52 protein-coding genes and 1 tRNA gene (1 of these 53 running past the window's edge) are annotated in these 57,671 nt (G+C 64.3%); 33 read left to right on the top strand and 20 right to left on the bottom strand.

The window, feature by feature from the left end; translation table 11 throughout:
• Positions 1 to 1,234: the 5' portion of a class I SAM-dependent methyltransferase gene (locus IWX64_RS00265; RefSeq protein WP_196865195.1), read on the bottom strand. It extends 20 nt beyond the left edge of the window; only the first 1,234 of its 1,254 coding nucleotides appear in the window; it begins with the start codon at positions 1,232 to 1,234; the stop codon falls past the left edge of the window.
• 1 nt (position 1,235) lies between these two features.
• Positions 1,236 to 2,861, bottom strand: coding sequence for a peptide chain release factor 3 (locus IWX64_RS00260; protein WP_196865194.1), 1,626 nt, complete (start codon positions 2,859 to 2,861; stop codon positions 1,236 to 1,238).
• A 113-nt stretch (positions 2,862 to 2,974) separates the two neighbouring features.
• Between IWX64_RS00260 and IWX64_RS00255 the strand changes: the two genes are divergently transcribed.
• From IWX64_RS00255 to IWX64_RS00235, 5 genes are all read left to right on the top strand, one after another.
• A complete protein-coding gene (locus IWX64_RS00255) occupies positions 2,975 to 3,481 on the top strand; it encodes a hypothetical protein (RefSeq protein ID WP_196865193.1) in 507 nt (168 codons plus the stop codon).
• Between the two features lie 210 nt (positions 3,482 to 3,691).
• Positions 3,692 to 3,988 carry a co-chaperone GroES gene (gene groES / locus IWX64_RS00250; protein WP_196865192.1) on the top strand — a complete coding sequence of 99 codons (297 nt, stop codon included), beginning with the start codon at positions 3,692 to 3,694 and terminating at the stop codon, positions 3,986 to 3,988.
• Between the two features lie 132 nt (positions 3,989 to 4,120).
• Positions 4,121 to 5,728 (top strand): chaperonin GroEL, encoded by a 1,608-nt coding sequence (gene groL, locus IWX64_RS00245; RefSeq protein ID WP_196865191.1) that lies wholly within the window; start codon positions 4,121 to 4,123, stop codon positions 5,726 to 5,728.
• Positions 5,729 to 6,083: 355 nt separating this feature from the next.
• Entirely contained in the window at positions 6,084 to 7,610 is a 1,527-nt protein-coding gene (gene guaB / locus IWX64_RS00240) for an IMP dehydrogenase (RefSeq protein WP_196865190.1), read from the top strand.
• Positions 7,611 to 7,727: 117 nt separating this feature from the next.
• The gene (locus IWX64_RS00235; protein WP_196865189.1) at positions 7,728 to 9,605 is read left to right on the top strand and encodes an ABC transporter ATP-binding protein; all 1,878 of its coding nucleotides are present in this window, start codon (positions 7,728 to 7,730) and stop codon (positions 9,603 to 9,605) included.
• 9 nt (positions 9,606 to 9,614) lie between these two features.
• On the opposite strand, the gene IWX64_RS16875 is transcribed toward IWX64_RS00235, so the two are convergent.
• Positions 9,615 to 9,947, bottom strand: coding sequence for a hypothetical protein (locus IWX64_RS16875; protein WP_334683029.1), 333 nt, complete (start codon positions 9,945 to 9,947; stop codon positions 9,615 to 9,617).
• A gap of 70 nt (positions 9,948 to 10,017) precedes the next feature.
• A complete protein-coding gene (locus IWX64_RS00225) occupies positions 10,018 to 10,557 on the bottom strand; it encodes a MarR family winged helix-turn-helix transcriptional regulator (RefSeq protein ID WP_334683028.1) in 540 nt (179 codons plus the stop codon).
• A 268-nt stretch (positions 10,558 to 10,825) separates the two neighbouring features.
• Between IWX64_RS00225 and IWX64_RS00220 the strand changes: the two genes are divergently transcribed.
• From IWX64_RS00220 to IWX64_RS00210, 3 genes are read left to right on the top strand one after another with little or no spacing between them, the layout of a single operon-like run.
• Positions 10,826 to 11,965, top strand: coding sequence for a GuaB3 family IMP dehydrogenase-related protein (locus IWX64_RS00220; RefSeq protein ID WP_196865188.1), 1,140 nt, complete (start codon positions 10,826 to 10,828; stop codon positions 11,963 to 11,965).
• Between the two features lie 49 nt (positions 11,966 to 12,014).
• Positions 12,015 to 13,739: a glycerol-3-phosphate dehydrogenase/oxidase gene (locus tag IWX64_RS00215; protein ID WP_196865187.1), complete on the top strand. Its 1,725-nt coding sequence runs from the start codon at positions 12,015 to 12,017 to the stop codon at positions 13,737 to 13,739.
• A gap of 55 nt (positions 13,740 to 13,794) precedes the next feature.
• Complete coding sequence (locus tag IWX64_RS00210) at positions 13,795 to 14,286, top strand: PTS sugar transporter subunit IIA (RefSeq protein WP_196865186.1); 492 nt, start codon at positions 13,795 to 13,797, stop codon at positions 14,284 to 14,286.
• A 17-nt stretch (positions 14,287 to 14,303) separates the two neighbouring features.
• On the opposite strand, the gene IWX64_RS00205 is transcribed toward IWX64_RS00210, so the two are convergent.
• The 4 genes from IWX64_RS00205 to IWX64_RS00190 form a co-directional block, all read right to left on the bottom strand.
• Positions 14,304 to 14,987: a DUF3887 domain-containing protein gene (locus IWX64_RS00205; RefSeq protein ID WP_196865185.1), complete on the bottom strand. Its 684-nt coding sequence runs from the start codon at positions 14,985 to 14,987 to the stop codon at positions 14,304 to 14,306.
• Positions 14,988 to 14,992: 5 nt separating this feature from the next.
• Positions 14,993 to 15,235 (bottom strand): hypothetical protein, encoded by a 243-nt coding sequence (locus IWX64_RS00200; protein ID WP_196865184.1) that lies wholly within the window; start codon positions 15,233 to 15,235, stop codon positions 14,993 to 14,995.
• A 295-nt stretch (positions 15,236 to 15,530) separates the two neighbouring features.
• Positions 15,531 to 17,312: an ABC transporter ATP-binding protein gene (locus tag IWX64_RS00195; protein WP_196865183.1), complete on the bottom strand. Its 1,782-nt coding sequence runs from the start codon at positions 17,310 to 17,312 to the stop codon at positions 15,531 to 15,533.
• Positions 17,290 to 19,011, bottom strand: coding sequence for an ABC transporter ATP-binding protein (locus IWX64_RS00190; protein ID WP_196865182.1), 1,722 nt, complete (start codon positions 19,009 to 19,011; stop codon positions 17,290 to 17,292). The genes IWX64_RS00195 and IWX64_RS00190 overlap by 23 nt, the downstream gene beginning before the upstream one ends.
• A 131-nt stretch (positions 19,012 to 19,142) precedes the next feature.
• On the opposite strand from IWX64_RS00190, the gene IWX64_RS00185 reads away from it, so the two are divergent.
• From IWX64_RS00185 to IWX64_RS00170, 4 genes are all read left to right on the top strand, one after another.
• On the top strand, positions 19,143 to 20,024 hold the full coding sequence (locus IWX64_RS00185) for an SURF1 family protein (protein WP_196865181.1): 882 nt from the start codon (positions 19,143 to 19,145) through the stop codon (positions 20,022 to 20,024).
• Positions 20,021 to 20,515 carry a DUF3817 domain-containing protein gene (locus IWX64_RS00180; RefSeq protein WP_312883950.1) on the top strand — a complete coding sequence of 165 codons (495 nt, stop codon included), beginning with the start codon at positions 20,021 to 20,023 and terminating at the stop codon, positions 20,513 to 20,515. Before IWX64_RS00185 ends, IWX64_RS00180 begins: the two co-directional genes overlap by 4 nt.
• Positions 20,516 to 20,667: 152 nt before the next feature.
• Positions 20,668 to 22,218, top strand: coding sequence for a glutamine-hydrolyzing GMP synthase (gene guaA / locus IWX64_RS00175; protein WP_196865559.1), 1,551 nt, complete (start codon positions 20,668 to 20,670; stop codon positions 22,216 to 22,218).
• Between the two features lie 83 nt (positions 22,219 to 22,301).
• The gene (locus IWX64_RS00170; protein WP_196865180.1) at positions 22,302 to 26,342 is read left to right on the top strand and encodes a DUF4011 domain-containing protein; all 4,041 of its coding nucleotides are present in this window, start codon (positions 22,302 to 22,304) and stop codon (positions 26,340 to 26,342) included.
• Positions 26,343 to 26,413: 71 nt separating this feature from the next.
• On the opposite strand, the gene cpaB is transcribed toward IWX64_RS00170, so the two are convergent.
• The 3 genes from cpaB to IWX64_RS00155 all read right to left on the bottom strand — a co-directional run bounded on the left by cpaB (position 26,414) and on the right by IWX64_RS00155 (position 28,332).
• The gene (gene cpaB / locus IWX64_RS00165) at positions 26,414 to 27,106 is read right to left on the bottom strand and encodes a Flp pilus assembly protein CpaB (protein ID WP_196865179.1); all 693 of its coding nucleotides are present in this window, start codon (positions 27,104 to 27,106) and stop codon (positions 26,414 to 26,416) included.
• A 109-nt stretch (positions 27,107 to 27,215) separates the two neighbouring features.
• Positions 27,216 to 27,563 (bottom strand): FmdB family zinc ribbon protein, encoded by a 348-nt coding sequence (locus tag IWX64_RS00160; RefSeq protein ID WP_196865178.1) that lies wholly within the window; start codon positions 27,561 to 27,563, stop codon positions 27,216 to 27,218.
• 127 nt (positions 27,564 to 27,690) lie between these two features.
• A complete protein-coding gene (locus IWX64_RS00155; protein WP_196865177.1) occupies positions 27,691 to 28,332 on the bottom strand; it encodes a 5-formyltetrahydrofolate cyclo-ligase in 642 nt (213 codons plus the stop codon).
• Positions 28,333 to 28,438: 106 nt separating this feature from the next.
• On the opposite strand from IWX64_RS00155, the gene galU reads away from it, so the two are divergent.
• The 5 genes from galU to IWX64_RS00130 all read left to right on the top strand — a co-directional run bounded on the left by galU (position 28,439) and on the right by IWX64_RS00130 (position 32,968).
• A complete protein-coding gene (gene galU / locus IWX64_RS00150; protein WP_196865176.1) occupies positions 28,439 to 29,335 on the top strand; it encodes a UTP--glucose-1-phosphate uridylyltransferase GalU in 897 nt (298 codons plus the stop codon).
• 9 nt (positions 29,336 to 29,344) lie between these two features.
• Positions 29,345 to 30,022, top strand: coding sequence for a GNAT family N-acetyltransferase (locus IWX64_RS00145; RefSeq protein WP_196865175.1), 678 nt, complete (start codon positions 29,345 to 29,347; stop codon positions 30,020 to 30,022).
• Between the two features lie 28 nt (positions 30,023 to 30,050).
• The gene (locus tag IWX64_RS00140; RefSeq protein WP_196865174.1) at positions 30,051 to 31,058 is read left to right on the top strand and encodes a hypothetical protein; all 1,008 of its coding nucleotides are present in this window, start codon (positions 30,051 to 30,053) and stop codon (positions 31,056 to 31,058) included.
• Positions 31,030 to 32,310 (top strand): phosphotransferase, encoded by a 1,281-nt coding sequence (locus tag IWX64_RS00135; RefSeq protein ID WP_196865173.1) that lies wholly within the window; start codon positions 31,030 to 31,032, stop codon positions 32,308 to 32,310. The genes IWX64_RS00140 and IWX64_RS00135 overlap by 29 nt, the downstream gene beginning before the upstream one ends.
• Positions 32,311 to 32,413: 103 nt before the next feature.
• Positions 32,414 to 32,968: a hypothetical protein gene (locus IWX64_RS00130; protein WP_196865172.1), complete on the top strand. Its 555-nt coding sequence runs from the start codon at positions 32,414 to 32,416 to the stop codon at positions 32,966 to 32,968.
• A gap of 259 nt (positions 32,969 to 33,227) precedes the next feature.
• On the opposite strand, the gene IWX64_RS00125 is transcribed toward IWX64_RS00130, so the two are convergent.
• The 4 genes from IWX64_RS00125 to IWX64_RS00110 are packed head-to-tail and all read right to left on the bottom strand — an operon-like array spanning position 33,228 to position 36,471.
• Positions 33,228 to 33,899 carry a response regulator transcription factor gene (locus IWX64_RS00125; protein WP_196865171.1) on the bottom strand — a complete coding sequence of 224 codons (672 nt, stop codon included), beginning with the start codon at positions 33,897 to 33,899 and terminating at the stop codon, positions 33,228 to 33,230.
• Complete coding sequence (locus IWX64_RS00120; RefSeq protein ID WP_196865170.1) at positions 33,896 to 35,557, bottom strand: sensor histidine kinase; 1,662 nt, start codon at positions 35,555 to 35,557, stop codon at positions 33,896 to 33,898. The genes IWX64_RS00125 and IWX64_RS00120 overlap by 4 nt, the downstream gene beginning before the upstream one ends.
• Positions 35,550 to 35,939 carry a hypothetical protein gene (locus tag IWX64_RS00115; RefSeq protein WP_196865169.1) on the bottom strand — a complete coding sequence of 130 codons (390 nt, stop codon included), beginning with the start codon at positions 35,937 to 35,939 and terminating at the stop codon, positions 35,550 to 35,552. The genes IWX64_RS00120 and IWX64_RS00115 overlap by 8 nt, the downstream gene beginning before the upstream one ends.
• Positions 35,940 to 35,988: 49 nt before the next feature.
• Complete coding sequence (locus tag IWX64_RS00110) at positions 35,989 to 36,471, bottom strand: Lrp/AsnC family transcriptional regulator (RefSeq protein ID WP_442859017.1); 483 nt, start codon at positions 36,469 to 36,471, stop codon at positions 35,989 to 35,991.
• A gap of 128 nt (positions 36,472 to 36,599) precedes the next feature.
• Here IWX64_RS00110 and IWX64_RS00105 point away from each other — a divergent pair, with 128 nt between their 5' ends.
• Entirely contained in the window at positions 36,600 to 37,847 is a 1,248-nt protein-coding gene (locus tag IWX64_RS00105; RefSeq protein WP_196865167.1) for an MFS transporter, read from the top strand.
• Positions 37,848 to 37,959: 112 nt separating this feature from the next.
• Here the strand turns inward: IWX64_RS00105 and IWX64_RS00100 are convergent, their stop codons facing one another.
• Both IWX64_RS00100 and IWX64_RS00095 read right to left on the bottom strand, forming a co-directional pair.
• Entirely contained in the window at positions 37,960 to 38,475 is a 516-nt protein-coding gene (locus IWX64_RS00100) for an Lrp/AsnC family transcriptional regulator (RefSeq protein ID WP_395939800.1), read from the bottom strand.
• A 49-nt stretch (positions 38,476 to 38,524) separates the two neighbouring features.
• A complete protein-coding gene (locus tag IWX64_RS00095; RefSeq protein WP_196865166.1) occupies positions 38,525 to 38,962 on the bottom strand; it encodes a MarR family winged helix-turn-helix transcriptional regulator in 438 nt (145 codons plus the stop codon).
• 81 nt (positions 38,963 to 39,043) lie between these two features.
• Here IWX64_RS00095 and IWX64_RS00090 point away from each other — a divergent pair, with 81 nt between their 5' ends.
• The 4 genes from IWX64_RS00090 (at position 39,044) to IWX64_RS00075 (ending at position 42,694) form a co-directional block, all read left to right on the top strand.
• Complete coding sequence (locus IWX64_RS00090) at positions 39,044 to 39,475, top strand: NUDIX hydrolase (protein ID WP_196865165.1); 432 nt, start codon at positions 39,044 to 39,046, stop codon at positions 39,473 to 39,475.
• Between the two features lie 9 nt (positions 39,476 to 39,484).
• Positions 39,485 to 40,537 (top strand): ribosome small subunit-dependent GTPase A, encoded by a 1,053-nt coding sequence (gene rsgA, locus IWX64_RS00085; RefSeq protein WP_196865164.1) that lies wholly within the window; start codon positions 39,485 to 39,487, stop codon positions 40,535 to 40,537.
• 63 nt (positions 40,538 to 40,600) lie between these two features.
• Positions 40,601 to 41,818 carry a pyridoxal phosphate-dependent aminotransferase gene (locus tag IWX64_RS00080; protein ID WP_196865163.1) on the top strand — a complete coding sequence of 406 codons (1,218 nt, stop codon included), beginning with the start codon at positions 40,601 to 40,603 and terminating at the stop codon, positions 41,816 to 41,818.
• Between the two features lie 21 nt (positions 41,819 to 41,839).
• The gene (locus IWX64_RS00075; protein WP_196865162.1) at positions 41,840 to 42,694 is read left to right on the top strand and encodes a PPK2 family polyphosphate kinase; all 855 of its coding nucleotides are present in this window, start codon (positions 41,840 to 41,842) and stop codon (positions 42,692 to 42,694) included.
• 84 nt (positions 42,695 to 42,778) lie between these two features.
• Here the strand turns inward: IWX64_RS00075 and IWX64_RS00070 are convergent, their stop codons facing one another.
• A complete protein-coding gene (locus IWX64_RS00070; RefSeq protein ID WP_196865161.1) occupies positions 42,779 to 43,030 on the bottom strand; it encodes an exodeoxyribonuclease VII small subunit in 252 nt (83 codons plus the stop codon).
• The gene (gene xseA, locus IWX64_RS00065; RefSeq protein ID WP_196865160.1) at positions 43,027 to 44,379 is read right to left on the bottom strand and encodes an exodeoxyribonuclease VII large subunit; all 1,353 of its coding nucleotides are present in this window, start codon (positions 44,377 to 44,379) and stop codon (positions 43,027 to 43,029) included. The genes IWX64_RS00070 and xseA overlap by 4 nt, the downstream gene beginning before the upstream one ends.
• A 181-nt stretch (positions 44,380 to 44,560) precedes the next feature.
• Here xseA and IWX64_RS00060 point away from each other — a divergent pair, with 181 nt between their 5' ends.
• Together IWX64_RS00060 and IWX64_RS00055 are read left to right on the top strand one after the other, a co-directional pair.
• Positions 44,561 to 45,433, top strand: coding sequence for a hypothetical protein (locus tag IWX64_RS00060; RefSeq protein ID WP_196865159.1), 873 nt, complete (start codon positions 44,561 to 44,563; stop codon positions 45,431 to 45,433).
• A 132-nt stretch (positions 45,434 to 45,565) separates the two neighbouring features.
• On the top strand, positions 45,566 to 46,651 hold the full coding sequence (locus tag IWX64_RS00055; RefSeq protein WP_196865158.1) for a 4-hydroxy-3-methylbut-2-enyl diphosphate reductase: 1,086 nt from the start codon (positions 45,566 to 45,568) through the stop codon (positions 46,649 to 46,651).
• A gap of 31 nt (positions 46,652 to 46,682) precedes the next feature.
• On the opposite strand, the gene IWX64_RS00050 is transcribed toward IWX64_RS00055, so the two are convergent.
• Positions 46,683 to 47,963, bottom strand: a complete 1,281-nt coding sequence (locus IWX64_RS00050) for a DNA recombination protein RmuC (RefSeq protein ID WP_196865157.1) — start codon at positions 47,961 to 47,963, stop codon at positions 46,683 to 46,685.
• Positions 47,964 to 48,049: 86 nt separating this feature from the next.
• On the opposite strand from IWX64_RS00050, the gene ychF reads away from it, so the two are divergent.
• From ychF to IWX64_RS00005, 9 genes are all read left to right on the top strand, one after another.
• On the top strand, positions 48,050 to 49,135 hold the full coding sequence (ychF, locus tag IWX64_RS00045; RefSeq protein WP_196865156.1) for a redox-regulated ATPase YchF: 1,086 nt from the start codon (positions 48,050 to 48,052) through the stop codon (positions 49,133 to 49,135).
• A gap of 256 nt (positions 49,136 to 49,391) precedes the next feature.
• A tRNA-Met gene (locus IWX64_RS00040) sits at positions 49,392 to 49,465 on the top strand.
• A gap of 279 nt (positions 49,466 to 49,744) precedes the next feature.
• Positions 49,745 to 50,263 (top strand): hypothetical protein, encoded by a 519-nt coding sequence (locus tag IWX64_RS00035; RefSeq protein WP_196865155.1) that lies wholly within the window; start codon positions 49,745 to 49,747, stop codon positions 50,261 to 50,263.
• A 769-nt stretch (positions 50,264 to 51,032) separates the two neighbouring features.
• The gene (locus IWX64_RS00030; protein WP_334683027.1) at positions 51,033 to 51,251 is read left to right on the top strand and encodes a hypothetical protein; all 219 of its coding nucleotides are present in this window, start codon (positions 51,033 to 51,035) and stop codon (positions 51,249 to 51,251) included.
• Positions 51,252 to 52,912: 1,661 nt separating this feature from the next.
• On the top strand, positions 52,913 to 53,359 hold the full coding sequence (locus IWX64_RS00025; RefSeq protein WP_196865153.1) for a hypothetical protein: 447 nt from the start codon (positions 52,913 to 52,915) through the stop codon (positions 53,357 to 53,359).
• A 35-nt stretch (positions 53,360 to 53,394) separates the two neighbouring features.
• Positions 53,395 to 53,694: a transcriptional regulator gene (locus IWX64_RS00020; RefSeq protein ID WP_196865152.1), complete on the top strand. Its 300-nt coding sequence runs from the start codon at positions 53,395 to 53,397 to the stop codon at positions 53,692 to 53,694.
• A 444-nt stretch (positions 53,695 to 54,138) separates the two neighbouring features.
• On the top strand, positions 54,139 to 54,711 hold the full coding sequence (locus tag IWX64_RS00015; protein WP_334683026.1) for a GNAT family N-acetyltransferase: 573 nt from the start codon (positions 54,139 to 54,141) through the stop codon (positions 54,709 to 54,711).
• Positions 54,712 to 55,018: 307 nt separating this feature from the next.
• Positions 55,019 to 55,540, top strand: coding sequence for a DUF1877 family protein (locus IWX64_RS00010; RefSeq protein WP_196865151.1), 522 nt, complete (start codon positions 55,019 to 55,021; stop codon positions 55,538 to 55,540).
• An 80-nt stretch (positions 55,541 to 55,620) separates the two neighbouring features.
• The gene (locus tag IWX64_RS00005) at positions 55,621 to 57,090 is read left to right on the top strand and encodes an MGDG synthase family glycosyltransferase (protein ID WP_196865150.1); all 1,470 of its coding nucleotides are present in this window, start codon (positions 55,621 to 55,623) and stop codon (positions 57,088 to 57,090) included.
• Positions 57,091 to 57,671 lie beyond the last annotated feature (581 nt).

Genomic DNA, 57,671 nt, shown 5'->3' with positions numbered 1-57,671 from the left:
CAACGATCGCCACCCGGTCTTCGCCGATCCGGGTGAGGACCAGGGTTGCCTTCTTCTTCCCGGCTGATTTGCGGGCCTTCCCCGACCCGGCAAAGAGCTGCTTCCGCAACTCCTCCGGGGTCACCGAGGTACCGCGCTTTTTGATGTCCAGCACGCCGATTCCCTGCTCGCGGACCCACGCCTTTAGTGCCTTGACGTTGTACGGCATCACGTCGATCACCTTGTACGCACGGGCAAACGGCGTGTCCTGCAAAGTCGGGGCGCAGATGTAGGCGATCCGCGGGTCCAGCAGATGGCCATCCAGTTGACGTGCGACGTCGGCCACCAGTCCAGCGCGGATCACCGCGCCGTCCGGTTCGTACAGGTAGCCTTCGGGGGCGCCGAGAGGCGGCCGGCCGTCGGCGTCGAAGTCGGAGGCGCTGGTGAGCTCGGCGGCACCATGGGAGCTGATCACCAGCGCGGAACGGCGCACCTCAGGGCGCTTCAGGGAGTTGAACCAGAGTGTCACCTCGGTGACGTCCCCATCCACCGAGACCCATTGCGCCTCGCACCCGGCAGGCACCGCCTCGTGCGGGATGCCCGGTCCTAGCTTCACCCCGACGGGGGTGCCGCTCCCTGCCAGCCGTTCCACGAACGAGAGGGGAGGGGAAAAGGCTTCCGGGTCGAAGATCCGCGTGGTGCCGGAGGTGCTGGTGGTCCGGCGGGCCGGGTCCAGCCACACGCCGTCGTAGCCGGTGAGGTCGAACGACTCGGCGTCGCCACCCACCACAGTGGCATTGGGCCAGGGCATCAGGTTCATGGTCGCTGCGGCGGCGGTCGTCTCGTCGATCTCCACAGCAGTGACCTGGCGGTCCAGGCTGGCCAGGGCGATCGCGTCAGCACCAATCCCGCAGCCCAGATCGGCGACCCGTTCGAGGCCAGCCGTGACATAGCGTTCAGCATGACGGGCAGCCACCCCGAGGCGGGTGGCCTGTTCCAAACCGGCGGCGGTGAACAGCATACGGGCAGCAAAGGGCCCAAACTTCGTTTCCGCCTTGGCGCGCAACCGGGACTGGGTGAGAGCGGCCGAGATCACCACCGGGTCATGCCCCGCCCGGCGCAGTGAAGTGCTCAGACGCATCGTGTCGGCTTCGTTGTACGGAGCCAAGGAATTCAAGAGTTCCCAACCGGCAGGGGTCAGGAGCGGCGCGATGGGATCCGGGGAAGCAGCCGCGGCTGCGGCATTGGAGGCCATCTCAGTAACCTCGGGCGTCCCCGGCATCGGTGCCGATGGTGCTCAGCGTTATCTCGGGGGAATTCTTCTCGACCCGGCGAAGCGCCCAGATGTCGTTGAACAGGGCCAGGTATTCGCCGTCGGACCGGATCAGCACCTCGGTGCCGCGGATGGCGCTGAGCGCGGCCTGGGCGTCGTGGGTGGTAAGCCGGGCCAACGAATACTGCAGGGGTTCCATGCGCATCGGTGCGCTGAAGTCATGTTCCATCCGGTCTGCGACCACCTCGAACTGCATGGGTCCAACGGCGGCCAGCACCGGTGCCTGGTCTCCGCGGAGGTCCGAGCGGAGCACCTGGATGATTCCCTCGTGGCCGAGCTGTTCGATCCCGCGCCGGAACTGCTTGAACCGGCTGGGGTCCTTGGACCGGGCCACCCGGAAGTGTTCGGGGCTGAACAGGGGGATCGGCGGGTATTCGACCGGCTCCTCGATGTAGAGGCTGTCGCCCATCCGCAGGGCAGAGGCGTTGACCAGCCCGACGACGTCGCCCGGCCAGGCTTCGTCGATCACTTCGCGTTCGCGACCGAACAGCTGCTGCGCGTATTTGGTGGCGAAGGTCTTGCCCGAGTTGGCGTGGGTGACCACCATGCCGCGCTCGAAGACGCCGGAGCAGACCCTGATGAAGGCCACGTGGTCGCGGTGGGCGCGGTTCATGCCGGCCTGCACCTTGAAGACGAAGCCCGAGAACGGGGCATCCACGGGGCGGGGGTTGCCGTCGATGTCCTTGCGGGGTGAGGCGGCGGGCGCCAGGTCAACCAGGGTGTCGAGGATGTGCTGGACGCCGAAGTTCAGGACTGCTGAGGAGAACAGCACCGGAGTGCCGGTTCCGGCGTGGAAGCTTTCCTTATCGAACGACTGGTTCGATTCGATCACCAACGAGGCCTCATCGAGAGCATCGGTCCAGGCGTCACCCTCCTGGGCCAGCGCCTCCTCAGGGGTGAGATGCTCCTCCGTGGCGAGGGAGGCGCCGGCGTTTTTCCGGGTGAAACGGACAAACTCGTTACGCTTCAGGTCCCAGACGCCGCGGAAGTCACCGGCAATGCCGACCGCCCAGGTGAGGGGCATGGGAATCAGGCCGGTGCGCTCGGTGATCTCGTCCATCAGTGCCAGGGTGTCGAGCCCGGGCCGGTCCCACTTGTTGATCACGGTGATGATGGGGATATTCCGCTGGCGACAGACCTCGAACAGTTTCATGGTTTGTGTTTCGAGGCCCTTGGCGGCGTCAATCAGCATGACCGCGCAATCCACTGCGGCGAGCACACGGTAGGTGTCTTCGGAGAAGTCGGAGTGGCCGGGGGTGTCCAACAGATTGATGACGGTGTCCCGGTAGGAGAACTGCAGGGCCGTGGAACTGATCGAAATGCCGCGGTCCTTCTCCATCTGCATCCAGTCAGAGACGGTCTCCCGACGGTTCTCCTTGCCATTGGTGGCACCGGCCGTCCCGATCACCCGGGCATGCAGGGCCAGGGCCTCGGTCAGGGTCGACTTGCCGGCGTCGGGGTGCGAGATGACCGCGAAGGTCCGACGGCGGGAAGCCTCCTGGACAATGCCGCTGTTGCTCCGGGCGGTGGCCTGTACCTGCTGGGTCACGAAACTGCTTTCGAAAGAGAGTGGATTGGCGATGGGTAAGCCAGCTCCCCAGTCTAGCCGAGGCAGATTTGCGGGCGCTTCAAGGAACAGGCAGGAGGCGCTAGGGTTCAGGGATGCGACCCGGGGGAGAGCAGTACCAGGACCACCAGCCCGACAACCACCAGCCCGGCACTCCTGCCGGCATGGGGCGGCGGTATGGCCGGAAGCCCGGGCTCGACGGCGGACGCGTGGTCCTCGGGCCGCATGCCTTCCTCAAGGGGTGGATCGTGACTTTTGGAGTCTGGGGCCTCTCCACCCTTGTCTTCAGCACGCTCAGCGAGATCATTGGCCCGAACTCTGGCGCTGTAACGTTCTGGGGCATCGCCATGGTGGTCAGCCTTTTGGTCGCGATCGTGATCGCGGCACCGCTGGCACTGATCCTGAGCGTGCTGTTGCGGCGTGTTTTGAATCAGTGGGTCCACGTGGCGGCCTTCGCCGTGGTCTTCGCTGGCCTGGCGGCTGCCACCACCGTCCTGGTGCTACCGGGGACGGGCTCAACGTTCCCTGCCATCCTCGCCGTCGTCGTCGGGATCTCTGCAGGGGTAGGCCGTGCGGCGATCATCCGCAACGTGAATCCCTGAGTGATCTGGGCCGGACATTGGGCTGCGCTGGGAGCGCAATTTAGCACTCGCCTTGACCGAGTGCTAACCAATGCATAAAGTCGGACTTGGCACTCTCACCATGAGGGTGCTAATTCCTTCAGGGACGCGTGAGCCGGCACCGCGACGACGGTCAGCGCCATCCGAAGGCCCTTTATTTCCATTTGTCACCCAAGCGAAGGAGAGGTCCGAGTGTCGGTCTCTATTAAGCCTCTTGAGGATCGTATTGTTGTCCGCCCACTGGAAGCCGAGCAGACCACTGCTTCGGGTCTGGTCATCCCGGATACTGCCAAGGAAAAGCCCCAGGAGGGTGAAGTTGTTGCAGTAGGCCCAGGCCGCGTCGATGACAACGGAAACCGCGTACCTGTCGATGTAGCCGAAGGCGACATTGTCATCTACTCCAAGTACGGCGGAACCGAAGTCAAGCACGGCGGCGCCGAGTACCTCGTACTCTCCGCCCGCGACGTTCTGGCGATCGTCGTTAAGTAGTTTTTCCCCGAGAGAGCCCCGGCCGCACAGGCCGGGGTTCTCTCGTCGGTGCGCGTAGCCGCACCAGGAACCATCTGGCAGTACCAGGATTTGCACAAGCAGTATTTTGCACAATGGAAGAGGAAACACATCATGGCAAAGCAGTTGAAGTTTGACGACGCTGCACGCCGCGCGCTGGAAGCGGGAGTCAACAAGTTGGCTGACACCGTCAAGGTGACGCTCGGCCCCCGCGGCCGCAACGTCGTGCTGGACAAAAAGTGGGGCGCCCCCACCATCACCAACGACGGCGTGACCATCGCCCGCGAGATCGAACTGGACGACCCGTTCGAGAACCTTGGCGCGCAGTTCGCCAAGGAAGTGGCCACCAAGACCAACGACATCGCCGGTGACGGCACCACCACCGCGACCGTCCTGGCTCAGGCACTGGTCAGCGAAGGCCTGCGCAACGTCGCGGCTGGGGCTGCCCCTTCGCAGCTGAAGCGTGGCATCGAGGTTTCCATCGAAGCCGTTGCCACCCGTCTGCTCGAGAACGCCCGCGAGGTTGTCGGTCAGCAGACCGCCAGCGTAGCCTCCATCTCAGCGCAGAGCTCCGAGGTCGGCGAACTCATCGCTGAAGCCTTCGAGAAGGTCGGCAAGGATGGCGTCATCACCATCGAGGAATCCTCCAGCACCCAGACCGAACTGGTCCTCACCGAGGGCATGCAGTTCGACAAAGGTTTCCTCAGCCCGTACTTCATCACCGACGCCGAGCGTCAGGAAGCAGTGCTCGAAGACGCACTCATCCTGATCAACTCCGGCAAGATCTCCTCGCTGCAGGAATTCCTGCCGCTGCTGGAGAAGGCGCTGCAGGCAGGCAAGCCCCTGTTCATCATCGCCGAGGACATCGACGGCGAAGCGCTGTCCACCCTCGTGGTGAACAAGATCCGCGGCACCCTGAACGTGGTCGCTGTGAAGGCACCTGGCTTCGGCGACCGTCGCAAGGCCATGCTGCAGGACATCGCGACGCTGACCGGTGCGCAGGTCGTTTCGCCTGACCTCGGCCTCAAGCTGGACCAGGTAGGCCTCGAGGTGCTGGGTTCGGCTCGCCGGATCACCGTCACCAAGGACACCACCACCATCGTCGATGGCATTGGCACCGAGTCCGACGTTGCTGACCGCGTTGCCCAGATCCGCGCCGAGGTCGAGCGCACCGATTCTGACTGGGACCGCGAGAAGCTTCAGGAACGCCTGGCCAAGCTGGCCGGCGGCATCGGAGTCATCAAGGTCGGCGCAGCCACCGAGGTTGAGCTCAAGGAAAAGAAGCACCGCATCGAGGACGCCGTGTCAGCGACACGTGCGGCTCTCGACGAGGGCATCGTCGCCGGTGGCGGCGCTGCGCTGATCCACGCGTCGAAGGCTCTGGACACCGATCCAGCCGTCCTCGCCCTCGAGGGCGATGCAGCCACGGCCATCAACCTGGTGCGCCGCGCCCTGGCCCAGCCGCTGCGCTGGATCGCCGAAAACGCTGGCCACGAAGGCTACGTTGTGGTGCACCGCGTCGAGGAACTCGAGCCAGGTCACGGCTTCAACGCCGTCACTGGCGACTACGAGAACCTCGTCGACGCCGGCATCATCGACCCCGTCAAGGTCACCCGTTCAGCACTGCGGAACGCGGCGTCCATCGCGGCTCTGATTCTCACCACCGAAACCCTCGTGGTCGAGAAGCCAGAGACCGACGACGAAGAAGGTCACAGCCACTAGTAATACCCGGCCTCGCGTCCCACCAGGGGCGCAGCGCCGTTGAGTAACGACGACACCCCCGGTTATTCGACCGGGGGTGTCGTCGTACGCTGGGGCTGGCGATGACCGGCATCCTGGTATGGCTGCTGAGCACCGCCTGGCTACCGCGGTTCATGCGGCCCGCCTGGGTGACGGCTGAACAGAATGCAGCAGGATTGGGCCCGGATTAGCCGACGGACCAGTGAGCGACTTCACGCTCGTCCGAAGGGCAGCGGAATAGGGCGCGCCCGGCAATGGTTTTAGGATGAGAGTCTGGCTCTCTGATCATCCAAGGGCCAGCTTCTACCAACAGACCATCTGAGAAAGAGGCGACGCAGTGAGCTACCCGTCCCCGCGTAACGAAACCCACGACCCGTTCGGATTCGTTGGCCTGACGTACGACGACGTCCTGCTCCTGCCCGGCCTGACCGACGTGATCCCGTCCGAAGCTGACACGAGTTCGCGTGTTTCAAAGCGGATCACCGTCCGGACCCCGCTGCTTTCCTCGGCCATGGACACGGTCACCGAGGCGCGAATGGCCGTCGCAATGGCCCGCCAGGGCGGTCTCGGGGTTATCCACCGCAACCTCTCCATCCAGGACCAGGCCGAACAGGTGGACCGGGTGAAGCGCAGTGAGTCCGGGATGATCACCCACCCGGTGACCATCGGACCTGATGCCACCCTGTCCGAGCTCGATGAGTTGTGCGGACACTACCGTGTCTCCGGCCTCCCCGTGGTCGACGATGCTGGCCACCTGCTGGGCATTGTCACGAACCGCGACACCCGCTTTGTTTCCGAGCACGAGTGGCCGCATCGCCTGGTCCGCGCCGTCATGACCCCCATGCCCCTGGTGACCGGCCGGGTTGGGATCAGCGGTGAGGACGCGATCGGCCTGTTGGCCACGAACAAGATCGAAAAGCTTCCCCTGGTCGACGACGACGGCGTCCTGCGGGGACTGATAACCGTTAAGGACTTTACAAAAGCCGAGCAGTATCCGCTCTCCACCAAGGACGAGGAGGGTCGCCTGCGGGTCGGCGCCGCGATCGGTTTCTTCGGGGACGGCTGGGAACGCGCCATGGCCCTGGTCGATGCCGGTGTTGATGCATTGTTCGTCGATACCGCCAATGGTCACAGCGCTGGGGTGCTCGACATTATCGCCAGACTCAAGGCCGAAAAGTCGCTGGCCCACGTCGACATCATCGGCGGCCAGGCTGCCACCCGCGACGGCGCCCAGGCCCTGATCGACGCCGGAGCCGACGGCATCAAAGTGGGAGTAGGCCCTGGATCCATTTGCACCACCCGCGTGGTCGCGGGGGTGGGAGTACCTCAGGTGACTGCCATCTACGAATCGGCGAAAGCGGCCATTCCGGCTGGCGTGCCAGTCATTGCCGACGGCGGCCTGCAGTACTCGGGGGACATCGGCAAGGCTCTGGTGGCAGGCGCGGACACCGTCATGCTCGGGTCGCTGCTGGCGGGTTCCGCCGAAGCCCCGGGCGAGCTGATCTTCGTCAACGGCAAGCAGTACAAGACCTACCGCGGGATGGGGTCCCTGGGTGCCATGCAGACCCGCGGGAAAAACACCTCCTATTCCAAGGACCGCTATTTCCAGGCAGACGTTACGGGCGACGACAAGCTGATCCCCGAGGGAGTGGAGGGGCGGGTAGCCTACCGCGGCCCGCTGGCCTCAGTCGCCTATCAGCTGGTTGGGGGGCTCCGCCAGACGATGTTCTACACGGGCGCCCGCACCATCGACGAGCTGAAGTCGAAGGGCAAATTTGTCCGCGTTACCTCGGCCGGGCTGAAGGAGTCGCACCCGCATGACATCCAGATGACCGTTGAGGCGCCGAACTACGGCTCCAAGTAGCCGTCCCGTCCCATGGGAAGGCAATAGCTGGACTCCATGACTGAGGCACGTCGTGACGGGCAGCGGGTATTGCGGGCTGTGCGCGGCGCCTTCAGCCAGGATGAAGAGCGGTGAGTCATGACCGACAGTGAGCTTCGTCCGGCTCGGGATCCCCGGCCTCGGCTGTCCCTCGGCTCGTACGCTCGGGCCGTGGGACAGGTCCTGCGGGTGAGCTTCAAGGCTTCTCCGGGCGCCGTCGTCATGAAGGTGCTCGGATCGCTGATTGCCGCGGTGCTCCCCTTGGTGACCACCTACTTTGCGGCGCTCACCACCACCGCGCTGGCGGAGGCGTACGCGGGCAATCCCGACGCGGGGCGGCAAGCGGTGGTCTACGTGCTGATTACCGCGGGGCTGGGACTGCTCTGGGGTGCATTCACCAGTGTGGACCGATATATCCAGCAGGTGATGAGTTTCAGGGTCGGCGCCGTGGTGGGGGACCTGATGTATGAGCGCTTTCTGGCCCTCGAGTTCTGGCGGTACGACGACAAGGACACCGTCGACCTCTATGACCGGGCCAAAAGGTTCTCGGACTCCTACGCCCGCGTGCTCGACCGGATCGCCGCGATCTTCACGCAGCTGATGTCGGTGATCCTTGCTATCGGGGCGCTGTTGCTGGTCAGTTGGTGGGTGGCCCTGATCGTCCTGATCGCGATCATCCCGAGCGTGTACCTCCAGTTCAAGCTCTCCCGCGAGCAGATGGCCCACTGGAACACCCAGGTGGACTCCCGCCGGCAGCGGCGGTTGATCGAAACGAACCTCATCCGCCCGCAACACATCGCCGAGATGCGGCTGTACGGCGTCGTGAAGTACTTGATGGACCTGCGCTCCCGGCTGCGCGACGCCGACGAACTGCGCCGTCTTGAGTTCCAGAAACGATATATCCCCAAGCAACTGCTCGCCGATGCGCTCCAGTACGGTGCCGAGGTGGTGGCGCTGATCTGGGTGGTGGGGCAGATTATCGCCCGGGCCCAGCCGGTTGGGCAGTTCCTCTATATTCAGCAGATCGTCAGCCGCGCCCTATCCACGGCAAATCAGCTGGTGACTTCGCTCAGTTCCATCGACGAGGATCTCGCCAATCTGAAGGACTACGAAGAGTTCATGAAGTTCCCGACGGCGGTCGGCGGCGGGAAACCCCTGACAGGGCCGCCCGCCGAAGTCCGGCTCGAAGACATCACCTACACGTATACGTCGGGGAGCACCCAGGTCCTCAAAGGCGTCTCCCTGACCATCAGAGCGGGTCAACACATTGCGATCGTGGGGGAGAACGGCGCGGGGAAATCGACGCTGATCCGCATTCTGGCCGGCCTGTACCAGCCCGAGTCCGGCCGGGTCCTGGTGGACGGGCAGAACCTCCGGACCCTCGACATTGCCTCCTGGCACCGGCATCTGGCCGTGATGTCACAGGACTTCCTGAAATACGAGTTTGCGACGGCAGCCAACAACATCTACTTCGGGGACGTCTCGCTTCCCAGAGAAGACCCGCGGGTGGAGCGCGCCGCTGCGGACGCCGAGGCCACCGACTTCATTGATCGCTTGCCGAACGGATTCGAGAGTCATGTCAGCAACTGGATGGAAGATCCGCGGGGCCGCAAGGGAAGTGGGCTGTCCGGGGGACAGTGGCAGCGGCTCGCGATGGCCCGCAACTTCTATCGCGGGGCGCCGTTCATTGTCATGGATGAGCCGACGTCGGCGATCGATGCCCTCGCCGAGCATCGCATCTTCAGCCGTCTCTTTGCCGACAAGGACCACACGATCATTGCCATCAGCCACCGGCTGGCGACCATCGAGAAGGCCGACGTCATCTACATGATGGAGGCAGGGGAGGTGGCCGAGTCGGGCACCCATGGGGAACTGGTCAATCTCCGGGGACGGTACTTCAGGATGTTCGAGAGCCAGCTGGGACTCGATCCGGAGCCTCGCGATCCGGAGCCAGACTCGGGTACTACCGGCCACTAGCCGCACTGCTCAGGCGGGAGCCTTGTCCTTGGGATCGGGTGCGGCGGCCTGTGGCGCGGGCGTTGATGCCTTGGGTTCGGGCGGCACCACGGGCGGCGCTACGGGCTGCACCTCGCTGACATCCTCGGGCGGCTGGTGGTCCTCGGCGGCACGGAAATCCAGCTCCGCCTTCAGCTCCTCATGCCGGAATTCAGTCTCGGGGTCCGGTTCATGATCTACCGTGTATTCACGATCCAACTGACGGTGAATTTTGCTGTTGAGAATCTCGACCTGGCTGTCCTCCAGCGGTGCCAGGTCAACCGGGAACGGTTGCTCCGGAGAAAGCCTGCTCTTGTCGCCCATAGCCTGCCCTTTCGCCAATGGTGTTCTAAAACTTTTCGCACAGGCAGTCTACGTCCAATGGGGGCCTGTGTTAGCCAGCGGCCCGGGATCCGGAGTTCCGGCCCGCACCCAACTCTTCGATCAGGTTCCGGAGCTCGGCGCGGAGGGTCTCCGACAGCAACCCGCCTCCAGCGATGAGGGACTGCTCGATCTTCTCGGCACTGGCGAGGGCTCGCTGGCCGGAGTCGGACACCGACACCATCTGGATCCGCTGATCGACCGCACCCCTGGTGCGGTTGACATACCCGTTCGCCTGCAGCTTTTCGATCGTCTTACCCATTGTCTGGTTTTGCACCCGAATCAGTTGGGCCAGCTTTGTCTGGTTGATGGGGCCCTGATCCTGCAGGACCCGCAAGGCGGTGTAGCCAGCATGGGTGAGGCCCAGATCGACCAGGCCCGCATTCCACGCATGGTCGACCAGACGCGCCGCGGTGGTCAATAGCCTCCCGGTGGGCCATTGCTCCAACTCCTGCATGTCGACACTTCCTTCAGTGGTGGGATCGGTGGATCCTTCAGTGGTGGGATCGGTGGACTCAGACCGTTCTGGCTCCGCTTCCGGGATGCCATCCACCCTAGCCTCCTCACCGCCGGAAAGGAAAGCACGCTTAGCACCTGTTGGCGGACTTCGTTGAAACTCCGCCGCCTGTTTGCCTTGCCTTGACGAAGTATGCCGCCTGGGTAATATGCTGAGAAATCCGCGCATTCCAGCGCTCAGCCCCTGTCTGGTGGCTACCCGCAACAGCCACTTCGCGATCTTTACTGACCACCAGGGCCTGCTCGCCCAGGCTGAACAGGACGCTGCGGAGTCCTTGCTGGCCGCGCTGGGATAACCTTGGTGAGTGACTAACGAGATTGAGATTGGCCGAGGCAAGCGCGGACGCAGGGCGTATTCGCTCGATGACGTGGCGGTGGTCCCCTCCCGTCGGACCCGGGACCCACACGACGTGTCAGTGCAATGGCAGATCGACGCCTACCAGTTCGAGATGCCGGTCATCGCTGCTCCGATGGACTCGGCGATGTCGCCGGCAACCGCAATCGCGATGGGCCGCCTCGGCGGGCTGGGAGTGCTCAACCTGGAAGGCCTGTGGACCCGATACGAGGATCCACAGCCCGTCCTGGACGAAATTGCCCATCTGGGTAGCGAAGCCTTCAGCCCGGCGGCCACCCGCAGGATGCAGGAAATCTACAACGCCCCCATCCAGGAGGGCCTGATCACCAGCCGCCTGGCCGAAATCCGGGAGGCTGGTGTCACCGTCGCAGGTTCGTTGACACCCCAGCGCACCCAGCAGTTCTACAAGACCGTGCTGGCTGCGGGGGTCGACATCTTCGTGATCCGAGGCACCACCGTCTCGGCCGAGCACGTTTCGAAGAATGATCAACCGTTGAACCTGAAGCAGTTCATCTACGAACTAGATGTCCCGGTCATTGTGGGCGGCGCCGCCGGCTACACCCCAGCCCTCCATCTGATGCGTACCGGCGCAGCCGGGGTGTTGGTCGGATTCGGCGGAGGAGCGACCACCACGACCCGCCGCGCACTGGGCATCCACTCACCCCTGGCCTCCGCAATTTCCGACGTGGCGGCGGCTCGCCGTGACTACATGGACGAGTCGGGCGGACGCTATGTCCACGTCATTGCCGATGGCGGGATGGGCGCCAGCGGCGACATCGTCAAGGCCATCGCGATGGGTGCCGACGCCGTGATGCTGGGATCGGCACTCGCCCGGGCAGAAGAAGCACCCGGTCAGGGCTGGCACTGGGGCCAGGAGGCCCACCACGATGAGCTGCCCCGCGGCGACAGGGTAAACATCGGCACGGTTGGTCCGCTCAAGGAGGTGCTGTGGGGGCCGTCCCACCACACCAATGGAACCTCCAACCTGATCGGCGCCCTGCGGCGGGCCATGGCCACCACCGGCTACTCGGATCTCAAGGAGTTCCAGCGGGTGGAAGTGGTCCTTTCCCCCTACCTTTCCAACGGCTGATTGCTAAGGTTGAGGGACGTAGTATCGAACCCGACGAAGGATCGCCGCCATGTCATCAGGAGCACTCAGCCCGAAAAACCGTGAAGACGCGCTAGCAGCGCTGAAAGCCACCTCGGAAGCCGGCAAGGAGCTGGACATTCTGATCGTCGGCGGAGGCGTCGTCGGCGCCGGATCGGCGCTCGACGCGGTGACCCGGGGCCTCGACGTGGGGATGGTTGAGGCCCGCGACTGGGCCTCCGGCACTTCTTCACGCTCCTCGAAGCTGATCCACGGCGGGTTGCGGTACCTCGAAATGCTGGACTTCGCCCTGGTGCAGGAGGCACTGAAGGAACGGGGGCTGTTGATCCAGCGGATTGCCCCGCACCTGGTCCGGCCCGTGCCATTCCTCTACCCGCTCACCAAAAGGTTCTTTGAGCGCCCTTACGTTGGCGCCGGGATTCTGCTGTACGACACGATGGGGATGACCTCAGGTAATTCACGCGGAGTCCCCCTGCACAAGCACCTGTCCCGGCGTGGCACCCTGCGCGCTGCGCCCAGCCTGAAGGACGACGCGATGGTGGGCTCGATCCGCTACTACGACGCCCAGGTGGACGATGCCCGGTATGTCGTCAACATGGTGCGCACCGCCGGGCACTACGGTGCCAAGGTAGCCAACCGGGTCACCGTCGTCGACTTCCTGCGCGAAGGCGAACGCGTGGTGGGCGCCCGCGTCAAGGACCAGGAAACCGGGGAGCAGTTCGATATCCGGGCGAAGCAGGTCATCAACGCGACCGGCGTCTGGACCGACGAAACCCAGGCGATGGTCACTGATCGGGGCCAGATGAAAGTCAGGGCGTCCAAGGGCATCCACCTGGTGGTGCCGCGCGACCGCTTCCAGTCAACGGTCGGGCTCATCCTGCGGACCGAGAAATCAGTCCTGTTCGTCATCCCCTGGGGCCGGCACTGGATCATCGGAACCACCGACACCGACTGGGATCTGGACAAGGCCCACCCGGCCGCATCGTCCAAGGACATCGACTACATTCTTGAGAACGTCAATAAGGTGCTGAGACGCCCGTTGACCCGCGAGGATGTGGAGGGCGTCTATGCTGGGCTGCGCCCCCTGCTGGCCGGTGAGAGCGACTCCACGGCGAAACTCTCCCGGGAGCATGTCGTCGCGCACCCGGTCCCCGGGCTGGTGGTGGTCGCCGGCGGCAAATGGACCACCTACCGCGTGATGGCCAAGGACGCTGTCGATGAGGCCACCCGCGCTCTGGACGAGCGGGTTCCTGCCAGCTGCACCGAAACCGTCCCTCTGCTGGGCGCCGAGGGGTACAAGGCCGCCTGGAACAAGCGGGCGAGGATGGCCGAAAGCTCGGGCGTGCATGTGGCACGGGTGGAGCATCTCCTGCAGCGTTACGGCAGCCACGCCGAGGATGTCCTGTCGCTGATCCGCGAGGATCGGTCTCTCGGCGAGCCGCTGCCCGGTGCTGACGACTACCTCGGTGCAGAAGTGGTGTACGCGGTCACCCACGAGAGTGCGCGCCACATCGACGATGTACTCACCCGGCGCACCAGGATTTCCATTGAGTCGTGGGACCGGGGGGTCTCGGCGGCGCCCGCCGTCGCCGCAATGATGGCGCCCTTCCTGGAGTGGAGCGACGCGCAGGTGGACCGCGAGGTCAAGCACTACCTGGCGAGGGTCGAAGCGGAACGGCTAAGCCAGGAGCAGCCCGACGATATCCTGGCGGACAGCGCCCGGATGGGAGTCGAGGATATTGTGCCGCTAAGCTAGGATCGCGGTCTGGACGCCGCACCGCCTGTCCAACGCAACCCGCGAGAGGTCTACCGTGACCGAGCGATCCCTGGAATTTCATGACGCCATCCTGACTACCCCTGAGCTGGTGGTCCTCGAAATGGTCGCCGCCGACAAGGAAGACGCGGCGGCGCAGCTGGCCACCAGACTGTTCGAGGCGGGGAGGATTTCCGACCTCGATGGTTTCCTGGCGCAGGTAAACTCCCGCGAACACCAGATGGCCACCGGGCTTCCCGGTGGCGTGGGGCTGCCCCACGCGCGCAGCGACTACGTCACCCAGACCAGCATCGCGGTGGGGATCACCAAATACGGGCATAGCCTCGACTTTGGTGCAGTGGACGGACCGGCGACGCTGATTCTGCTGATCGCCACCCCGTCGCAGTCCTTCTCCGAGCACCTCGAGGTGCTGGCAACACTGGCGAGGTCACTGTTCAAGGAGAATTTCAGGGAATCGCTCAGGCGGGCTCACGACACCGAGGTGATTGCCGAGCTCATCAACTCGACACTGGTGTTTTTCGACCACTGAGGTTCTTCTGGAGTACGTCAGCCGGGGAGCATGCTGGGGTCGAGGATCAGCATGCCCGCCACCCGGCCGTCGCCGTCGAACGCTAGCCGACCGGCCATCTCACCAGCCTCGAAGATCAGTTCCAGATCAACGATCTGCAGCGCTCCGTTTTTCCTGGTGGTCACCTTGCCTGGAAGCTCATACTGGCCAACAGCCTCGACCACCGAGGTCCACACCGAGGAAAGCCCCTCAACAGTCACCGCCTCCAGCATGACCGGAGCAAAGTGTTCCCTCACCACAGGCCAGTCTTCGTCGGCGCACTGGGCGAAAATGCGTTCTGCGACGCCGATCAGGGCGGCCATGCTGCGGCGCTGGGTCTTCCCGGTGGCAGGTGCGTGGCCGGCGGGCTGGCCGAAGCGCTGGAATGCTGCCTGCCTGCTGATGCCCAGCACCGCGCCGATCTCCTGCCAGGTGGTGCCATGGCGGCGTGCCTGGTGGACCGTTTCGCGGAGCAGGTGATCAACGCCGTCGTTCAGTTCAACGATGGCACGCAGCGCATCGGGGGCGGTCAGCCCAAAAGGTTCGTAACCCAGGAGGTCGCGCACCGTCTCCGCGCGGGCCTCGACGATCCGGAGGGCCTCGGCGGATCCCGGTTCGTTTGCCCCGTGGGAAGGCTGACCATGGTGGTCGCGATCGTCAGGCGGGGAATCGGGGGCAGGCACAGTAGCTATGTTAGGCGAACGGCCAGGACCGCGGCGGTGCCGACAAGGGTGACGGCAAGGGTGGTCCAGTCGCGGCGGGTCACGGCGGCCGTCCGGTCCCGGAGGGACTCCCACCGCACGGCGAGCGTGACGGTGCCCGCCAGGACGAAGGCTGCAGCCAGATACCACAGCGCTGGGTGCACCACAGTGAAGCGGGTCAGGATGCCGCCGAAGACCAGCCAGCCGGAGGCGGTCAGGGAATAGGTCACCAGAGCGATCGCTGCTCCACTCCCGCCACCAGGCCCATGCCTGGTTCATCCACCGGACCCGAGGCGCTCCTGAGTACGATGGACACCCGCTCAGAGTCCAGATCAAGGATCAGCATGCCCGCGAAGCGCCCGGTTTTCCCGTTGTATCAGGGGTATGAATCAGCCCCGGCCAGCGACATCCCCCCATTCTGCCCGCGGGGACACCCACTGCCAATCATTTGTAAATGCTAGATTGACGGTCGGTAAGCGTCAACGTGAGATTTACGCTTGTCGACCAGTAGGGTAGCTCGCTGCGCTACTCCGAGCGCCAGGACTTCCACAGGGCAGCGTAGGAGCCGTCCAGCGCCAGAAGCTCGTCGTGGGACCCCAGCTCGGTGATGTTCCCGCCTTCCACCACGGCCACCCGGTCGGCGTCGTGCGCCGTATGTAACCGGTGGGCAATGGCGACCACTGTGCGTCCCTCCAGCACCGCATTGAGGGAGCGTTCCAGGTCGCGGGCCGCCTGGGGGTCAATGAGGGACGTCGCCTCATCGAGCACCAGGGTGTGTGGATCGGCGAGCACCAGCCGTGCCAGCGCTAGCTCCTGTGCCTGGGCCGGAGTGAGCTCATGCGCGCCCGAACCGACCTCCGTTTGGAGGCCTTCCGGGAGCGCGAGGGCCCAGCCGAGGGCGCCGACGTCGTCCAGGGCCTGAATCAGCTCGGCCTCCGTCGCGTCGTCCTTTCCAAGCCGGATATTGTCGGCCAACGATCCCACGAAGACGTGGTGCTCCTGGGTGACCAGGGCGACCTCCCGCCGGAGGGCGTTCAGTGGACGGTCAACCAGCGGCACATCGCCCACGGTGACCGTGCCTGCGGTCGGAGGATGGATACCGGCGATGAGTCGGCCCAGCGTGGACTTGCCCGCACCGGACGGTCCCACCATCGCGAGCCGTTCGCCGCGGCGGAGTTCCAGGTCCACGCCGTGGAGCACATCGTGGCCAGGACGGTACGCGTACCGCGCCTTGGAGACGAGGATGTCCTCGTTCAGGGGCTCATGGTCGGTGGCGTGCCGGTCAGGTTGCACCTCCTTGATGCCGACGATGCGTGCCAGGGAGGCAGCTCCCACCTGGATCTCATCGGTCCACATGATGAGCAGGTCGACCGGGTCAATCAGTCGCACTGCAAACAGTGCGACTGTTGCCACCACGCCGGGCGTCACCACGTCCAGGGAGGCCAGCCAGCCGCCCCAGAGCAGTACGCCGGCCACCGGTAGCCAGAACGCGAAATCGGCGGCAGGGAAAAGCACTGTCCGGAGCCAGAGCGTGTACCGTTCGGCGCGGTAGCTCCCGGTCAGGGCTGAGTCGATCCGCCCGCGGCGCAGGGCGCCCAGCCCCAGGGCGTCCACCGTTCGAGCACCCTCGATGGTCTCGGTGATCGATCCGTTGACTACCGCGTAGGTTTCCCGTTCCTTCTGGTAACCGGCTGAACTCCGCTTCAGGTACCACCGGGTCACGGGGTACAGCACCGGGACCCCCACGAGTAGTGCCAGCGCAAGCACCGGGGACGTGATGACTGCTGCTCCGATCGTCAGAAGGATGGTGACAATTGAGACCACCACCTGCGGGACGCCGAACCGCACGGTGTGGGAGACGGCGTCGACGTCGTTGGTGGTGCGGGAGACCAGGTCTCCCGTCCCTGCCTTCTCCACCGTCGACAGCGGCAGGGAGGTGACCTGCTCCATGAAGTCCTCCCGCAGCTCGGCGAACACGGTCTCGCCGAAGACCATTCCGGCGCGTACCGCCAGTCGCCGCAGGAGCGACTGCACAATAAGGAAGGCCAGCATGATCAGGGAGACGATGGCGATGAAGTTCGAGGTGGTTCCCTCCACCACCGCGTCCACCACGCGCCCGAGCAGAACCGGCCCCACCAGGCCGGCGATAGCCGACCCCACGTAGAGGGCCACGACGCGGGAGAGCCCGCCGCGGTGATGCCTGATCAGCCGCGCGGCCTCGGCACGGACCTGGGCCGGCTCGGCGACCGGAAGCTTCCCGGAGGTGTCGGTTCCAGCTGCTGTTTCACTCACTTCGGATGACCACATTTCGGTAGGCGGGCTGAGAAGACAACAGTTCCTGATGCGTTCCCTCGGCGGCGACCTGGCCATCTTCGAGGTACACGACGTGATCCATCACGCCGAGCATGAGGGGGCTCGCTGTCACCACTACGGTGGTCTGGTCCGTGCCGCCCCGCATACCTTTCAGGCGGGCGGCAATGCGGGATTCCGTGTGTGCGTCAACGGCGCTGGTCGGTTCAATGAGCACCAGGGTCTCGGCCTCGGTCAGGAGGGCGCGGGCCAGGACAAGACGCTGTCGCTGGCCGCCGGAGAAGCTGCGCCCGCGCTCGGTGACCTCATGGTCCAGGCCGTCGTCGACGCCGTCGAGAATGTCCAGGGCGCTGGAGGCGTCGAGTGCCGCGAGGATTCCAGAATCGCTATGCCGGGACCGGGGGTCCAGCTGGGATCGCAGGGAGCCAGTGAAAAGCTGGGGATTCGCCTCGCTGACCACGATGCGTTGCCGGATGTCGCGGAGGGCAATGTGCTGCAGGGAGCCCGTTCCCCAGCGGACTTCAGCAGTTTCGAGGACCTCATCCTCGAAGCGCCCCAGCCGCGTCGCCAGGTCGGCCGAGGCCGAGGTGTCCACCGAGACGACGGCGGTGATTCGGCCCGGCTGGATGACGGTTCCGGTCCGGGCATCGCGCAACAGGGACCCCGGTGGCGGGGCAGGCAGGGTGGACGCCCGGTCGGCAACATCGGGGTCGACGCTGAGCACGGCGATGATCTTGCGTGCGCCGACATGGGCCCTGATGAACCGGGCCACGCTGTCAGCTGCGGCGCGGATCGGGGTCATCAGGAAGATTGAGTAGCCATAGAGTGCGACCAACTGGCCGGGTTCGATTTCTCCTGCGAGGGCCAGGTTGGCCCCTACCCAGGTGAACAAAACGCTGAAGGCGCCGGCAATAAACACCTGGGACGCTTCAAGATCGGCGAGCGAATAGGCTACCCGGATACCCGAATCCCGGGTTTTCACTGAGCGCTCCCGATAGCGGTTGACGAAGATGTGTTCCCCGCCGATACCCCTGAGGACACGGAGTCCCGCGACGGTGTCCGCACCGACGGCCGTCATCTTGCCCGACGCCTCGCGCTGCTCACGCTGGCGGGCCTGCAGGGGGCGAACCACGAAGAGCAGCAGTCCACAACAGGCTGGTACCCCCACGAGGACGATGGTCCCGAGAAGCAGCGACGTCTGGGAGATCAGTACGCACACCACCAGCCATGCCATCACCGATCCGGCTAGCCGGGCGGATACTGCGTAAATCTCACCCAGCCGGGTGGCATCCGAAGCGGCCGTGGATACCACTTCTCCGGTGGAGAGCTTCCGGGGTAGCGCGTCTCCGGTCCGCGTGATCTTGTAGCCGATCAGCCGGATGGAGTGGAAGGCCGCCTGCAGCCAGCCGCTGATCGCGGTCCGGTGCTCCAGGGTGCCGGCGACGGCCTGGAGCACGGTCAGCCCGATCAGGACTCCGGCCCAGAGGAGGAGCCGGTCGAACTCTCCCGCAACGATCCCCTCGTCAATGGCCCGGCCCAGGACGAAGGGCATCACCGCCTGCGCGACCATCCAGGCGGTGCCGAAAACCACCCCCGCGAGGAGGGTGGCTTTCTGCTTCGATGCCAGCCAGAGCAGGTAGCGGGAGGGGGAGCGGAGATCCGGTGTTCCGGGATCAGGGTAGGGATAAGAGCGCACGATCAACCATCCTAGTCCGCAGGACGCACAAGTGATAGACATTTCCCAATCACTTGTGTTGAGGCGTGTCGTGATCAAGGTTGCAGGGCGGGCATTCGGTTTTCTACACGATGACGAAGTACCGTTAACATGTGCTCAAAACCGCCCTGAAGCCCCGCTGGATCCTTTCGCTGATCCTTGCCATGGTGATTGCGGCGGTCTTCGTGCTCCTGAGCCAGTGGCAGTTCTCCAGCTCGACCGGTAACGCGCCGCCGCCGGAAAGCACTACCGAGAGGGAGCGTGCACTGACTGACGTGTTCAGTCCCGGTGTCCCCATGACCGCACCTGTCGCCGACCAGATGGTCACCATGGACGGGGAATTCCTGGCGGACACGACGGTGCTGGTCCAGGACCGCCTGCAGGGCGACAGCCAGGGCTTCTGGTTGATCTCGGCGTTCGCCGTCGACGGCGTCCCCGAGGGCGCAGCAGACGATCCGGCCGGTCCGCCCGTGATCCCGGTGGTGCATGGCTGGATCCCGGATGCGCAGGCAGCCGCCGAGGTGCGCGAACCCGTCGGCTCCGCGTCGGTGGTGGGGCGACTGCTGCCCGCCGAAGGCCCGGTCGCCGAACGGTCGGTTGCCGGCCAGATCCCCACCCTCGCCACTGCCGAGCTCACCAACCGCTGGGACCGTCCCATCTTCGCGGGTTTCGTGGTTTCCACCACCACCGCCGTGGGCGGGCTGGACTGGCTGCCCGAAGCTCCGCTGGAGGCCGTCACGGTAGGGCCCCAGCCGCAGGAAACCCCGCTCAACTGGCTGAATATCTTCTACGCGGTGGAATGGTTCGTCTTCGCCGGGTTCGCTTTCTTCCTCTGGTGGCGACTGGTCGCCGACGACCATCGGAGGACCCTCGAAGAGGCGGAGGACAGCGCCGCGGAGGCGGACAACTTAAACGACGACGACGACGACGACGGCAGTACGGGTCACCCTGACCCCGCAGCGCAGGGCCCAACAACGAGTGAGGCACGACAGTGAGTACACCCAAAGTGAATGGACCGGCGCCAGGAAGTGGCACCCCCGGTGCTGCCCGGAAGCCCAAGCGGCGGTTCGGCGGTACCCATGCGCAGATCCTTTCGGCGCTGACCTTCTACAAGGTGCTCGCCTACGCCACCGGCATCATGCTGATGTTGGTGGTCGTGGAAATGATCGCGGCCTACGGGATGGGATCCCACATCATGATCGGCGGACCCGAAGGGCTCTTCTCGCTGACGGACAAGAACTTTTCCGAGACCGCCGCGGGATTCAACTTCTCCACCACTGTCCTGATCGTCCACGGGTGGATGTACGTGGTCTACCTGATCGCAGATTTCCGGCTCTGGCAGATGATGCGGTGGCCGTTCAAGCAGTTCATCGTGATGGCCCTGGGAGGGGTGGTGCCGCTCCTGTCCTTCATTGTCGAGCGCCGGATCCACCGGCAGGTGGAGCAGGAGCTGGAAGCACACCCCGAAGCAGCCTCCCGGTACTAGCCGGGTACCCGGGCCGTAGTGATGTGCGATCGGGTGCCCGTGGCGACTATTGTTGACGCGTGACTATTCCCGCACCCGGACCCGGAATTTCAGGCCATGCCGACTCCACCCCCGACTCCCCTGAGGGGACCAGCGAAACCAGCCACCGGCCGGTGCTGGTGGTGGACTACGGCGCGCAATACGCCCAGCTGATCGCCCGGCGGGTCCGCGACGCGGATGTGTACTCGGAGGTGGTTCCCCACACCCTGAACACTGCTGATCTGCTGGCGAAGAACCCGGTCGCGATCATCCTCTCCGGTGGACCCTCGAGTGTCTACGCGGAGGGCGCGCCTCGGGTTGACCCGGAGCTGTTCACCGCTGGGGTGCCCGTCCTGGGAATCTGCTACGGCTTCCAGGCGATGGCCTCGGCTCTCGGCGGAACCGTGGCGAAGACCGGCCTCCGCGAGTACGGATCGACCGACGTCGCCGCGACGTCCAGCACCGGATCGCTGCTGGACGGGATCCCCGAGCACCAGAACGCCTGGATGAGCCACGGCGACAGCGTGCAGGCTGCCCCCGATGGCTTCGAGGTCCTCGCCAGTACGGCTGGCGCACCGGTTGCCGCCTTTGCGGACGAGTCACGGCGCCTCTACGGCGTGCAGTGGCACCCCGAGGTGAAGCACTCGGATCATGGGCAGCAGGTGCTTGAGAACTTCCTCTTCAAGGGCGCCCGCCTGGATGCGAACTGGACCACCGGCAACATCGTCGAGGAGCAGGTGGAACGCATCCGCGAGCAGGTGGGAGATGCCCGCGTGATCTGCGGGCTCTCCGGCGGCGTGGATTCGGCGGTCGCTGCCGCCCTGGTGCAGCGGGCGGTCGGAGATCAGTTGACCTGCGTCTTTGTGGACCACGGGCTGCTCCGCGAAGGGGAAGCCGAGCAGGTGGAACGGGACTTCGTCGCGGCCACCGGCGTCAACCTCTACGTGGCTAATGAGCAGAGGTGCTTCCTGGAGGCGCTCGCCGGCGTCAGCGACCCGGAAACCAAGCGCAAGATTATCGGCCGTGAATTCATCCGCGCTTTTGAAGAGGCCGAGCGGGCGATCATCGCCCAGGCTCAAGCCCACGGCGAGAAAATCCGGTTCCTCGTGCAAGGCACCCTCTACCCCGACGTCGTCGAATCCGGCGGCGGCGAGGGCGCGGCGAACATCAAGAGCCACCACAACGTGGGAGGGCTCCCCGAAGACCTGCAGTTTGAACTGGTCGAGCCCCTCCGGGCGCTGTTCAAGGATGAGGTCCGGGCAGTCGGAGCCCAATTGGGGCTGCCCGCCGAAATTGTTGGTCGTCAGCCGTTCCCCGGCCCCGGGCTGGGAATCAGGATTGTCGGCGACGTCACCCAGGAACGGTTGGACCTGCTCCGCCGCGCCGACGCTATCGCCCGCGCTGAGCTTACCGCCGCGGGACTGGACAACGAGGTGTGGCAGATGCCGGTGGTCCTGCTCGCCGACGTCCGCAGCGTCGGGGTTCAGGGTGACGGCCGCACCTACGGCCACCCGATTGTGCTGCGTCCGGTATCCAGCGAGGATGCGATGACCGCTGACTGGTCACGGCTTCCCTACGATCTCCTGGCCCGCATCTCTAACCGGATCACCAACGAGGTTGAGGGCGTCAACCGGGTGGTGCTGGACATCACCAGCAAGCCACCCGGCACCATCGAATGGGAGTAGCCCGTCCCTCAAGGGAACGGGTATTTTCCCGCCCCCGGTGTTGCGGCCCCGCCGCAGCGCCCTAGTCGGATAGCTTGGAAGACATGCCCCTCTGGTCCAGACCGTCGAAAATAACCGTAGAAAAGGAGACCGCCGTGTCAGTGCAGGAACCAGGGGACTCCGCTGGGACTTCACTGTTGCCGTGGCTCCAACAGCTCGGGGCCCACGCCGGGACGGACACCCTGCTGCATTTCTCGCCTGCCTCGACCAACAGCATCGATCTCACCCACGCACACCCCTCCGGTCTAGCGCAGCTGCTCGCCGGTCGTCGTACCCGCCTGTCCACGCTCCTGCGTGACCCGGCGCAGTACGCCGCGGCGATGAAAACGGCCCAGGTGTTGCGCGCCAAGATCTACGAGCTGGGCACCGAACGGGGGATCGACGTCGGATACCTGGCGGCGGGCACCGCTGCCTGGCGCAGCGTTGACGACGACGGCAGGACTGAAGCGTTGACTGCGCCCGTGATGTTGACGGCTGTCTCGCTGACCGTTCACGCCTCCCAGGACGACTACGAGCTGCAACTGACCGAGCACGCACGGCTGAACCCGGCACTGGTCCGGCACCTGCGGGGCGTTCAGGGCATTCCACTCGACGCCGAGGCCATTGCACGGCTTGCCTACGGTACCGCCCGTTTCGATCCGCTCCCCGTGCTGGACCGTCTCCGTGCGGTCACCGAGGGTGTCCGCGGAATGGCGATCGAGCATCACCTCCTGGTGTCTACGTTCGCGGATCTCGGCGACCTTGCCGACGACGCCGCCATCCGGGGCGAACACCCGGTTCTGGCCGCCCTGATGGAGGCGGCACGCGATGGCCAGGCCGCGCCGTCGTCCGGCCCCACCGATCTCACCGACCGGGTCACACCTGTTGACGAGCGCCACCCCGCGGAAGAGGTGCTCATCCGGGACGCGGACTCAACGCAACAGGAGGTCCTGGACCAGATCGGCCAGGGACACTCGCTGGTGGTTTCCTCACCGCCGGGATCAGGACAGACCCAGACGGCGCTGAACGCTATCGCGGGGCTCACCGAACAGGGTAAGAGCGTTCTGGTTGTTGCCGAACGCCGCGGAACCCTCAACGAACTGGTGGAGGAACTCGACACGCTCAACCTCGGGTCCCTGGTGCTGCAGCTCAACGCCAACATCAATGAGCAGCAGTTGAAGGACCAACTGATCCGCGCCATTGTGAGAAATGAGAAGGCTACCCAGCCCGAACTTGCTGGCCTGCATCAGACCCTGGTGGAGAACCGCCATCAGCTGCAGGATCACGTCAAGTCTCTGCACAATGTACGAAGCCGCTGGGGCTGCTCGCCCTACCAGGCGATGCAGTCGCTGGCTGAGCTGACCGCGCTGAACCCGGCCCCCGCCACCACCGTGCGGCTGCTCCGTAGCGTCATGGACAGCATCTCTGACCGCGCCGAACTCACCGGGCGGCTTCGCCGGGCTGCCGAACTGGGCAGCTTCAGCGCGTCAGCGGTTGATAGTCCCTGGTTCGGGGCGAAACTGCTTAACCGCAAGGAAACCGAGCGCGCTCACGAGCTTGCCGTTGAGCTGGCACGGGATACTCCGCTGCTTCGGGAAAAGGTGTTGCGGGTCGCAGACTATTCGCAGATCCGGCTCGGTGGTTCCTTCACTGAGTGGGGCGAGCAGCTGGACCTCCTCGCAGCGGTCCGCGGGAGTCTGGACAAGTTCACGCCGGACATCTTCGACCGGCCGGTCACCGACCTCATCTCGGCCACCGCGCCGTCGTCGTGGCGCCGCGAACGGGCCATCGAAATGAGCTCGATGACCCGCTCACGGCTCCGCAGGGTAGCCAAGGAATACGTGCGTCCCGGGGTCCACATCGCGGATCTCCATGCATCGCTGGTGGAAGTGCAGCAGCAGCGCACGCGCTGGACCCGTTACGCGACCACCGAACGGCACCCCGCGGTCCCCACCGGTCTCGCCGAGATCAACAGCTTCCACCAGAGAATCAGCCTGCAGCTGGATGAGCTCAACCGCGTGCTCGCCACCACGCCTGGCCACATTGACCTGGCGGACATGCCGCTGGACGACCTCGGTCGCCGACTGGCCGGACTGGCCAGGGACGAAGAGACTCTCGCGACCCTGCCGGAACGCACCCTGCTGCTGGATGAAATGCGTGAGCACGGCCTGGGCGACCTTCTCGACGACCTGGCGAGCCGCGAGGTGGGCCCGGAACAGGTTGGCTCCGAGCTGGAACTGGCTTGGTGGCAGTCCGCCCTCGACGCCATGATCAGCGGCGACGACTACCTGGCCATGTCGGACGGCGGCAGTCTCCGGCGGTTGGAGGCCGACTACCGCTTGGCGGACAACGCGCACATCGCCTCCGGGCCGGGCAGGCTCCGGTTTGCCCTGGCGGAACGGTGGCGGTCGGCAGTTGCCTCGCAGCCTGACGAATCTCAGAAGCTGCGTGATCTGCTGCGCACCGGCACCCTGGATCTTCCGGGGCTCAGTGCCCAGAACGACGAGCTGGTGACAGCGCTCATGCCTGTATGGGCCGCGAGTCCTCTGATGCTGCCCATGGTGCTGCCGGCAGGTAAGACCTTCGACGCGGTGATCATTCTCGACGCCGAGTCGATCTCCCTGCAGTCGGCTATCCCGGCGATCGCACGCGCCCGCCAGGTCATCGCCTTCGGTGACGACCGGCTGGGCGGCCCCCAGGGGTTCAGCGTTGGGTCAACCGCTGCTGCGACGCCGGAAGCCAACCAGCTGACGAGTGCCTCCTCCGCCCTCGCGACCATCTTCCCGACGGTCGACCTCAGCGTGGTCTATCGATGTGTCGACAAGGCGCTGACCAGCTACCTCAGCGACACCTTCTACGAGGGCAGGCTCTCACGCCTCCCCCACGGCTCGGAAATAACTGGCGCCGGTCGCGCGCTCACGGTGGAGTATCTGCCGGACGGCACGGGTATGCCCAGCGCCGACCAGGCTGGCGTGGAGAGTGTCGACGCCGAGGTGGCGCGCGTCGCCGACCTGGTGTTTGAGCACATCCGGCTCCGGCCCAGCAGCTCGCTGGCCGTCGTCACCGCCAGCCCCCGCCACGCCGGCCGCATCGGCCAGGCAATTAGACAGCGGATGACCGATCTCCCGTGGTCTGCCGATTTCTTCGCCCCCGGACGGGAATCCTTTCGGGTGGTCCCGGTCGAGCGGGCAGCCGGCATCACGCGCGACTGCGTGATCTTCTCCCTCGGGTTCGGCAGGACCCCGCACGGCAGGGCGCTCCACAACTTTGGCCAGCTCTCCGGAGCGGACGGCCGGGGGCGGTTTGTGACCGCTATGACCCGGGCACGTCAACGGCTGCATGTGGTGACCTGCTTCCTTCCCAGCGACCTCGATCCCGACCGGCTCGAGCACGGTGCCCTTGATTTCTATGGGCTGCTGGAACGCGAACTGGGCGAACGGGTACCCGACGCAGCACCCGGACAAGGGTCATCGGATGAGGCACCGAACCCGGATCCGCTGGTCGCTGACCTGGTGAGCCGGCTCCGTGAACGGGGCGCCCATGTCCTTGACCACTACGATGGGGTCCTCGACATTGTTGCGACGGGGAGTGTCCGCGCCGCGGACACGTCCAAGGACCCGGCCAGCAGTGCCCAGATTCCGCCGATGGCGATTGAATCGGATGGCACGGAGCGGTACCGGACCATGACCGTCAGGGAACGCAGCAGACTCCGCCCGCAGCTGCTGGAACGCATGGGGTGGCGGTACATGCCGCTCTGGACCATCGAAGTTTTCACCGACCCTAATGGATGCGCAGACCTGGTGAGCAGCTACCTCGGACTCCCCGACACGCCAGCAGCTGGGCGCCGCCCTGTGACGGGTCCCGCTTCACGGCTGGGTCGAACGAGCGAAGCAATCGTCGAGGATGCTCGAACGCAGGTCAAAAGGCCTCCCCAGGGGGCCCCCGACGACGGTGCTTCGGCCAGCGTTCTGCCTGCCAGCGGAGCGGCGTCCACCGGAGGTGTCCTCCCGAAGCACGCTGCCGAAGACGAGGGCAGGTCCTGGGGCGACGCTGAGGATTCGCACGAGGAGTGGCTGAAAGACCAGCGTCCACCGCACTGGGACTGAGGCGCTTTCAGGGCCAGGCCCCGGGTGAGGTGAGCACGGTTCAGCGGCATACGAGGATTGCTTGAACCGTTCTACTGGTCTACCGGAGGTGCGCCGGTAAGCACCAGATGAACCTTTCCTGTGCTCGACGCGCTGGCGAGGGCGGCGGCGTCGGATGGATCGGCCGCTATCACCACCAGCCCCTCGGCGTCCGTGGCGTTGGGCCATCCGGTGGCGGATCCGGCGGAGGAGCCTGATGTCCACAGCACCGGTGCCGCCCGGACGAGCACGCTGGTAGTTGCCGGGACCTCGAAGCCGTTTCCGGTGCTGAGAACCACATCCACATGCTGCCCGGGGGAGAGCAACTGGACGGTGGTTTCATCGGCGGGGCGCAGGGGGACCGCGACCGATCCCGGTGGGGAACCGGTGAGTAGCCCGGTGCCCACCAAAAAGGTCTCTGCCAGGACGCTGCCGCGATGCAGGGGAGTGGCCAGCTGTTCCCCGACCACGGCCGGGATCTCGGTGAACGACCGGAACGGGATTACCTCCGGCGGCAGATCGATAGTGGTGAGGTGGGCGGGGGTGAGCACGGTGCCCACTGGAAGATCCTCGGCCGCCGCTACCACCCGGGAAAGTGATTGCTCCGGCGGAATGAGGGCTTCGACAATTACCGCCGCGGCAAGGCAGAACAATAGCGCAGCGAGAAGCCGGCGATGGCGGAAGACGAGCCGCCGGACGCTCAGGGGGAAGCCGGTACGTCGTGAGGGGCTCTTGCCGTTGGCCATTCACCAACGCTAGGAAGGTCCTGCACCCAACGGAAACGGTTGACCCGGAATGTGGACAAGACCAACAGTCCGGGGTGTGTGGAGGACGGGTGGTGCCAGCTAACGGCGCCTAGCTCGCGGCGGCAGTCGTTTTGGAGCTCTCCGAAGGTTTTTTCACTGTCGTCGAAGCATCCTTGCCCGGGCTGGTCTTGGCCGCGCCGGACCCCGGGGAGGACTGATCGGAGGAGGTGCCGGATGACGGGCTGCTACTGCTCGTTCCCGGGTCAACCGACTTCTTGCTGTCGCGCGAGTCGTTACGGTAAAAACCCGACCCCTTGAACACCACACCCACGCTGTTGAACTTCTTCCTCAGCGATCCCTCGCATTCGGGGCACTCGGTGAGTGAGTTGTCAGAAAAGGCCTGATGGATGTCGAAGGCATGGTCGCAGTCTTTGCAGGCGTATGCGTAGGTTGGCAAAGCAAATCCTCCTGGACGAGCGTGATTCCCAGAACTGGATCACCAACCCGATTCGGCTGGCACTCTAGTGGTCCGAGTGCCAAGCCTACACTGCTGGTGGCCAGACGACGTCGCGGCGACGTCTCGCCTACACCGCGTCCCGACGAGTCTCCAGGCGGTGGTGGGCCGACGGCGTGAAGGCGCCGGCGAGGGGCATGTCCAGTGGCGTGGCAGCCAGCGTTCCGGCCGGCAGCAGTTCGTGGTCGTACACATAGCCGAGGGTGGGGACGGCCGGATTGACTGCCCGAAGTTGCGCGAGAAACCGGTCATAGTAGCCGCCGCCCTGGCCGAGCCGGCTGCCGCTGCGGTCCACCGCTAGTGCCGGGACCAGCAGGAGCGACACGGAGCGCCCACCAGTGAGCAGCCCGGTGAAATGCTGGCGTTCCCCCACCGGCTCCAGCACGGGTGCGCGGGGGCTGCGTCGCAGTTCGACCCCCGCCGACCACCTGCACCAGGAAAGCTGGTAGGCGGACTCGCAAATCGGCACCACCACCTCGTAGCCACTTCCGGTCAGCGATGCCAGGAGCTCAAGGGTCCCTGGCTCCGGGTCCACCGACAGGTAGGCGGCGATCAGACCAGGACGGTCGGAGCCCGGCAGAAGCCAATCCCGAACCTGCTGCCGGAGCCCGGCGGAGGCTTTCGCCCGGTCCTCGGGGGACATCGCCAGCCGGGCGGCCCGGAAGTGTTGCCGGGCAGCATCCTTGCCGGTTGCAGGCGATTGGGGTCCCATATCGGCATAGTTTACCGAGTCCCGCGCCCCCAGCGGTGGGACCCGACGGTTCCGGCCGACTGTAGCCTTGCATAGAAAGGCCACTGTCGTTATGTAGGGTGGTGGCATGACCTCACGAGTGAATAAGGCCGTTATCCCCGCTGCGGGACTTGGCACGCGGTTTCTCCCCGCCACGAAGGCGATGCCCAAGGAAATGCTTCCAGTAGTCGACAAGCCTGCGATCCAGTACGTGGTCGAAGAGGCAGTCAACGCCGGAATGACCGACATCTTGATGATCACTGGGCGAAATAAGCGTTCGCTCGAGGACCACTTCGACCGGGTGCCCTTCATCGAGCAGACCCTCGAGGCGAAGGGCGACCATGAGAAGCTGGCCGCCGTTCGCCGTCCGTCCGAGCTTGGTGACATCCACTATCTCCGGCAGGGGGATCCGAAGGGACTCGGCCACGCCGTCCTCCGCGCAAAGCTCCACGTCGGCAAAGAGCCGTTCGCCGTTCTCCTCGGCGACGACCTCATCGACGAGCGCGATGTCCTGCTGAAGACCATGATCGAAGTACAGGAGAAGACCGGCGGATCAGTTATCGCACTGATCGAGGTCGATCCGGACCAGATCAGCGCCTACGGCTGCGCGGACATCTCGGCCATTGACGGCGAGGACTATGTCAGGGTCAGCGAACTGGTGGAGAAGCCAGCCATCGACGAGGCCCCCTCCAACCTTGCCGTCATTGGCCGCTACGTCCTGCACCCACGCGTTTTTGATGTCCTGGAAACCACCGGCCCAGGCCGGGGCAGCGAAATCCAGCTCACCGACGCCTTGCAGACTCTCGCCTCAGCTGAGGGCGAAGGATCGGGCGTATACGGCGTCGTGTTCCGTGGTCGTCGTTACGACACCGGCGATAAGCTCAGCTACATCAAGGCAGTCGTGACCCTGGCCTCAGAGCGCGAGGACCTGGGACCGGACCTCCAGGACTGGTTGAAGAGCTTCACCCAAAACCTGAACGGCTAGCACAGTCCCGTGAGCGGGCAGTTCGCCTGGCCGGTGACCCTCGAGACCGACACTCTCGTCTTGAGGCCGGTACGGCTGCGTGACCGGAAGGAATGGTCGGCTGTTCGGGAACGCAACGTTGAATGGCTCGCGCCCTGGGAGGCATCCAACCCGGCACCGGGGGGATACTTGCCCAGCTACCCCGAGATGGTCCGGTCGCTGCGGAAGCAGGCCCGGGCGGCGACCGGCCTTCCGTTCCTGATCACCGAGCGGACCGGGCACCTCAGGCAACCTGCGATTGTCGGTCAACTGACGGTGTCGACCATTGTCTGGGGTTCGGCGATGACAGCGACGCTCGGCTACTGGGTGGACCGCGACCGTGCGGGGCAGGGGATTGCGCCGACCGCCGTCGCGCTGGTGACCGACTACTGCTTCAAGAGCCTCGGACTGCACCGGATGGAGATCAACATCCGCCCCGAGAACTCGGCCAGCCTTCGGGTCGTTGAGAAACTTGGCTTCCGAGACGAGGGCCTCCGTAAGAGTTACCTCCACATCGCAGGGGAGTGGACGGACCATCGAAGCTTCGCTCTCACCGGGGACGAGGTGCCCGGCGGCCTGTTAGCCCGCTGGCAGTCGCAACGCCGACGGGGCCAGGATGGCGGCATTCGCCAACCCGGAGGCGACACACCGCCATCAATACACTCGTGACGAGGGTGTACGACCTACCGTTTTAGACGTGGACTTCTCTATGAACAGCTCGGTGGTGCTTGTCGCGATCGTTGGTCTGTGGCTGATCTGGGTTGCCCCCTTTGTACTGCGTATCCGCAGGCCAGCACTGCTGGCCGAAACGGCCGCCCTTGTCCCACCCGTAACAGCCGAGAGCAGCGTCTCTCAGGGGAGCATTATGGAAATGTCCGGTCACAGTAGCTCCGGTCACAGTAGCGATGCTGCCGAGCAACGGCCAGCAGGGTTCTCCCCGCGATCCGCATCGAGCCAGCAACGGTTCGTGATCCGACCCGCCCGAACCGCCATCGCAGTTGTCGGCATAGTGTCACTGCTCGCCGCAATTGTCTGCCTTCCCCTGGCTATCCTTTCCGTTGTTCCAGCCCTGGCACCTTCGGCTGCGTTCCTCCTGTTCCTGCTTTCGGTTGCTGGTCTCCGCCTCCTCGCCGTTAGAGACCGTCGCCGTCGGGTCAACGCGGCCTTTGCCGAGGCAATGTACGCTCCCACCGTGACAGCCCAGCCCACACCATTGGTCCTCCATGCTCCCCGACGGGAGACGAGCCTGTTCGACGCCGAAACCTCCAGCAGCCTTACCGGAGAAAATTCAGTGGCTGAGGAGCATCGGCCGGCTGCGGCGGCACCCCTGACCGCTACCGAGCTGCGCCAGGCGGCGCTTGCGGTAGCCTCCGGTGCGGATGGTGGCGCAGCGGGTGAGGCGGCTCCCACCGGCCCCACAGCACCCGCAGGCTCTACCCCCGCGGTCCACCCGGGTGGCGCCACCTGGGAGCCAGTTGAGGTACCCAAGCCCATGTACGTTGCGGCCGCCAAAGCCGAACGGCAGGCGCCGGTACCGCTTGAGCTTCCCGACGCTCCCAAGGCCCAGGCCAAGACCAGCCTGAAACAAGGCGCTGTCCCGCCCGTCGTCGAAATTTCAGAGCAGCCAACAGTTGATAACGCCACCACTGCACCGCCGACCGGCAGGTTGAACCTGGATGACGTCCTGCAGCGTCGCCGGGCCTAACGCCCCTTCACCGGAACCGGGAGCAGAAACCGCCCACCTGCGCCTGCTGGAAGGCGTTGGTGCGGCCGAACCCCTCCGACTCGCCCTGGAGACGCTTGGTTGCCGTGCGTCCACCTGGTCGCTCGTCCAGGTCCATCACCGTCCCGGTGCAGGCGCCACCGGGATCTACCAGGTGGACGTCGTAGCCAGTGACGACCGGGTCACCACCGAATTCCTCTGCATCAGTACAGCGGCCCTGACCGCCCCAGCGGATGGCACAGTGAAGCTGACAGGGGCGGACGGCCTGGCCCTGACCGTGTGGCGTCATCCCCATGACCCGCTGCTGCCGGGTCTGCCCTGGGCCTGTGACGCGGCGAAGGTCGGGGCCGCACTCTTTGGCCCCCGGACGACTGGCAAAACCGACAGCGCCGTGCCTGAACTGGCAACCGTCAGCTATCGACCGCTGCGGAGGGCCGTCCTGACCGCCGAGTACCTCGGGGAACGCCGGTACCTCAAGGTCCTGCGTCATGGACAAGCAGGGCGTCTCGCTGAACGCCACCTCCTGCTCACCCGAGCCGGAATTCCCGCCCCAGAACTGATCGAGGTGTCAGCACCGGACGTGCTGGCCATGCATCGAGCTCCTGGGGCGCCCCTGGCCGAACGGCTGATGAGAGACGGCGCACAGTCGATGCAGCCGGGCGCCCTCATCGACCTGCTGCAAAAGCTCCCGGCCGAGTCGATGAGGCTACCGGAGCGCCCCGCCTGGGCTGCGCGCGTGCGCGACTACGCCATGGGAGCGGCAGCTGTCCTGCCGGAGGAGCAGGCGCGGATCACAGCGTTGACCGACAAGGTGCACCATCTCGTGGCCACGGTCGACGCCGGTCCGAAGGTGCCCTCTCACGGGGATTTCTATGAGGCGAACCTTCTGGTCACGGGCAATAGCATCTCGGGACTCCTGGATGTTGATGCACTGGGTCCCGGCCACCTGGTGGACGACCTCGCCTGTTTCATCGGTCACCTGGCGGTCCTACCCTCCCTGGATAGCCGCTACATCCACATCCCGGCAGCCTTGGACCGGTTCCTGGCGGCTTTTGATCGCGCCGTCGAACCCTCGGCACTCCGCGGTCGTGCGGCTGGCGTTGCCCTCACGCTGGTGGCGGGGGCGAAGCACAGGGCATCACCGGCCGACCCTGATGCCTGGCACGCTGACGCACTCAGACGACTGACGATTGCCGAGTCGCTGGCCGACGCGGCCCTGGCCCGCCGCAGCTAACTGAAGATGAGAGGTCTCTCATCTTCAGTTCCTCTTCGTCTCACATTCGCCGTGCACTGTTGTACACATGGCCCACACCGCCGATCGGGAAAGGAAACCTACCGTGCACAAGCGAAACATCTGGATCGCCACCGGCTCTCTCAGCGTGATGGCCCTCGGTCTGGGCGTTGCAGTCGCCGATAGTACCCACGACCCCCGGGACCTCGGCTCCAGCATCAACAGGTCCAGTGACGACGTCGCCACCGGCACTGATGACGCCAGCAACAGTGGCGGAACAGACAGTCCCGATGGCTCACGCAATGAGTCCAACCTGAACCGTGAACAGGTCGGTGACGACGACGGTTCGGCGGGCAGCCGCACACCATCGCCAACCCCTGAGCCCCGGAGCGCGGAGCCCACGGCGCCGACCGCGGCAAGTGCTCCGTCGGCGGTAACACCTGCAGCACCCGCTCCTGCCCCAGCCCCAGCACCCGCACCTGCTCCGGCGCCGGCTCCTGCCCCAGCACCCGCACCGGCGCCCGCCCCGGCTCCCGCTCCCGCACCAGCCCCAGTAGTGGTCCCGGCACCCGCCCCGGTCCCACCGCCGGTCGGGTCAGTGGATTCGGGCTATTCGGCGCCAAGCGGGGTGTCCGCACCGAGCGCTTCCAGCGGCGGCTGACAGATTCGAGCGTTGGTGCCGCCCAGAGGGTGGATCCAACGCCCTATGGCGGGATTCCGGAGTGTTCCCCCAGCATTCCGGAATCCCAACCCTCCGGTCCCTTCGAGAGAAGCGACGGAGGGTTGGCGGCGGTGGAGCCCTTCGTGTCGGGTGCCATCGCCGCTCCCGCCCGGCCATATTTTTCCCGGACGCGTTGACACCATCCTCCCCGCGGCCCTCCTACTCCCTCGCAGCGGTGGATCCCGCCAGTAAGCGGCGTTCAGGACTCGTCAGAGGAGAGCCTGTACCCCATGCCGCGGACGGTGGTGAACCGCTCGGCTCCGAGCTTGTTGCGCAGATAGCGCACGTAGACGTCCACCACGTTGGAGCCCGGGTCGAAATCGTAGCCCCACACCCGGGAGAGAAGTTGTTCACGGCTCAGCACCTGGCCGGGGTTTCTCAGAAAGGCCTCGGCCAGTGCGAACTCGCGCGCCGACAGGTCCACTTCCCTGCCGTTGACCGCCGCCCGGCGGGTTCTCAGGTCGAGCTGCAGGTTCTGGTGGTTCAGGACCGAGCTGTCGGCGGTGGGCGTGTCCTGCCTGAGCCGGAGCCGGACACGGGCCAGGAGCTCCTCGAACCGGAAGGGCTTGGCCATGTAGTCGTCGGCGCCACCCTCCAGACCGGCCACCGTGTCGTCGATGGAACTTCTGGCGGACAGGATGATGACCGGGGTCGTATTCCTGGACTCGCGGAGGCGACGCAGGACCGTGAACCCATCCTGGTCGGGCAACCCGAGATCAAGGACGATCAGCTCAAAGTCACCCGTCTGGGCCAGGTGGTAGCCGTCTCTGCCATTGTCGGCGACGGTCGGGACGTAGCCTGCGGACCGCAGTCCCTTGGCAACGAACGAACTGATGCGGTCCTCGTCCTCGACAATTAGGATCTGGCTCAATCTCGTACTTCCTCTGATGTGTCAGGTGTGCGCGCGTCGAGCGGCAGCACCATGGTGAATGTTGACCCTCGGCCGAGGGTGGAGACCAGATGAACCGTACCTCCGTGGGCTCCGACGATCGCATTGACAATCGTCAGGCCAAGACCCGAGCCCTCTGTGCGGCGTCCATGGGTGCCGCGGGCAAACCTGTCGAAGATGCGCTCCTGGTCCTCACCTGGAATACCAATACCTTCGTCGCGGACCCACAGCAGCAACCCCCCGGGGTCCAGCCGGGAGCCGACGGCGATCGTCGAGCCTTCGTCAGAAAATTTCACCGCATTGACTACCAGTTGCAGCCAGGCCTGGGTGATCCGGCGGGGATCCAGCAGCCACGAGGCTTCTGCCCGCGCATCGATGGTCCAGCGACGGGTACCCAGCGGACGGGATTTGTCCAGCACGTCATCGGTCAGCCGGCCGACGTCGACCGTCTCTGGCCGCACAAACCCGGGGCGGGTGATTCCGGCGAGGGTCACCAGGTCGTCCACGAGGAGCCGCATCCGGTCCAGTTCATCGAGGGCAATACCACGCACTGCTGTGACATCAGCCGGGTCGGCCGAATCCTGGAGCTCGAGGTGCCCCTGCACAATGGTGATGGGTGTCCGCAGCTCATGCCCAACGTCGTCGAGCAGCTGGCGTTGGGAGGTGAAGGCCCCCTCCAGGCGTTCGAGCATTGCATTGACAGTTCGGGTGAGGTCCGACAGGTCGTCATTCCCGGAGACCGGGATCCGTTCAGAGAGGTCGGAGTCCCCGATGTGTTGGGCGGTGTTCCGCAGTAGCCGGATCGGCGCGAGGAGATTGCCCACCAACAGCCAGCCGACCACGCCGATGAAGACCAGTGTCCCGAAGCTGATCAGGGCGAACGCCGCAAAGGTCTGGTTGAGCTGCCCATGCTCGGCGCGGGCGTCGTACGCCAGCACATACTGGGTGGGGGTCATGTCGGCGGACAGCTGTACGGGGACAACCAGCGCGCGATAGGTGGTCACGGTCGTCGCGATACTCGAAATGCTGACCCGGCTGGGATCGGCCTGGGTGGCCACGAATTCGACCAGCTCCGCATCGTCCTCCAACCGCAGTTGTACTGCCGGATTGGCGAGCAGGACAACCTCGCCGTCGCGCATGCCCACCATCCCCTCGTTGGGTGCGGGGAGGGTGCGTTGCATGGCAACGAAAACAAGTTCCTGGGCTTCAGTGAAGTCTTCACGGGTTGTCGGGTCAATTCCGTTGTTGAGGAGGGACTCGAACTCCAGAAAGTTTCGTTCCAGCGAATTGTCCATATCCGAGTTGATGTCGCTGCGTTGCAGCGCGTATGCTGCCGATCCGGCGACCAGCAGCCCCAACGCTGACAGGGCAAGAACAGCTCCGAGCACCCGGGTCCGGACGGTCCAACTGCCGCGCAACGCGGTGGAAAGCCGCCGCCAGATCGACCGCCGCTTTCCGGAAGCACCCGGGGCTGGCCCGTCAGCCGTCCCGGAGAGGTTCGTAGCAGCAGGATCGAGTTGCGGTCCTGCCGCAGGCCTGGTGGGGGAGCGGGTGGGCCGGGTGTGGGGCGCGCCATCAGGCCTGCGGGAATGGGCGGAATGCAGCACCTCGGTGGTCGGGCGGCCTTGCGGTTTAATCATCCCTGTCGTCGCCGTCTCCATCGTCGAGGTCGTCTCCTACGTCGTCGCCGTCGTCACCTCCGCCAGGCTCGGAGTTGTCATCGGTGTCTCCCGGGATGGGTGGTGGGGGAGGCACCACCTCGACCGGCTGACCGGTTGGCTCGGTAGTGGGATCCGACGGCGACGCTTCGGACGGAGACGGCGTGGACGTCGGGGTGGACGGTGCCGATCCGGGGGAAGACGGTGGGGATCCGGGCGTTCGGGTTGCGGTATCTGTGAACGAGGAGCCGAGGTCCGCGGGCACGGGATCTGCCAGCGAACCGATAATCCCTATCGCCGCCGCAACCACTCCGCCCGCGCAGGCCACACCCACCACCCAGGTATGGAGCTCCGAAGACTTCATGGGTTAAGTATCCCGACAAAAGATGAGATGCACATGAGAGGCCGTCAGGTCATTGTTCGTCCGCGAGGGTCCGCAGTAGCGGTTCGGTCCGGTAGGGAATGTGCTCGTGAAGGGCGAGGACTGTCTCGGTACGAATGACTCCCTTGATCCGCAGAATCGACCGGAGTGCTGACTGGAGGTGGTGGGTGTCCTTGGCCGTCACGCGGCACCAGACATCCCCTCGACCGGAGATCTCGTGAACCTCCAGTACCTGATGGAGACGGCGTAGCCCACTGATCACTCCATCAAGTTCCCGGTGGGAAACCTCGATGGTCACGAATGCCGCGACATCGTAGTTGAGGGCCTCCAGATCAAGCTCACGCCCGCTGGAGCGAAGGGTGCCGGATCGGAGCAGCCGTCGAATCCGCGACTGTGCGGTGTTGCGGGCCACTCCGAGGTGTTCGCTCAGCTCACCGATCTGGGCTCGGGGGTCCCGGACCAGCTCCAGGAGGAGACGGATATCGACCAGGTCCAATTTGCTCACGACGTGCACTTCCAATCAGTTGGATGGCTCAAAACTGATGATTTTGATCAAGTCTAACGACAAATATGTTCCCGATAATCCTGTGGCCCGGAGAATAAAGGGGAGATGTGCTGTTTGTTCTACTGTATGGAGAAGTTGTGAGCGTGCTGAGCGAGCTGCGGATGAAGCCGCCGGAGAAGGTGCGCTGGGGCTGGGATGCGTCGGTGAGGGCGAGGCTGGTCCTTGCGGCGGTGGTCATTTCCACCCTGCTCATTGGCGCCAATCTGGCGACTCCCCTGTATCCGCTGCTGCAGGCCGAGTTAAATATCACATCGTTCGAGGTCACGGTGGCCTTCTCTGCCTATGTGGTGACGCTGGTGGCGGGCCTGCTGATGGTGGGGCATTGGTCGGATCACGTCGGGAGGCGGGCGGCCCTTGTCCTGGCCATTGTGATCGGATTCGCCGGGGCTGGCGTCTTTGGAGCGGCGTCGTCGTTGCCCATGTTGGTCCTGGGGCGGTGTCTCCAGGGCGCATCTGTCGCTCTCGCAACAGGAGCCAGTTCCGCGGCCCTGCGCGATCTCCTGCCGCATAGACCCGACTGGGCCTCTCGATTCACGCTCCTTGCGTCGGCAGGAGGGGTTGCGGCCGGCCCCGTCATCGGCGGGCTGCTGTCCCTCCTGCCGGATCCCACCCGGACGCCTTTCGCACTGTACTCACTGGTTCTGGCTGCCTTGCTGCTGCCTCTCCTGACCTTGAAGGCTCGGCCGGCAATCCGTGCCGCCGATGCCTCGTCGCCTTTCAAGGCGCTCAGGCCCCGCCGGCCCGTTGTCTCGCGGGCTGCTGGGCGGGCCTTCTGGAATGCATCGGCCGTCGGATTCCTGAGCTTCGCGGTCTTCGGTTTCACGCTGAGCCTCGCCCCGACCTACTTCGCGTCCCTGGCCGGGACCGACTTCCGTCCACTAATTGGTCTCCTGGCAGCTCTGGTTTTGGGATCGTCGGCGGTTAGCCAGTTAATGCGGGTGCGGGGCAGGCATGTCGTCGCAGTCGGATTGACGGCTCTGGGCCTTGGCGTGGCACTGATTCCGGTAGCAGGTGCGCTGGACAGCGTCGTTCTGCTGGTGGTGGCCTGCTTCCTGGCCGGGGCCGGCCAGGGAATCGCTTTTCGCACCGTCTTCAACGAGGTTGCCCTCCAGGTCGAGCCGTCCCAGCATTCCCAGATCATCAGCACGCTCTACGTGTTGACTTATCTCGGGAGCGCCGCCCCGGTAGTGGGGTTGGGGGCTGCGGTGGAACGGTGGGGGCTGGACCGGTCAGTCCTGGGATTTGCGGCAGTGATTGCGTTCGCCAGTCTCTTGCTGGCTACCGTTAGTCTTCGGCGGACTCTGCGCTCACGACCGGTGGACTGATCGGCCCGGTATTTTAGGTGGGTTGGTCACCCCTTGATCTCCGCGGGTGAGCGGGGGCGGCCTGCTGCCCTAGGGTTGTTCGCGCCGGCGAACAGCTCATGGTCAGCTGGAGCTAGGGGAGTACCCCAGAATTACCGGGCAGATGGTTGAACACCAGGGTTGTTTCGGTATGGCCCACCACGGGATCAGTCGTCAGGTGATCGAGTACCCAGTCCCTGAGAACCTCGGTGCTGGGGACCGCCAGATGCAACAGGTAGTCCACCGACCCCGCCACATGGAAGGTGGACACCACCTCGGGCAACAGGGGGACCCTGGCGGTAAACCGGTCGATCTCCTCCCGGTTGTGACCCTTGAGCTGTACCGACACCATCGCCTGCACCGCCCGGCCGACGGACGCGAAGTCGAGCTGGGCGTGGTAGCCACTGATGACCCCGCGGTCCACCAATTGCCTTGTCCTCAGCAGGGCGGTAGATGGTGCTACCCCGATGCGCTCGGCCAGCTGGGCATTGGTTATCCGCGCATCAGCCACCAACTCGCGCAGGATCAGTCGGTCGGTGTGGTCGAGCGTCATCGGGTCCCTGGGCCGCGCGGGGGTTCCTGATGGTTCGGGTGCGGCATCGTGAGCCATGGGCAAGCCACTTCCTGATGAACTACTGCGGTTGTCTCCACCCTAGCGCTCACGAGTCGTCCGCGTTCAGTGCCGTGGTGCAGTTGCTGATCAAGCGATCCAGCTGGCCACGCAGGACGGCGTCGTCGACCCCGTGGTCGACGGCGTCCAACGCCGCTTCTAGCCCATGCCAGGCAGCATCGGTCAGTCGCCGGCCGGGAATCGTCAGAGTGACCACGTTAGCGCGGGAATCCGAGGTGCTGATCGTGACATCCACCAATCCCCGTCCCGTCAACTGCTGGATCCGCTGCGTGACCGATGCGCGGCTCACATCCAGGGACTGGGCTATTTTCTGCTGGGAGGAAGGCCCGGCAATCCGCACGGCGAGCAGCACCAGAAACGGGGCGTAGTGGATGCCGTGGCGGGCAAGGAGATACTCATCCGAGACGCGGTTCACCAGTGAAGTTGCACGGTGCAGCTTGAATACCGTCGACTGTCGAAGATCCATACCGTTAAGTAGTTAACGTTTTCGGTTCCAGGTCAAGCTTGTCGGGGAGCGATTCCTCACGATCTGGCTAGACTTGCCGCCATGAGTGCTGAATGGGACACGCGGGTTGGGGCCTATGGCCTGATCATCAACGAGTCAAAGATACTGCTGGCACATTGGAATGAGGCTGGCTCCACGGGATGGACCCTCCCGGGCGGGGGACTGGAGCTGGGAGAGGATGCGCCGACCGCGGCCGTCCGCGAGATTGAGGAAGAAACGGGATACACGGCGCTGCTGGACGACCTTCTCGGTGTGGATAGCCTGCACATTCCCGGTGCCTCACGGCACAACGGGTCGGGCCGGCCGATGCACGCCCTGCGGATTGTCTACCGTGCACACACCACCGGCGGAGTCCTTCGGCACGAGACTGACGGGTCCACTGATAGGGCTGCCTGGGTGGATCTCGCCGATCTGCCCACCCTGAACCGGGTGGGACTGGTCGATATCGCCCTGACGATGGTCAACCAGGATTGAGGTCTGCCCATGGACGCACTGCAGCAATATGGCCTGACCGACCGGATTAGCGTGCTCTTCGCGGGTGCTTTCCCGGACGGGCGGATCGGGCCGGGGCGCGTGGTCAGGGTTGACCGCAGCCGGATGCTGGTCGCGACGGCGCAAGGCATTGAACCGCATGACGCACGTCCCGACGTCGCGACGGGTGACTGGGTGGCACTGGCGGGTGGTGACCCCACGCACTGCGCCATCGTGGGGGTGATGCCCCGGTACTCGGTCCTGCACCGCAAGAAGGCCCATGATCCGCTTGCTGAGGTTCAGGTGCTTGCGGTGAACGTCGACCTGGTCGGCGTGGTGGTCCCCCTCGATCGACCTATCTCGTCCAACCGGCTGGAGCGCACCCTGGTGGCTGCCTGGGATTCGGGTGCGGTTCCCCTCGTCATTCTCACCAAAGCGGACCTGAGCACCCGTTTCGATGAGGTCGTCGCGCAGACTGTCGAACGAGCCGGAGCGGCTGAGGTGCTCACCACCTCAGCGGATACCGGCGACGGCCTGGATGAAGTGCTGGCGCGTCTAGGTCCCGGCGTCACAGCTGTGCTTCTGGGCCCCTCCGGCGCAGGAAAATCCAGCCTGGTCAACGCACTGCTCGGCAGGGCCGTGCAGAACACCGGGTCGGTGAGGGCTGGCGATGGAAGAGGGAGACACACCACCACGTCGAGGGAGCTGATTCCCCTACCGGGAGGTGCGGTACTGATGGACACGCCGGGGGTGCGTGGGTTTGCCCTGTGGGACGCCACGGACGGCCTGGACGAGGTGTTCGGTGACATTGAGGAACTTTTCGCCGACTGCCGGTTCACCGACTGTCGCCACGGACCGGAACCCGGGTGCGCTGTTCAGGAGGCCCTCGCCAGCGGGGTGCTCGAGGAGCGGCGCTGGCTGAGCTACCAGAAAATGGCGCAGGAGCTGGCGATTCTCCACCGGCGTCAGACCGAGGCCAGACGTGCCCGAGGTCGCGGATCCCACCAGCAGGCCAAGAAGTCTGCGATGGCGAAAGACCACCGCAACCGGTTCCGGCAGACCTAAAGCCCTTCGGTGGCGGGGGCGTGAATCACGTGTCCCACGGTGCCACTGTGGCATCCTGTGTAAATGGCAGAATTCAAGCAGTCGACCAAGCTCCACAACGTTCTCTACGACATTAGGGGGCCGCTGCTCGATCATGCCAAGTTCATGGAGGCGGAAGGGCACCGGATCCTGAAGCTCAACATCGGGAATCCAGCACCATTCGGGTTCGAGGCTCCGGAAGCCATCCTGGTCGATATGATCCGTCACCTCCCGAAGGCTCAGGGCTACAGCGATTCCCGGGGCATCTTCTCGGCCCGGACCGCTGTGGTGCAGTACTACCAGAGCCGTGGGCTCACCCACATGGACGTCGACGACGTCTACCTGGGCAACGGGGTCAGCGAACTGATTACTCTTTCACTCCAGGCGCTGCTGAATAACGGCGACGAGATACTGGTGCCCACCCCTGACTACCCCCTCTGGACTGCCTCAGCGAGCCTGGCTGGGGGAACCGCGGTGCACTACCTCTGTGACGAGGAGAATCACTGGTGGCCCGATCTGGAGGATGTGGCCACCAAGATCACCAGCCGCACCAAGGGGATTGTGCTGATCAACCCCAACAACCCAACCGGTGCCGTTTACCCCCGTTCGATCATCGAGGGCATGGTGAAGCTGGCGCGTGAACACGATCTCATCATTTTCGCCGACGAGATTTACGAGAAGATCCTGTACGATGACGCCGTCCACATCAACGCTGCCACCGTTACCGGCGACGACGTCCTGTGCCTGACCTTTAGCGGCCTGTCGAAGGCCTACCGGATTGCCGGATTCCGCAGCGGTTGGATGGCCATCACCGGGCCCAAGCACCAGGCCGCCGACTATATCGAGGGCATCAACCTCCTCGCGAACATGAGGCTGTGCGCCAATGTGCCGGCCCAGCATGCGATCCAGACGGCGCTCGGCGGCCACCAAAGCATCAATGACCTCATCTTGCCTGGGGGCCGGCTGAAGCAGCAGCGCGACAAGGCCTACCAGCTGTTGAACGAGATACCCGGGGTCAGTTGTGAACTGGCCCAGGGGGCCCTCTACCTGTTCCCGCGGCTGGACCCTGAGGTCTACCCGATCAAGGACGACGAGCAGTTTGCCCTCGACCTGCTCAAACAGCAGAAGATCCTGATCTCCCACGGCCGGGCGTTCAACTGGGTCAACCCCGACCACTTCCGCATGGTGACCCTACCCAATGTTGATGATCTTGAGGACGCCATCGGTCGGCTCGCCGAATTCCTGAGTACCTACAAGCCCTAGTCCGCCCTTGGAAGGATCACCATGTCGTCTGCTCCCGCGTTCAAGACAAGCCCCACCCAGTCCCTGATGGTGGGGCCGGATGTGGACCTGGCTTCGATCCGCCCGCGCTCCACCCCGGGGTTTTCCGGTGGCAAGAAGAAGGGCAAAGCCAAACTTGCTGCGGGAAGCGCCCAGCTCTCGGAGCTGCAGGAGAAACTGTTCGCCGAGAGCAGGTTCGGCAGCGAAATCTCCCTACTGGTGGTTTTGCAGGCTATGGACACGGCAGGCAAGGGCGGGATCGTCCGCCACGTGGTGGGGGCCGTTGACCCGCAGGGTGTGAATCATTATGCCTTCAAAGCCCCCACCCGGGCCGAGAAGCGCCACGACTTCCTGTGGCGGATCAGGAAACAGCTTCCCGGGCCGGGAATGATCGGCGTTTTCGACCGGTCCCACTATGAGGACGTGCTGATCCAGCGGGTCCGTGGGATGGCGGAGCCCGCAACGATCGAGGAGCGGTACGGCATCATCCGGGACTTCGAGGCCGAGCTAACGGAGTCCGGGACCCGCATCATCAAGGTGATGCTGCACATCAGCCCCCGGGAGCAGAAGGAACGCCTGACCGAACGGCTGAAGCGCAAGGACAAGCACTGGAAATACAACACCGGTGACCTCGACGAGCGTCAGCTGTGGGACCAGTACCAGGCGGCGTACCAGGTGGCCATCGAACGGACAGCGACCCCCGACGCCCCGTGGTACGTGATCCCTGCGGACCGCAAATGGTACGCCCGTATTGCGGTGCAACAGCTGATCATCGATGCGCTGCAGGACATGCAGCTGAGCTGGCCACGTGCGGATTTCGACGTCAAAGCAGAGAAGGCGCGGCTGGCCAAGTCCTGACCAGGATCCGCCCGCCAGGTCAGCTGCGTCCCTCCATGCCACGGTTCAGCGTGGCGCTGTGACACTCCGGTTCAGTTTGACCGTTCAGCCCGACTGTTCAGCTTTGTCCCGTGCAGCGGCGAGACGCTTCTTGGCGCCTTCGAGCCAGGATTCACAGTGATCTGCCAGCGCCTCACCGCGTTCCCAGAGGGCGAGTGATCGCTCGAGCGTCACCCCGCCAGCCTCCAGTTGGCTGACGACGGCGACAAGCTGTTCCCGGGCCTGCTCGTAGGAGAGGCCGCTGACTTCTGGCTCCGGTCCGGTGTCGCCGGTCGAAGGTCCTGTGGTTTGGCTCATGGGATGTCTTTCGGTTCGGTGGATGGGGAATCGGGGCTGGGGGCGAGCGCTGACGCGGCCAGGTCGCCGCGTGCCAGCCGGATTTTGAGCAGTGTCCCGGGGGAGACGTTTGCAGCATCCCGGGCGATGGCTCCGTCGGCCAGCTGGACCACCGCGTACCCTCGGTCGAGGGTGTTTTGCGGTGACAGGGCTCTTACCTGTGAGCGGAGGTGGTGCACCCTATCGACGTCGCGCGCCACTGCCGAGGTGGCCGCCTGGCGGGCCCGCCCACGCAGCCGTTCGACGTCGTCCGCGCGCACCGACACCATGCCTTCGGGCTGGGCCAGGACAGGACGCGATCGCAGGTGGTTGAGCCGCTCCGTCTCCCGGGAGACCAGGGTGTCGATGGCGCGGGACAACTGTGCCCGCGACTGGCGGATCCGCTGGAACTCCTCGGCGACGTCGGGAACCACACGTTTTGCGGCGTCGGTGGGGGTGGAAGCGCGCAGATCCGCAACTTCATCAATCAGCGGCCGGTCGGCCTCATGCCCGATCGCGCTGACGACCGGGGTGCGGGTGGCGGCGACGGCCCTGACCATTTCCTCGCTGCTGAAGGGCAGGAGATCCTCCAGCGACCCGCCGCCGCGGGTGATGATGATGACGTCGACGCTGGGTAGGGCATCGAGCTCTGCCAGCGCAGCGGTCACCTGCCCCACACACCCAACCCCTTGAACCGCGACTTCCCGGACTTCGAACTCTACGGCTGGCCAACGGAGGCTGGCATTGCGCAGGACATCCTTCATGGCATCCGACCCCCGCCCGGTGATCAGGCCGATCCGATGGGGCAGCAGTGGCAAGGGTTTGCGCAGCCGCGCGGCGAAGAGGCCCTCCGCGGCCAGCAAGTGGCGAAGCCGTTCGATCCTGGCCAGCAGGTCGCCCAGTCCCACCTGCCGGATCTGCCAGGTCTGCATGGACAACCGTCCGGTCTTCAACCAAAAATCGGGTTTGAGCTGGGCCACCACGCGTGAACCGTGCTCCAGCGGAAGTTCCAGCCGGGAGAGCACATTGCCCCGGATGGTCAGGGGCAGGGACACCTCGGCGTCGACATCCCGCAGCGTCACGAAACACATGTTTGACCGGCGGTTGACCTCGATCACCTGTCCCTCGACCCACGCCGCGGGGGCCCGCTCGAGGTGCGCCTTGAGTTTCTCGGACAGAAGGTGGAGTGGCCAGGGGCGTTCGGCGGTGGTTTCGGCGGCGGTGGCGGGCAGCGTCGTCGGCCCGCCCTGCCTGGCGTCAACCAGAGGCGGCGTCCCTGTTGCCGCGCCCGCAGCGAAGTTCGGCGGCTGCGCCGCGCCTTCATTCTTCATCAGTTGACACTCCCAACGCTTGTGGCGGGAACGGGTAGTAGACCTTCTGACCCCACGCCTGTTCTCCTAATGTCTATCAGCTTGCGCCCCCTCTGAGTGTCCACACCGGGTCGGTGTGGAGGAATAGTGCAGCGGGAAGTGCATAATCGATACTTCTGCCACTACAAGCCAGGGACAACACATGCGGACAGTTGGTGCAGCGCTCTTGGTGCTGATCGCGCTGATACTGGCGGGCGTTGCCCTCCCGGGTGCGTGGATCGAACGAAACCTCGTGCAGGCTGATGGTTTTGTGGAACTGGCTGGGCCGCTCGGTGCTGATCCCGACTTCCAGGCCCAACTGACCGATGCCCTCGCTACTGAGGCGACCGCTGCTGCCGAGCTTCCGCCAGCGCTCGCGGGCATCATCGAGCCCTTGATAGCCGACGCGGCAGCCACCGTCGCTGCCCTGCCGGGGTACCCCGCAGCCTGGGACGATACGCTGCGCCGTTCCCATGACCTGAGCGTTCCCACCGAGGTGAATGTGAGCACCGGCGTGGAGTCGCCACAACCGCTGAGGCTCGACCTGACGCCTGTGGTGTCCCTTGCACTCCAGGAAGTCGGCTCGGGTATAGGTATCGAGGTTCCGGAACCCGCAGAGACTCTCATCGAGATCGGTCCGGCCGAACAGCAGGTGGCACTGGGGCAGTTGGCGGCAATCTCCGGCCTCTGGCCCTTCCTGCTGACCGCGGCCGGGATGAGCGCGCTGCTCGCCCTGGTCCTTGCGCGTAGGCGTGGCACTACGCTGGCGCTGCTTGGCGTCGGAATCGCTGTCCTCGGCGGGATCTACTGGCTGGCTTCCGACGCCGCGCCGGGGGGCGCTGAACAGCTCCGCGCGCAGAACGCCGACGCAGAAAGCCCCATTGCTGCACTGTTCAGGGAGGGCCTGGTAGCGAGGGCGGTCGAGGATGCCCAACCGCTGAGTCTGGCGGTCGTTGGAGTGGGTGTGGTGTTGTGCGTGGTGGGTGTCGCGGCGAGACTCCTTGCTGGTGGACGGACTCGGACCCAGCAGGACTAGCCTCTGCGGATGAACCCGGCCGGATTGGCTTAGCCAGATGAACCCGGCCGGATTGGCTTAGCCAGATTAGCTCTGAGCGGATCACGGCTGGCCGCTTCGGGTAGTGCGGCTTCGAGCCGTTAGCATTGAGGGATGACCAGCACAGCAGTCTCAGTGCCCATGCCTTCGGTTCCTCGGAGGCGGCGTTCGCCTGCCGAGATCGAGGCCGCGCAGCCCGTCGATGGGGGACGCAAAGTCCTGCTTGCCGCTCCACGCGGCTACTGCGCGGGAGTGGACCGAGCCGTGATCGCCGTCGAGAAGGCTCTGGAACACTACGGTGCACCCGTGTATGTCCGTAAGCAGATTGTCCACAATCTGCATGTCGTCACCACGCTGGAAGCCAAGGGTGCCATCTTCGTTGAAGAGAACGAGGAAGTGCCCGAGGGTGAACTGGTGGTCTTTTCCGCGCACGGAGTGTCGCCGGCCGTGATCCAGTCGGCCGAGGACCGCGGACTGCGAACCATTGATGCCACCTGCCCGCTGGTCACCAAAGTGCACAAGGAAGCTGTCCGTTTCGCTCGCGATGATTTCGACATCCTGCTGATCGGCCATGAGGGGCACGAGGAAGTGGAAGGAACTGCGGGGGAGGCTCCGGACCACATCCAGATCGTCAATGGGCCCGAAGATGTGGACAAGGTGACGGTTCGCGATCCTGAGCGGGTGATCTGGTTGTCCCAGACCACGCTGAGCGTCGATGAGACCATGCTGACCGTGAACCTCCTGAAGGAGCGGTTCCCCACCCTGCAGGATCCCCCCAGCGACGACATTTGTTATGCAACCTCCAACCGCCAGGCCGCGATCAAGAAGATATCGCCCAGTTCTGACCTGGTGATTGTTGTGGGATCGGCCAACTCGTCGAACTCTGTGCGGCTGGTGGAAGTGGCCCTTGAGTACGGTGCCAAGGCTTCCTACCGGGTCGACTTCGCCAACGAGGTCGACGAGACCTGGTTCGAGGGTGTCTCGACGATCGGCGTGACCTCCGGTGCGTCAGTGCCCGACAATCTGGTTCAGGACGTTTTACGTCTGCTGGCAGACTACGGGTACGGCGACGTCGAGGAAGTGGTGACTGCCGAGGAGGACATTATTTTCTCGTTGCCGAAGGAGATCCGCGCCACGCTGAAGGCGATGGGGGACTCCACCAGCGGTATCGGTGGCAGAGGGCCCCGGCCGAAGCGATGAGCTTCGATCACCAGCTTTTCCGCCGCCGTCCCTAGGCGCTGCGGCGGTCGCCGTCGCTGTCGGAGGTGTTCTCGTTCAGTAGTTCGGCGGCGCTTAGGAGCCGGGGTGTCGATTCCACTGGGGACACCCGCAGGGGCCCGGATTTCTCCTCTGGCTGGGATGAGGCGCCCAGCGACGCCGAGTCGAAGTCGTTGATCCGGCGGGCTGTCGGCAGCACCCGGGTCTCGAGGGTGCCTACAAACGAGTTGTACTTCTCCACCGAGGACTTCAACGAGTTGCCAAGCTTCGTGACGTGCTCGCCCATCGTCCCAAGACGGTCATACAGCTGCCGGGACAGATCAAAAAGCTCCTTGGCGTGCTCGGTCAGCACATCCTGCCGCCAGCTGTACGCCGCACCCTTGAGAATGGTCAGGAGCGACACCGGGGATGCCAACGCCACATTGCGGGTGAAGGCGTAGTCGAGGAGTCCCGGATCAGCACGGAGAGCGGACGAGAGCACCGACTCCACCGGGATGAAACACACCACCAGTTCGGGGGTGTTCTCCACTCCGAGCCAGTACCTTTTGCGGGCCAGGGCATCAATGTGGGCGCGGAGAGCCTTCGCATGCTGTTGCAGGAGCAGGTCCCGCTGGCCTAGTGCGCTACCCTCTGCGGTCTCGGATCCCTCCGGTAGTTCATGGGCGTCAAGGAAGGCGGCCAGCGGCACTTTCGCATCGACCACCAGTTGCTTGCCGCCGGGCAACTGCACGATCATGTCCGGCCGGGCAGCAGTATCTTTTGCGCCGGCGTTGAGGGTGATGGTCGCTTGTTCCAGGAAGTCGACGCGGGCCAGCATTCCGGAGGCCTCCACCACCCGGCGCAACTGCACTTCACCCCACTGTCCGCGCGCGCTGTTGCTGCGGAGCGCTGCGGTCAGGGAATGCGTCGTGGACAGCAGCTGTGCATCCGAGTGCCTCGCCTCGCGAAGCTGCTCCGCGAGCTGGCCAAACTGTTCCACCCGGTCCCGTTCCAGAACCCCCACCTGGGACTGCAGGTGGTTCAGTTTGTCCGCCACGGGGGCCAACGCGCGCAGCACCGATTGGTCGCCGACTGATCGATTGGTGAGTTCCCGGTTCTGGGCCACCAGCATCCGGTTCTCCGCCGTCGCCGTCGCCAGGGCCGCGGTGGCGCTGCCCAGGCGACCGCCGACGTCGTCCAGCTCCTCCGCGAGCCGCTGAACCCGCTGGCGGGCTGCCCATCCCATGCCAGCGGCGCCCAAGATTGCCCCCACCAGGAGTGCTAATACGATCAGAACCACAATGAATCCATCCATGGCACTACCCTGACAGTTGGCACCGACATTTTGTGGATCCGGTGGCGGCGCGGTGGAAGCCGGGGCAAACGGTAGACTCTATTCCCGTGGCTCTTACTATTGGCATCGTCGGACTGCCCAACGTCGGCAAATCAACCCTTTTCAACGCGCTAACCCGCAACAACGTGCTCGCGGCGAACTATCCGTTCGCAACGATCGAGCCGAACGTGGGGGTGGTCAGTCTGCCGGACGCGCGTCTCGGCCAGCTGGCGGAGATCCATGGGTCACAGCGCATCCTGCCAGCCACCGTCTCCTTCGTGGATATTGCGGGAATCGTCAAGGGTGCATCGGAGGGAGAAGGGCTGGGCAATCAGTTCCTGGCCAACATCCGGGAGGCCGAGGCCATCGCCCAGGTCATCCGCGTGTTCGATGACCCCGATGTGATCCACGTGGATGGCAAGGTCGATGCACGCTCCGACATGGAGACCATCAACACCGAACTGATTCTTGCCGACCTCCAGACCCTCGAGAAGGCCATTCCCCGGGTCGAGAAGGAAGTCAAGATCAAGAAGCGGGAGCCCGCGCAGCTGGCCGCCATGATCGCGGCCCAGTCGGTGCTGGAACGCGGCGACACCATCTTCGCGTCGGTGGCGAAGGACAAGCTGGAAATGGAGCACCTGCGGGAGTTGAGCCTGCTCACCGCCAAGCCCTTCATCTACGTGTTCAATGCCGACGATTCGGTGTTGGGCAATGAGGAGAAGGAGACGGCGCTTCGCGAACTCGTTGCCCCCGCCGACTGCATTTTCCTGGACGCCAAGCTCGAATCCGATCTGGTGGAACTGGATGAGGAAGAAGCCCGCGAGATGCTCGAGATGAATGGCCAGAGTGAATCCGGTCTCGATCAGCTGGCACACGTCGGTTTCCACACCCTCGGGCTGCAGACTTATCTGACGGCTGGACCCAAGGAAACGCGGGCGTGGACAATCACCAAGGGTGCTACCGCCCCCGAAGCTGCGGGAGTCATTCACACCGACTTCCAGCGCGGCTTCATCAAGGCCGAGGTGGTCTCCTTCTCCGATCTGGTTGACGCCGGGTCGATGGCCGAGGCCAAGTCCCGTGGCAAGGTGCGGATCGAAGGCAAGGAATATGTCATGGCCGACGGCGACGTGGTGGAGTTCAGGTTCAACGTATAGACCCCTCGCCTGAACTAGTCGAAACATCGTCCTTGTGAAACTTATAGGCTGATGCCCGTGCCGCGGCCATGCCCTGAATGACCTCGGGCGGGTGTTCCCCGGCCGGCCGGGCAGGAGGCCCGAGGGATTCCTGGGGCCCGGGACATTTTCGCCGTCCCTGAACGTCAGCGGATCGCGGGAAACAGCCCAACCGCCCGGTCCTGGGGTGACCTTGATTGGTGTCTTCCTCGTGTAGTGCGTAAGGTCGATCATGCGCCGCGGGGTGGAGCAGTTCGGTAGCTCGCTGGGCTCATAACCCAGAGGTCACAGGTTCAAATCCTGTCCCCGCAACAACAGGGCACCTACTCATGATCATTGTGAGTAGGTGCCTGAACTGCATCAAGACGGATTCATGGTGACACACCATGAGCGCTCGGTGGAGACTCCTCACTCACGCCGACCGCGGACGCGCCGCCCTAGGATTGCCGCATGACCAGCACGCAGCGCATCGTCGAAGCGGTCCGCGATGAGATCATCGCAGCCACCGCCGAGGTCCGCGCGGTCGCCCAGTCGGAGCACGACGAGGTCCGGACCCAGGTTGCGGACTAGCTGGATGGACGATTCGCCGGCGTGACGGATGAGCAGAACCTCCATGAGGCTTCGGCCCGAGGCCTCAGCCTGTATCGCGGCGGGATGGGCTCCTTCCAGGACGTCGGAAGCTCTGCTTCTGCGCACGTCGTGGGTGAACTGTATGTCGCGCTGCAGCGCGGTCGACCCCTGGGGGCCGAACCTGTCGATGGTGACCCACCCTTTGCCACTGATCCTACGAGTACACCCATGAGCGACGGGCCGCGCACCGTCCAAGCCGTGCGGGACGAGATCATCGCAGCGATCGCCGAGGTCCGTGCCGCCGCGCTTCTGGGCCAGGATGAGCAGCGGGCCCATACCGCGGACTGGCTCGACCGGCAGTTCGCCGATGTCACGGATCGACGCGGTCTCCGCGAAGCATCAGATCAGGCGCTCACCCTGTACCGCGGCGGCACGGGGTCGTTCCGCATCGTCGGATACGAGACTGCAAGGCACGCCGTTGATCGTCTGCATGCGGCTCTGCGCCGTGGACGGTCCTGGTTCCTTCGCGGCAGTTACTGATCGACTCGTTGCGGCCCGGTCGGTCCGTCGACCGGGACCCCACGGCACAGCCGGTCCACGGCCCAGTACCGACAACGGGAGTGTGCTCCATCTTGCCAGTTTTGAAGTGCGCTGGCCTGAACGTCATGGATCGCAGAGACATAGAGGACGCCGCGACGCTCATGACCCTGCTGCGTCGTGCGAAACACCCCTCGTCCGTCCGTCCGTGCGGTGCTGTCTGGGTGGGACATGCTGCAGGTCGACGATCCTTCACGGGGACAAATAGAGACGGCGATATCGATCCTGGTCGGTTCCGATCTTGCTGAGGTCGACTCTTCCTGGGGGTATGCGGCTGATACCCAGGGCAATCAACGATCTGCTGGCAGGACATGAGTTAAACCGTGCCCCGGTGAGTCTGCCTGAGTCGGTCTTTGCCCCTGCGCATGAGGACTGTCTGGACACTGCTCGACGCAGGGCTGAGCGCCAATCGCGACATCGCTGGTGGTGGCCCGACCCGTTTTGGCGCCCCCGTCGGTGGCGCCGCCAGGCGAGGGCCGCCGGTCGCGGAGCCTGAAGACGTTATTGGGATCGCAGCCTGTCTGTGATGGTGATCGGTTACGGAATGTGGTGGAGTTCCGCTTCAACGTCTGATCGCCAGGAAAGAGCTAGGGGAACCTACAGACTCGCTCCTCGGATCGACTGAGTCGCTGGGAGTTCCGCTTGTGGCCACTCAGGCCGGTTGCTGGTCGTCGCTTATGGACGACTACCATGGCGTAGGTTTTGGCATGCGGTGAGCTGGGTCGGAGGCCTTCTCCTAGTGATTTATGGCGGTGTGAATACGGTGGTCAGCGGCGCCGTATTAGCCGGCGCGATCCGCCCTGCGGGCGGATACGACCTGAACGCGATGATCGGCCATGCTTGGCTATGGGACCCCCTGTTCTTCATCTGGGGCGTTGCTTTGATTTTGTCGCTCTGGTTTTCGCGCAAAAGCTCAGCCGACGGCACGTAAGACAATCCGCCTACGACGCAGCGCCCGGGGTTGCGTTGTCGTCGGAATAAAGGCAGTCAGTTGGTGCTGATGTTGGCTTCGGTCAAGACAGGGATGGAGGGTGGGCGAATGGTAGAGCCGCCTTGCGAGACCAGACAGTATAGCTAAATGCCCAGAGAAAATCGGCCGCTACGATGACTCCGAGGACGGTTCCATCCGGTAAGTGCTTCGGTCCGAGCCGGGTCGGCAACGACCGGAAACGATCGTTACCGGGCGCGCTGGGTGGCCGGTCGCAGGGACGCTGCTGGGCGTAAAACACCCGACTTGTGACTGTTAGCCAGGAATGGCGGTTAATCGCAGCTTCAGTTGGCGGCCCTGTCGTCCTACTTGGCGATCGGCTTACGGGCGGTCGATCCGGAGCGTATTCTTCCATCATGCACGCCCCTCGACCTCTTCCGAACATCGGCGCTCCAGCCGTTAGCGCTTTAGACGAGGCAGGGGTTCGGAGCTTGGGCGATGCAGAGCGTATCGGTCTTGATCATTTCGCGGCGCTTCACGGAGTTGGTTCGAAGGCCATTCGCCTCCTCCGAGCCGCGCTCGAGCAATAACGCATAGAAGCCGATCCCTCGCTCGCCTCAAGATGCACGCTGAGGGATCGGCTTTTAGGCGCCTAACGGTGGGATCGCTACTACTCGGTTAGGGCAGTTGATCAGGCGGGAGCTGGCCCATTTCCATAGGGCGATACCAACCACGTTTTTCCCCAAATCTGCGGAGTTTCAACCCACCTATGGTTATCGTTGGTGGTTTCATTTCGAATGTGCGGGGAGACCGGCTTGGCCTAGCTGACCACTTGTAGTCCACTGTTGCCGCAACGACTCGAATGAGCCGCGGAGTTTCACGAGCCCAGTGATAAGAGACGTACTTTTGAGGAAGCAGCATGGAAGCATGCTATTTGATGCCGCCCGCCTACACCATCCGCCCGGCTACCCAGAGCGCCAGCGTCGATGCTCTTGACCGTTAGCGGATCTTAAATGGGTCACCAGTTGGGTGGCTATGGGGCGTCGTGGTCGGGACGGGTATGAGCCGATAATTTTGGCGGGGTTGCTGGACTATTTCTCGTTGCGGCAGATAGCGCATCGCCATGCTTCACTACTTCCACACCCACCGAATCCCACTCATGCAGCACAGAGCCTGCAGCGGGATGCTGCCAGGTTATGTAGAACAATCCCGGCCATGCCAAGGCTCCAATGGGAGGTCCGTCGGGATCTGGATTAGCTAGAGTGACACCGGCTTCAAACGCGATGTCTCGGCCAACGTGGAATGGCATTCCGATTACGTTGGGAACGACGACGGTCTTAGATCTACGCGTCTCCATGCCATTAAAGGTACTCCCAGCAACCTCGTCCAACCATGGACGCTGAAGAAGTACCTGGACATCGCTTGGCGATGTACCGAAATCGTTCGTATTTGCTACAAGCACCGTCCCCGTCACCCAAGTGATACGAAGGGACTGGATTTTATTGTGACTGTTAGCTAGAAATGACGGTTGATCGCAACTTCGATTGGCGGTTCTGTCGTCCCACAAGCCGATCGGCTTATGGTGCGTCGGGTCAACGCAAAGTTTTACTGGTTATGCCCTGGGGTAGTTGATTAACCGCTTGGCAAGTGATTCACTCAACTGTATGGAAAATGACTTTGATGTTCGCGAAGCGCTCGACGCTATGGAAGCGGACCGTCACGTACTGGGCCAGCGGATGACCGCCGAGACTCGTTGGGCGGCGCCCGCGCAGGGCCTTGCCGCCGCGTTACTCATCGCCGCACCCGCTGCTGGTGTTCCCGGCGTGTTCTTCGTCCTGGCCCTGAGTACGGGACTATTCCTCGCCGTCGAGTTGGTTTTTCGCAAACGCAGCGGCCTGTCAATCAGCCGCCCTGCAGGACCGCGAGGCATGGCGCTGCTGGTGCTGCTTATTGCGCTGCTCTGTGGCCTCAACGTGCTTTCCTGGATTCTTTGGGCGCTTGATCTCCTCGCCTGGATTCCGCTCTCCGCTCTGGCTGGGGGCCTCATCGTGGCACTCGGTGTCGTGGGCTACGACCGTGCCTACGCCGCGGAGGTACGCCATGAGGGATGAGGAACTCTTCAGCGGCGGTGTGAATCGGGGCCGGCATGCCCGTTGAGCCCCGATTCGACGAGGCAATACATGCGCCCACCCGGCTCCGGCTATGCGCCATACTCCGGCGACTGGATGGGGCCGAGTTCAGTATGATCGCCGGGATGCTTGAAGTTAGCGAAGCAAATCTCTCGAAGACAGTGCGAAATCTCGTTGCTCTCGGCTACCTGGATATCAGCAAGCAAGCTTCACCCAAGCGATCAGATGCGCGCCGCACTACCACCGTGAAGCTGACACCCCACGGCCGTTATGCCTTCGACGAACACCTGGCGGCCCTTCGCGCCATGACTGAATAAAAGAAGGGAAATTCTAACTTCGGATCCCCGTCAGCGATCCCCCACCGCGAAACGGCCACGGCGTAGATTTCCTCGGCTAGGTAGTGGTTTTACTGCCCATTAGTGTAGGCGACTGTTGCGTCGTAGCTCATCGATGCATCGCTGGCCCTGACCTCGATAGTGTCCCGCCAATCCCCTAGCGGGAATGATATGGAGCTCAAAGTGCGCCCCTCACCTTCACCGCAATTTACCTGTGCACCGTCGGGTAGAAAAAGCGTTCCTGGACTGAGACAGATAATTTCTACACCTATGTGGGTATCGGTTTCAGCTGGAGCGCCAAGCTCAAAAGATCGCTGAATAGGACGACAGGACCGCCAACTGAAGCTGCGACTAACCGCCATTCCTGGCTAACAGTCACACCCGACTTGATGCCTAAGACTGAGTGGAGCGATGCAAAAATAAGGAATGAGTATCGATAGTGAGATCCCGCCCTGGCCGTCTTCAAATCCCGAACACGGCCGGATCCGGCTACGCAGGTTCACGAATCTAGACGTCGGGATGGCAAGGGAGCTCTCCCAAGATCCGTATGTGCCCAGCGTCGGAAGCCTCCCACCGGATGCTACCGGTGAAGAAGCCTTGGCATGGGTTGAACGTCAGCAGCAACGCCACATCGATCGGACAGGATTCTCCTTTGCCATCGCCGATGTTGAGACCAATCGTTCACTTGGGACCATCGGACTATGGACACAGGAACTGGCCGCAGGCCGCGCCCAGATTGGTTATGGCATCGCCCCGAACAAGAGAGGCCGCGGTCTTGCACTCGATGCCCTCCACGCTCTGACTACCTTTGCCTGGACAATCCCGCGACTGCATCGAGTAGAGCTGTACATAGAACCGTGGAACGCGGCTTCAATCCGCACCGCCGAGAAAGCCAGCTACGAACGAGAGGGCCGGCTACGCAGCCATCAGGAAATCGGCGGAAAACGAAGCGACATGTTCCTCTACTCCGCAATCCGAAAGAGTACTTTCCCCAAATGAGTTGGCTGACGGTGGTGCTAACGCCTACAACGAAGCTATTGTCGTCGCGGTGATCACGGTCGGCCACCGACGCGACGTCTACGACCGCTGAGCACAGCAAGAGGATTCTTCCCTGTGAACGACCGGAGCCTTCGGATCGTGATTATCCAGCCGCGGGACTCCATGCCTCATAGTCAACGGTTATTTTGTTACGGAACGCGGCGAGGTTCCGATCTAGCCTCAGGCGGCCGCTGGCCTGCGGCTAAAGTTATCCACAGATGGCAGGTGCCAATGAACGAAAGTGCGCTTGCGGGCTCAGAATCGTCGTATGGGAATCAGATACTACGCATACGCGTTCGACAGCGGGCAGACCGAGAAAGCGCTCGCCGACCCTTTCACCGTGATCGGTGCCGACCCGTTCGCAGACGTTCTGGGTCTCGAAGAAGGCTTCACCAACGGCTCCACAGACTTCCGGCCATCTGTTCCGGAGCGCGACCTTCTCTTCCTCGACAAGTCATGGTTGTGTCTTCAACGGCTCACCGCTCCGTCGGCTTCACGTGACAGAGCCAGACCGGCCTATCGGATGTTCGAGGGGCACGTGACCTACCTCGACCAGGGTATGACTTGGCGCCCATGGCTGCGTGCACTCACGCCGGATGAGGTTGCACCAATCGCCCGGGATGTAGAAATGCTTAGTGACCACGACATCGAAGCGAGCGTGGGTGAGTACTTCTCGTCTCAGTTGCTGGAGTCCGAGATCGCATATGTCACCGAGTACCTTCATCGAGCCAAAAACTTCGTCCAGGCAGTGGCATCGGAGGGGCGAGGATTCGCCTACCTGATCGGGTGACCTCCGGGCGACAGGAGTATCGTCGGTTGGCCCCGTCGGCGACCCGTCTTCAGTGTGATGATGCCTGCTAGCCTCTCTTCATGCGTAAGTCGTCGGCACGTGGGCTCCGCCCCGAAGGAGGGGAGCGAGTCCTGATCCTGTCCGCAGGGGTGGGGGCGGGGCACAACAGCGCTGCGGCGGCGATCCAGCAGGAGTGCGCGAGGCGCTCCGATATCGCCGAGGTGCAGGTGTTGGACGTGTTGCAGGTGAGCAGCGTGCTCTATCGCGCACTGCTTGGAAAGGGTTACTTCGTCCTGGTTGAGGGCCTGCCCTGGCTGGTCGACTGGGGCTATGACATGAGCGACCCGCCTTTCCGACGCCGTGGCCCCATCGACCCGTGGACACGGGCGAACGCTGTTCCGGTCATTGGCGCAATCAAGCGATTCCGGCCGACCGCGATCGTGTGCACGCATTTCCTGCCAGCCCAGCTCCTGGCGTCGCTGCTCCTCCGCGGTGTGACTGAGGCGAGGACCGCTGTCGTGACGACGGACTACGATTTCCAAGGCCTGTGGCTTCCGAGCGCGTTTCACACCCTGTTCGTGGCCCGGGAGGAGGCGCGGGTAGAGTTGCTGGCGCTCGGCCTTCCTCCTGACCGGGTCGTCGCCTCGGGCATCCCGATCGCCAGAGAACTCGATGGCGCGCCCGCGCCGCTGCGCGATAGCACCAAGCCCCCCATGCTCCTGATCTCGGCGGGCGCGACCGGCGGCGACTATGCGGTCTCGGTGGTGCGGCAGACGATGCACATGCGTTCGTCCTTCACCGCCACGATTGTCTGCGGACACAACGATGCATTGCGACAGCGCATCGAAGAGCTGGTAGCGCCCGCTGGGGACCGCTACCGCGTGCTCGGATTTACAAAGGAAATGCCGCAGCTGTTGCAGCGTGCTGATCTGTTCGTGGGCAAACCGGGTGGGCTGACGGCGTCGGAATGCATGGCCGCCGGGCTGCCCATGGTGCTGGTGAACCCCATCCCGGGGCAGGAGGTTCGCAACGGCGACTACCTGATGGAGCAGGGGGCAGCCGTCCGCTGCAACACCGCCGCGACAATCGGCTGGAAGATCGACGAGGTGCTGCGCGAGCCGGGTCGGCTCCAGCGGATGCAGGCGGCCGCGCGGAGAATCGGTCGCCCTGAAGCTGCAGCGAACGTGCTGGCCAACACGCTGGACGGTCCGTCACGTCCGCTGGTGGTCACGCGTGCAGCGCAGAAGACGATTCTTACCGCCAGCGGTCAACGCGTCGTCGCCACCGATCTGACGGGGCCGTCCGCGCTGGCCCGCCTCATCGACTCGGCGGCGGGAAGCACCGTCGCGTTGTTGCAAGCCGGGGAGCTGGACAATCTCAAGAAGCGGTACGCGGCTCCGAACGGGGGAATGGTGTTGCGTCGCGGCCAGGCGCATCGTTGGCTCCCGCGGGAAGCGCGGCGGTTGCTCCGCGCCCTGCTCCAGAGCGACAAGACGCTGTCTGTCCGCGCCGAGGGAGTTTCGGCACGTCCGACTATCCCACCTGGCTGACGGATAGAACGCGACTCCTTGCGGGTCCCAGATTGACGAACCCTCCGGGCACCAGCCTGGTCATTGCGTCATTGCGTCATTGACCCATTGATCCCAAGCCGGGAGGCTGGTGCCATAAGGGATGTGCCCGCCGACACCGGACTAAAGTCCCTGTTTCTCAGGAACCGGCGGGCGTAGCTTGAAAGTGCGGTCTCGCAACGGGGCGGGGCCGCACCAAGGGGAGCGCCATGAGCAGATCTTCGGCAGTCAGGATTCTGGGGCTTTCCGGCGTGATCGTGCTCACAGGGTGTTTCGGCCCACCGGCCGCCGCCCCGACAAGCAACCAAGCCGCTCCAACCACGACAGTGAGCGAGTCCGTGACGACCGCGACCCCTCCCGCGCCGAGCACTCCTGCGCCGAGCACTCCGTCGGCCTCTCCTACCTCACCAGCAGTATCGCCTTCTACTGCCCCCGCAAGCCCGTCCGAGACGGCGGAACCAACGCCCCCCCTGTCTGTCAGCATTGGGTGAGACACCGCCACTTTTCCCACTGACTCCTTAAGGGCGAGATTTGGAAACCGATTCCCTGTGAGCACCGCACTT

The organism is Arthrobacter sp. CAN_A212, from assembly GCF_015752345.1.
In the GTDB taxonomy this organism is placed as follows: Bacteria; Actinomycetota; Actinomycetes; order Actinomycetales; family Micrococcaceae; genus Arthrobacter_D.
The sequence above is the reverse complement of the archived record's forward strand: the minus strand, read 5'-3'. Positions and strand labels throughout refer to the sequence as shown.

Bases quoted from the DNA above. Each gene is read 5' to 3' on its own strand.
- rsgA (WP_196865164.1), top strand. From the start codon at position 39,485: ATGGACGCACTGCAGCAATATGGCCTGACCGACCGGATTAGCGTGCTC.
- IWX64_RS00120 (WP_196865170.1), bottom strand. From the start codon at position 35,557: ATGATTAAACCGCAAGGCCGCCCGACCACCGAGGTGCTGCATTCCGCC.
- IWX64_RS00010 (WP_196865151.1), top strand. From the start codon at position 55,019: ATGGGAATCAGATACTACGCATACGCGTTCGACAGCGGGCAGACCGAG.
- IWX64_RS00060 (WP_196865159.1), top strand. From the start codon at position 44,561: ATGCGGACAGTTGGTGCAGCGCTCTTGGTGCTGATCGCGCTGATACTG.
- IWX64_RS00015 (WP_334683026.1), top strand. From the start codon at position 54,139: ATGAGTATCGATAGTGAGATCCCGCCCTGGCCGTCTTCAAATCCCGAA.
- IWX64_RS00115 (WP_196865169.1), bottom strand. From the start codon at position 35,939: ATGAAGTCTTCGGAGCTCCATACCTGGGTGGTGGGTGTGGCCTGCGCG.
- IWX64_RS00235 (WP_196865189.1), top strand. From the start codon at position 7,728: ATGACCGACAGTGAGCTTCGTCCGGCTCGGGATCCCCGGCCTCGGCTG.
- IWX64_RS00155 (WP_196865177.1), bottom strand. From the start codon at position 28,332: ATGGGACCCCAATCGCCTGCAACCGGCAAGGATGCTGCCCGGCAACAC.
- IWX64_RS00050 (WP_196865157.1), bottom strand. From the start codon at position 47,963: ATGGATGGATTCATTGTGGTTCTGATCGTATTAGCACTCCTGGTGGGG.
- IWX64_RS00100 (WP_395939800.1), bottom strand. From the start codon at position 38,475: ATGGCTCACGATGCCGCACCCGAACCATCAGGAACCCCCGCGCGGCCC.
- IWX64_RS16875 (WP_334683029.1), bottom strand. From the start codon at position 9,947: ATGGGCGACAAGAGCAGGCTTTCTCCGGAGCAACCGTTCCCGGTTGAC.
- IWX64_RS00090 (WP_196865165.1), top strand. From the start codon at position 39,044: ATGAGTGCTGAATGGGACACGCGGGTTGGGGCCTATGGCCTGATCATC.
- IWX64_RS00025 (WP_196865153.1), top strand. From the start codon at position 52,913: ATGGAAAATGACTTTGATGTTCGCGAAGCGCTCGACGCTATGGAAGCG.
- IWX64_RS00005 (WP_196865150.1), top strand. From the start codon at position 55,621: ATGCGTAAGTCGTCGGCACGTGGGCTCCGCCCCGAAGGAGGGGAGCGA.
- cpaB (WP_196865179.1), bottom strand. From the start codon at position 27,106: ATGGCCAACGGCAAGAGCCCCTCACGACGTACCGGCTTCCCCCTGAGC.
- IWX64_RS00075 (WP_196865162.1), top strand. From the start codon at position 41,840: ATGTCGTCTGCTCCCGCGTTCAAGACAAGCCCCACCCAGTCCCTGATG.
- IWX64_RS00020 (WP_196865152.1), top strand. From the start codon at position 53,395: ATGCCCGTTGAGCCCCGATTCGACGAGGCAATACATGCGCCCACCCGG.
- IWX64_RS00170 (WP_196865180.1), top strand. From the start codon at position 22,302: ATGCCCCTCTGGTCCAGACCGTCGAAAATAACCGTAGAAAAGGAGACC.
- IWX64_RS00055 (WP_196865158.1), top strand. From the start codon at position 45,566: ATGACCAGCACAGCAGTCTCAGTGCCCATGCCTTCGGTTCCTCGGAGG.
- IWX64_RS00095 (WP_196865166.1), bottom strand. From the start codon at position 38,962: ATGGATCTTCGACAGTCGACGGTATTCAAGCTGCACCGTGCAACTTCA.
- IWX64_RS00070 (WP_196865161.1), bottom strand. From the start codon at position 43,030: ATGAGCCAAACCACAGGACCTTCGACCGGCGACACCGGACCGGAGCCA.
- galU (WP_196865176.1), top strand. From the start codon at position 28,439: ATGACCTCACGAGTGAATAAGGCCGTTATCCCCGCTGCGGGACTTGGC.
- IWX64_RS00255 (WP_196865193.1), top strand. From the start codon at position 2,975: ATGCGACCCGGGGGAGAGCAGTACCAGGACCACCAGCCCGACAACCAC.
- xseA (WP_196865160.1), bottom strand. From the start codon at position 44,379: ATGAAGAATGAAGGCGCGGCGCAGCCGCCGAACTTCGCTGCGGGCGCG.
- IWX64_RS00080 (WP_196865163.1), top strand. From the start codon at position 40,601: ATGGCAGAATTCAAGCAGTCGACCAAGCTCCACAACGTTCTCTACGAC.
- IWX64_RS00195 (WP_196865183.1), bottom strand. From the start codon at position 17,312: ATGTGGTCATCCGAAGTGAGTGAAACAGCAGCTGGAACCGACACCTCC.
- IWX64_RS00135 (WP_196865173.1), top strand. From the start codon at position 31,030: ATGACGTCCTGCAGCGTCGCCGGGCCTAACGCCCCTTCACCGGAACCG.
- groL (WP_196865191.1), top strand. From the start codon at position 4,121: ATGGCAAAGCAGTTGAAGTTTGACGACGCTGCACGCCGCGCGCTGGAA.
- IWX64_RS00215 (WP_196865187.1), top strand. From the start codon at position 12,015: ATGTCATCAGGAGCACTCAGCCCGAAAAACCGTGAAGACGCGCTAGCA.